The sequence below is a fragment of the Nocardioides pyridinolyticus genome (genome assembly GCF_054653575.1).
In genome coordinates, this window is the sequence record NZ_BAAIFY010000002.1 from 1 (window position 1) to 57370 (window position 57370).

Annotated in this window: 53 protein-coding genes (1 of these 53 cut by a window edge); 38 read left to right on the forward strand and 15 right to left on the reverse strand. The window is 71.5% G+C overall.

What is annotated here, in order from left to right:
• Together ACYQ0U_RS02070 and ACYQ0U_RS02075 are read right to left on the reverse strand one after the other, a co-directional pair.
• Positions 1 to 874 (reverse strand): crotonase/enoyl-CoA hydratase family protein (locus ACYQ0U_RS02070; RefSeq protein WP_459968882.1); only part of this gene is annotated, 874 nt, incomplete at its 3' end.
• The gene (locus ACYQ0U_RS02075; RefSeq protein ID WP_459968884.1) at positions 871 to 2043 is read right to left on the reverse strand and encodes an LCP family protein; all 1173 of its coding nucleotides are present in this window, start codon (positions 2041 to 2043) and stop codon (positions 871 to 873) included. The genes ACYQ0U_RS02070 and ACYQ0U_RS02075, both read right to left, overlap by 4 nt.
• Before the next feature lie 130 nt (positions 2044 to 2173).
• Here ACYQ0U_RS02075 and ACYQ0U_RS02080 point away from each other — a divergent pair, with 130 nt between their 5' ends.
• Positions 2174 to 3631, forward strand: coding sequence for an LCP family protein (locus ACYQ0U_RS02080; protein WP_459968886.1), 1458 nt, complete (start codon positions 2174 to 2176; stop codon positions 3629 to 3631).
• Between the two features lie 14 nt (positions 3632 to 3645).
• Here ACYQ0U_RS02080 and dhaL read toward each other — a convergent pair whose 3' ends face one another.
• Entirely contained in the window at positions 3646 to 4308 is a 663-nt protein-coding gene (dhaL, locus tag ACYQ0U_RS02085; protein ID WP_459968888.1) for a dihydroxyacetone kinase subunit DhaL, read from the reverse strand.
• Position 4309: 1 nt separating this feature from the next.
• A complete protein-coding gene (locus ACYQ0U_RS02090) occupies positions 4310 to 5308 on the reverse strand; it encodes a dihydroxyacetone kinase subunit DhaK (RefSeq protein ID WP_459968890.1) in 999 nt (332 codons plus the stop codon).
• A 176-nt stretch (positions 5309 to 5484) separates the two neighbouring features.
• Here ACYQ0U_RS02090 and ACYQ0U_RS02095 point away from each other — a divergent pair, with 176 nt between their 5' ends.
• The 17 genes from ACYQ0U_RS02095 (at position 5485) to ACYQ0U_RS02175 (ending at position 26272) form a co-directional block, all read left to right on the forward strand.
• On the forward strand, positions 5485 to 7089 hold the full coding sequence (locus tag ACYQ0U_RS02095) for a sugar ABC transporter ATP-binding protein (RefSeq protein ID WP_459968892.1): 1605 nt from the start codon (positions 5485 to 5487) through the stop codon (positions 7087 to 7089).
• A complete protein-coding gene (locus ACYQ0U_RS02100; protein WP_459968894.1) occupies positions 7086 to 8111 on the forward strand; it encodes an ABC transporter permease in 1026 nt (341 codons plus the stop codon). The genes ACYQ0U_RS02095 and ACYQ0U_RS02100 overlap by 4 nt, the downstream gene beginning before the upstream one ends.
• Positions 8108 to 9220 (forward strand): ABC transporter permease, encoded by a 1113-nt coding sequence (locus ACYQ0U_RS02105; protein WP_459968896.1) that lies wholly within the window; start codon positions 8108 to 8110, stop codon positions 9218 to 9220. The genes ACYQ0U_RS02100 and ACYQ0U_RS02105 overlap by 4 nt, the downstream gene beginning before the upstream one ends.
• A 19-nt stretch (positions 9221 to 9239) precedes the next feature.
• A complete protein-coding gene (locus ACYQ0U_RS02110) occupies positions 9240 to 10376 on the forward strand; it encodes a sugar ABC transporter substrate-binding protein (RefSeq protein ID WP_459968898.1) in 1137 nt (378 codons plus the stop codon).
• 102 nt (positions 10377 to 10478) lie between these two features.
• Positions 10479 to 11225: a FadR/GntR family transcriptional regulator gene (locus ACYQ0U_RS02115; RefSeq protein ID WP_459968900.1), complete on the forward strand. Its 747-nt coding sequence runs from the start codon at positions 10479 to 10481 to the stop codon at positions 11223 to 11225.
• Between the two features lie 88 nt (positions 11226 to 11313).
• Positions 11314 to 11838 (forward strand): type 1 glutamine amidotransferase domain-containing protein, encoded by a 525-nt coding sequence (locus ACYQ0U_RS02120; protein ID WP_459968902.1) that lies wholly within the window; start codon positions 11314 to 11316, stop codon positions 11836 to 11838.
• Between the two features lie 19 nt (positions 11839 to 11857).
• Complete coding sequence (locus ACYQ0U_RS02125; protein WP_459968904.1) at positions 11858 to 13531, forward strand: GMC family oxidoreductase; 1674 nt, start codon at positions 11858 to 11860, stop codon at positions 13529 to 13531.
• Positions 13532 to 13554: 23 nt separating this feature from the next.
• Positions 13555 to 14271 (forward strand): gluconate 2-dehydrogenase subunit 3 family protein, encoded by a 717-nt coding sequence (locus ACYQ0U_RS02130; protein WP_459968906.1) that lies wholly within the window; start codon positions 13555 to 13557, stop codon positions 14269 to 14271.
• A gap of 94 nt (positions 14272 to 14365) precedes the next feature.
• A complete protein-coding gene (locus ACYQ0U_RS02135) occupies positions 14366 to 15502 on the forward strand; it encodes a mandelate racemase/muconate lactonizing enzyme family protein (RefSeq protein ID WP_459968908.1) in 1137 nt (378 codons plus the stop codon).
• A gap of 163 nt (positions 15503 to 15665) precedes the next feature.
• Complete coding sequence (locus ACYQ0U_RS02140) at positions 15666 to 16379, forward strand: FadR/GntR family transcriptional regulator (RefSeq protein ID WP_459968910.1); 714 nt, start codon at positions 15666 to 15668, stop codon at positions 16377 to 16379.
• A 30-nt stretch (positions 16380 to 16409) separates the two neighbouring features.
• On the forward strand, positions 16410 to 17357 hold the full coding sequence (locus ACYQ0U_RS02145; RefSeq protein WP_459968912.1) for a glycosyltransferase family 2 protein: 948 nt from the start codon (positions 16410 to 16412) through the stop codon (positions 17355 to 17357).
• Positions 17354 to 18259 (forward strand): glycosyltransferase family 2 protein, encoded by a 906-nt coding sequence (locus ACYQ0U_RS02150; RefSeq protein ID WP_459968914.1) that lies wholly within the window; start codon positions 17354 to 17356, stop codon positions 18257 to 18259. The genes ACYQ0U_RS02145 and ACYQ0U_RS02150 overlap by 4 nt, the downstream gene beginning before the upstream one ends.
• Before the next feature lie 6 nt (positions 18260 to 18265).
• On the forward strand, positions 18266 to 19453 hold the full coding sequence (gene glf, locus ACYQ0U_RS02155) for a UDP-galactopyranose mutase (protein WP_459968916.1): 1188 nt from the start codon (positions 18266 to 18268) through the stop codon (positions 19451 to 19453).
• Entirely contained in the window at positions 19450 to 21462 is a 2013-nt protein-coding gene (locus ACYQ0U_RS02160; protein WP_459968918.1) for a glycosyltransferase, read from the forward strand. The genes glf and ACYQ0U_RS02160 overlap by 4 nt, the downstream gene beginning before the upstream one ends.
• Positions 21455 to 22339, forward strand: a complete 885-nt coding sequence (locus tag ACYQ0U_RS02165; protein ID WP_459968920.1) for an ABC transporter permease — start codon at positions 21455 to 21457, stop codon at positions 22337 to 22339. The genes ACYQ0U_RS02160 and ACYQ0U_RS02165 overlap by 8 nt, the downstream gene beginning before the upstream one ends.
• A complete protein-coding gene (locus tag ACYQ0U_RS02170) occupies positions 22339 to 23115 on the forward strand; it encodes an ABC transporter ATP-binding protein (protein WP_459968922.1) in 777 nt (258 codons plus the stop codon). The genes ACYQ0U_RS02165 and ACYQ0U_RS02170 overlap by 1 nt, the downstream gene beginning before the upstream one ends.
• 307 nt (positions 23116 to 23422) lie before the next feature.
• Entirely contained in the window at positions 23423 to 26272 is a 2850-nt protein-coding gene (locus ACYQ0U_RS02175) for an FG-GAP-like repeat-containing protein (protein ID WP_459968924.1), read from the forward strand.
• Between the two features lie 8 nt (positions 26273 to 26280).
• Here the strand turns inward: ACYQ0U_RS02175 and ACYQ0U_RS02180 are convergent, their stop codons facing one another.
• Entirely contained in the window at positions 26281 to 26985 is a 705-nt protein-coding gene (locus ACYQ0U_RS02180; protein ID WP_459968926.1) for a TIGR03089 family protein, read from the reverse strand.
• 17 nt (positions 26986 to 27002) lie between these two features.
• On the opposite strand from ACYQ0U_RS02180, the gene ACYQ0U_RS02185 reads away from it, so the two are divergent.
• Positions 27003 to 28079: a mannose-1-phosphate guanylyltransferase gene (locus ACYQ0U_RS02185; protein ID WP_459968928.1), complete on the forward strand. Its 1077-nt coding sequence runs from the start codon at positions 27003 to 27005 to the stop codon at positions 28077 to 28079.
• A gap of 160 nt (positions 28080 to 28239) precedes the next feature.
• Here ACYQ0U_RS02185 and ACYQ0U_RS02190 read toward each other — a convergent pair whose 3' ends face one another.
• The 3 genes from ACYQ0U_RS02190 to cofD all read right to left on the reverse strand — a co-directional run bounded on the left by ACYQ0U_RS02190 (position 28240) and on the right by cofD (position 31026).
• Complete coding sequence (locus ACYQ0U_RS02190) at positions 28240 to 28998, reverse strand: DUF3105 domain-containing protein (RefSeq protein ID WP_459968930.1); 759 nt, start codon at positions 28996 to 28998, stop codon at positions 28240 to 28242.
• A gap of 61 nt (positions 28999 to 29059) precedes the next feature.
• Complete coding sequence (gene cofE / locus ACYQ0U_RS02195; RefSeq protein WP_459968931.1) at positions 29060 to 30031, reverse strand: coenzyme F420-0:L-glutamate ligase; 972 nt, start codon at positions 30029 to 30031, stop codon at positions 29060 to 29062.
• Positions 30028 to 31026 carry a 2-phospho-L-lactate transferase gene (gene cofD, locus ACYQ0U_RS02200; RefSeq protein ID WP_459968933.1) on the reverse strand — a complete coding sequence of 333 codons (999 nt, stop codon included), beginning with the start codon at positions 31024 to 31026 and terminating at the stop codon, positions 30028 to 30030. The genes cofE and cofD overlap by 4 nt, the downstream gene beginning before the upstream one ends.
• A 170-nt stretch (positions 31027 to 31196) precedes the next feature.
• Between cofD and ACYQ0U_RS02205 the strand changes: the two genes are divergently transcribed.
• The 3 genes from ACYQ0U_RS02205 to ACYQ0U_RS02215 all read left to right on the forward strand — a co-directional run bounded on the left by ACYQ0U_RS02205 (position 31197) and on the right by ACYQ0U_RS02215 (position 35798).
• Positions 31197 to 31487, forward strand: coding sequence for a WhiB family transcriptional regulator (locus ACYQ0U_RS02205; RefSeq protein ID WP_459968935.1), 291 nt, complete (start codon positions 31197 to 31199; stop codon positions 31485 to 31487).
• 97 nt (positions 31488 to 31584) lie between these two features.
• Entirely contained in the window at positions 31585 to 34440 is a 2856-nt protein-coding gene (locus ACYQ0U_RS02210; RefSeq protein ID WP_459968937.1) for a glycosyltransferase, read from the forward strand.
• Positions 34437 to 35798, forward strand: a complete 1362-nt coding sequence (locus ACYQ0U_RS02215; protein WP_459968939.1) for a DUF5719 family protein — start codon at positions 34437 to 34439, stop codon at positions 35796 to 35798. Before ACYQ0U_RS02210 ends, ACYQ0U_RS02215 begins: the two co-directional genes overlap by 4 nt.
• A gap of 36 nt (positions 35799 to 35834) precedes the next feature.
• Here the strand turns inward: ACYQ0U_RS02215 and ACYQ0U_RS02220 are convergent, their stop codons facing one another.
• From ACYQ0U_RS02220 to ACYQ0U_RS02230, 3 genes are all read right to left on the reverse strand, one after another.
• Positions 35835 to 35993, reverse strand: a complete 159-nt coding sequence (locus ACYQ0U_RS02220; protein ID WP_459968941.1) for a hypothetical protein — start codon at positions 35991 to 35993, stop codon at positions 35835 to 35837.
• 85 nt (positions 35994 to 36078) lie between these two features.
• Positions 36079 to 36489, reverse strand: coding sequence for an NAD-dependent epimerase/dehydratase family protein (locus ACYQ0U_RS02225; RefSeq protein WP_459968943.1), 411 nt, complete (start codon positions 36487 to 36489; stop codon positions 36079 to 36081).
• A gap of 258 nt (positions 36490 to 36747) precedes the next feature.
• The gene (locus ACYQ0U_RS02230; RefSeq protein WP_459968945.1) at positions 36748 to 37173 is read right to left on the reverse strand and encodes a metallopeptidase family protein; all 426 of its coding nucleotides are present in this window, start codon (positions 37171 to 37173) and stop codon (positions 36748 to 36750) included.
• A 49-nt stretch (positions 37174 to 37222) separates the two neighbouring features.
• On the opposite strand from ACYQ0U_RS02230, the gene ACYQ0U_RS02235 reads away from it, so the two are divergent.
• The 15 genes from ACYQ0U_RS02235 to secA all read left to right on the forward strand — a co-directional run bounded on the left by ACYQ0U_RS02235 (position 37223) and on the right by secA (position 54822).
• Positions 37223 to 37582 carry a DUF3499 domain-containing protein gene (locus ACYQ0U_RS02235; protein ID WP_459968947.1) on the forward strand — a complete coding sequence of 120 codons (360 nt, stop codon included), beginning with the start codon at positions 37223 to 37225 and terminating at the stop codon, positions 37580 to 37582.
• Positions 37583 to 37606: 24 nt separating this feature from the next.
• The gene (locus tag ACYQ0U_RS02240) at positions 37607 to 38971 is read left to right on the forward strand and encodes a phosphomannomutase/phosphoglucomutase (protein WP_459968949.1); all 1365 of its coding nucleotides are present in this window, start codon (positions 37607 to 37609) and stop codon (positions 38969 to 38971) included.
• Positions 38972 to 38975: 4 nt separating this feature from the next.
• Positions 38976 to 39143, forward strand: coding sequence for a Trm112 family protein (locus tag ACYQ0U_RS02245; protein ID WP_459968951.1), 168 nt, complete (start codon positions 38976 to 38978; stop codon positions 39141 to 39143).
• 11 nt (positions 39144 to 39154) lie between these two features.
• A complete protein-coding gene (locus ACYQ0U_RS02250; protein ID WP_459968953.1) occupies positions 39155 to 40180 on the forward strand; it encodes an SIS domain-containing protein in 1026 nt (341 codons plus the stop codon).
• Between the two features lie 29 nt (positions 40181 to 40209).
• Positions 40210 to 41349: an acyltransferase family protein gene (locus tag ACYQ0U_RS02255; protein WP_459968955.1), complete on the forward strand. Its 1140-nt coding sequence runs from the start codon at positions 40210 to 40212 to the stop codon at positions 41347 to 41349.
• A gap of 10 nt (positions 41350 to 41359) precedes the next feature.
• Complete coding sequence (locus tag ACYQ0U_RS02260) at positions 41360 to 42304, forward strand: DUF808 domain-containing protein (RefSeq protein ID WP_459968957.1); 945 nt, start codon at positions 41360 to 41362, stop codon at positions 42302 to 42304.
• 58 nt (positions 42305 to 42362) lie between these two features.
• On the forward strand, positions 42363 to 43805 hold the full coding sequence (gene ahcY / locus ACYQ0U_RS02265; RefSeq protein ID WP_459968958.1) for an adenosylhomocysteinase: 1443 nt from the start codon (positions 42363 to 42365) through the stop codon (positions 43803 to 43805).
• 67 nt (positions 43806 to 43872) lie between these two features.
• The gene (mtrA, locus tag ACYQ0U_RS02270; protein WP_459968960.1) at positions 43873 to 44607 is read left to right on the forward strand and encodes an MtrAB system response regulator MtrA; all 735 of its coding nucleotides are present in this window, start codon (positions 43873 to 43875) and stop codon (positions 44605 to 44607) included.
• A gap of 4 nt (positions 44608 to 44611) precedes the next feature.
• The gene (mtrB, locus tag ACYQ0U_RS02275) at positions 44612 to 46315 is read left to right on the forward strand and encodes an MtrAB system histidine kinase MtrB (RefSeq protein ID WP_459968962.1); all 1704 of its coding nucleotides are present in this window, start codon (positions 44612 to 44614) and stop codon (positions 46313 to 46315) included.
• On the forward strand, positions 46312 to 48051 hold the full coding sequence (locus ACYQ0U_RS02280) for an LpqB family beta-propeller domain-containing protein (RefSeq protein WP_459968964.1): 1740 nt from the start codon (positions 46312 to 46314) through the stop codon (positions 48049 to 48051). The genes mtrB and ACYQ0U_RS02280 overlap by 4 nt, the downstream gene beginning before the upstream one ends.
• 57 nt (positions 48052 to 48108) lie before the next feature.
• Entirely contained in the window at positions 48109 to 48798 is a 690-nt protein-coding gene (locus tag ACYQ0U_RS02285; protein WP_459968966.1) for a ComF family protein, read from the forward strand.
• A gap of 366 nt (positions 48799 to 49164) precedes the next feature.
• Entirely contained in the window at positions 49165 to 49794 is a 630-nt protein-coding gene (hpf, locus tag ACYQ0U_RS02290; RefSeq protein ID WP_459968968.1) for a ribosome hibernation-promoting factor, HPF/YfiA family, read from the forward strand.
• A 114-nt stretch (positions 49795 to 49908) separates the two neighbouring features.
• Positions 49909 to 50592 (forward strand): response regulator, encoded by a 684-nt coding sequence (locus ACYQ0U_RS02295; protein WP_459968970.1) that lies wholly within the window; start codon positions 49909 to 49911, stop codon positions 50590 to 50592.
• Between the two features lie 135 nt (positions 50593 to 50727).
• The gene (locus tag ACYQ0U_RS02300; RefSeq protein WP_459968972.1) at positions 50728 to 51927 is read left to right on the forward strand and encodes a winged helix-turn-helix domain-containing protein; all 1200 of its coding nucleotides are present in this window, start codon (positions 50728 to 50730) and stop codon (positions 51925 to 51927) included.
• Between the two features lie 66 nt (positions 51928 to 51993).
• Complete coding sequence (secA, locus tag ACYQ0U_RS02305; RefSeq protein WP_459968974.1) at positions 51994 to 54822, forward strand: preprotein translocase subunit SecA; 2829 nt, start codon at positions 51994 to 51996, stop codon at positions 54820 to 54822.
• A gap of 54 nt (positions 54823 to 54876) precedes the next feature.
• Here the strand turns inward: secA and ACYQ0U_RS02310 are convergent, their stop codons facing one another.
• Both ACYQ0U_RS02310 and ACYQ0U_RS02315 read right to left on the reverse strand, forming a co-directional pair.
• On the reverse strand, positions 54877 to 55377 hold the full coding sequence (locus ACYQ0U_RS02310) for an Rv3235 family protein (RefSeq protein WP_459968976.1): 501 nt from the start codon (positions 55375 to 55377) through the stop codon (positions 54877 to 54879).
• Positions 55377 to 55952, reverse strand: a complete 576-nt coding sequence (locus tag ACYQ0U_RS02315) for a LysM peptidoglycan-binding domain-containing protein (RefSeq protein ID WP_459968978.1) — start codon at positions 55950 to 55952, stop codon at positions 55377 to 55379. Before ACYQ0U_RS02315 ends, ACYQ0U_RS02310 begins: the two co-directional genes overlap by 1 nt.
• 103 nt (positions 55953 to 56055) lie before the next feature.
• On the opposite strand from ACYQ0U_RS02315, the gene ACYQ0U_RS02320 reads away from it, so the two are divergent.
• Positions 56056 to 56586 (forward strand): hypothetical protein, encoded by a 531-nt coding sequence (locus tag ACYQ0U_RS02320; RefSeq protein WP_459968980.1) that lies wholly within the window; start codon positions 56056 to 56058, stop codon positions 56584 to 56586.
• An 86-nt stretch (positions 56587 to 56672) separates the two neighbouring features.
• Here ACYQ0U_RS02320 and ACYQ0U_RS02325 read toward each other — a convergent pair whose 3' ends face one another.
• Positions 56673 to 57008, reverse strand: coding sequence for a sec-independent translocase (locus ACYQ0U_RS02325; protein WP_459968982.1), 336 nt, complete (start codon positions 57006 to 57008; stop codon positions 56673 to 56675).
• A 16-nt stretch (positions 57009 to 57024) separates the two neighbouring features.
• Positions 57025 to 57370: the 3' portion of an Mrp/NBP35 family ATP-binding protein gene (locus ACYQ0U_RS02330; RefSeq protein WP_459968984.1), read on the reverse strand. The gene runs 815 nt beyond the window's last position; 346 of the gene's 1161 nt are visible here — the last part of the coding sequence; the start codon falls outside the window, past its right edge; its stop codon occupies positions 57025 to 57027.

Consider the following 57370-nt stretch of genomic DNA (forward strand, 5'->3'; position numbering starts at 1 on the left):
AGACCTCGGGGAGCTCCGACGCGCGCCCGGTGAACTCCGGCGTGCGCTTCTCGAGGAACGCCGTCACGCCCTCCTTGCCGTCGCCGATCGACTGCCAGTACATCGCCAGCGAGTCCGACAGGTGCGCCTCGAGCGGGTCGGACGCCGCGCTGTTGCGGTAGAGCAGCCGCTTGGCCAGGCCGAGCGCCGCGGGGGAGCGGTTCACGACGAACGACCGCGCGAGCTCGTACGCCGCCGGCAGCAGGTCGTCCGGCTCGTGCACGCTGCGCACCAGCCGGCCGGCCAGGGCGGCGTCCGCGTCGAGGATGCCGGCGGAGTAGACCCACTCCAGCGCCTGCTGGATGCCGACGATGCGCGGGAGGAACCAGCTCGACGCGGCCTCGGGGACGATGCCGAGCCGGCCGAAGACGAAGCCGATCCGCGCCTGGGTCGAGGCCAGCCGCAGGTCCATGGCCAGCGTCATCGTGGCGCCGATGCCGACGGCCGGGCCGTTGATCGCGGCGATGACCGGCTTCGGCAGCGCGTGGATCGCGAGCGTGACCTTGCCGCCGGTGTCGCGGACGCCGGTCTCGAAGGGCTCCTCGTCGTACCGCTGCCGGAACTCGGCGACCGTGGGCCGGAGTCCTTCGTCGAGACCGAAGACGTTGCCCGTGGCGTTGAGGTCCATGCCCGCGCAGAAGGCCCGGCCGGCGCCGGTGACGACCACCGCACGGACGTCGTCGGAGCAGGCGTCGGTCCGGAAGAGCTGCTCGAGCTCGGCGGCCATCGTCAGGTCGAACGCGTTCAGCTGGTCCGGGCGGTGCAGCGTGACGGTCGCGATGCCGTCGTCGTCCACGTCCCACAGCAGGGTCTCGTAGTGGTGCGGGGAGGTCACCGGGTCACGCCCTTCGGGAGGCCCGTCGGCGTGCAGAGGGCCTTCGGGATGTCAGCGGTCTTGTCCTGCTTGATGAAGTCGAACATCTGCTGTGAGCGATCGGGGTCCCAGTGCACCGCGAGGTCCGAGATCGGGACGACGCAGCTGAGGTCGATGCTCGTCATCGCGGACGCCCAGCGGGCGGCGTCGAAGGGGCCCATGCCGTCGCCGAATGCGAAGAAGTCGGGCACGGCGTTCCAGAGCCGCCAGTAGCGGAGGGGGTTGACGAACGTCCATGGCGACATCACCTCGGCGCCGACCGCCGACACGACCTCGCGCTGGTGCTTGACCCGGTCGATGTCGCCGATGCCGGAGGTGTGCCGCGACCGGGCATAGCCGAGCGCGGTGGCGCCGTCGGCCTCCTGGCAGCCCTTCTGGACGTCGAGCTTGGCGAGCGGGTCCAACATGTCCTGGGTCGGGCAGATCTCGATGCCACCGACCGCGTCGACGACGCCGGCCAGGCCGCCGAGCCCGATCTCGACGTACGCGTCGACCTCGATGCCGGTGTTCTGCTCGATGGTGCGCGTCAGCAACTTCGGCCCGCCGAAGGCGTACGCCGCGTTGATCTTGGTGTTGCCGTAACCGGGCACGTCGACGAGCGAGTCGCGGGGGATCGACATCAGCAGGTTCGGGCCGTCGCCGGTGTGCATCAGCATGATCGTGTCGGTGCGCTGGCCGGTGGCGTTGCCCGTCCCGAGGCGCTTGCGCTCCTCGGCCGACAGGCCGGCCCGCGAGTCACTGCCGACGAGGAGGTACGTCGTGCCGGGCTGGTCGTCGGGGCGGTCGCCCTGGGGCTCGAACGCGACCGAGTCGACCTTGGTCCACGCGTAGAGCGGCACGGCGATGAGGTAGACGATCCACGCGAGCAGCAGCAGGCCGACGATGCCGAGATAGAACCTCGGCCCGCGGCGGCGGCGCGGCGTGCCGGGCCCGCCGGGCGCCGGGGTCGGGGGCTGCCGCGGCGGCGGGGCGGGTGGCGGCGTGCTCGAGGAGCGGGGCTGGGTGCGCATCACCCGGGTCTCGTCGGGGCCCGGGTCGCGCTGGCCCTGCTGGCCCTTCTGCCCGTACAGCCAGTGGTAGTCCGGTGCGCCGTCCTCGGGCGCCCCATCCTTCCGAGGACGGTCACTCATGGGGCAAGACGGTACCGGGCGCACAGTCGGGATCCGTCGGTGTGTCGCGGCGCGTTGTGACGGGTGTGACTGGTGATACTGGCCGTCAGCTCACTTCTTCCCCGCTCCACCATCGCAGAGAGGCATCTCGATGCCACCCGTCTCTTCCCCCGGGTCGCACGACTTCCCCCACGGGCGGCAGGTCCCGCGCTTCACCGCCGACGACCGCGCCGCTCGGGTGCGCTTCCGCCGGGCCATGGCGCTCATGCTGATGACGCTCCTCCTGCCCGGCTCCGCGCAGATCGTCGCCGGCAACCGCCGGATCGGCTGGATCGCGCTGCGCACCTGGTTCGTGACCCTCCTGCTCCTGTTGGCCACCGCCGTCGGCGGACTCATCGACCATGGGCTGCTGCTCGAGCTCGGCACCGACACCTTCGCGCTGTTCTGGATGCGGATCGCGCTGATGGTGCTCGCGGTCGGCTGGGCGCTGCTGTTTTTCGACGCCTGGCGGATCGGCCAGCCCCTCACCCTCTCGATGGCGCACCGCCGCGCCGTCGTCGGCGTCAACGGCGTGCTGGCCCTCGCCGTGGCCGGCTCCCTGCTCTTCGGCGCCCACCTCGTCGGCGTCCAGCGCCACTTGATGCTGACGATGTTCGGCGACGGTCAGGTCAGCGACACGCACGACGGGCGCTACAACGTGCTGCTGCTCGGCGGCGACTCGGGCGCCGGCCGCTGGGGCCTGCGGCCGGACTCGATGACGATCGCGAGCATCGACGAGGACACCGGCCGCACCGTGCTGATCTCGCTGCCGCGCAACATGCAGAACTTCCCGTTCGCGCGCGGCTCGGTCATGCACGAGCAGTTCCCCGACGGCTTCGACGCCGACTACCTCAACGGCGTCAGCACCTGGGCCGAGGACAACGCCGAGCTCTTCCCCGACTCCGACCACCCCGGCGTGGACGCCACGGTCGAGGCGGTCGAGGGCATCACGGGCCTGAAGATCAACTACTGGGCGATGGTGAACCTCGAGGGCTTCAAGGACCTCGTCGACGCGGTCGGCGGCGTCACGCTCAACGTCCGCCAGTCGATCCCGGTCGGGCTGCCCCACGACTCGTTCTACAGCCACATCGACCCGGGCGTGCAGAAGCTGGACGGCTTCGAGACGCTGTGGTTCGCCCGCGCGCGCTACGACTCCGACGACTACTCGCGCATGGCGCGGCAGAAGTGCGTGATGAACGCGATGCTCCAGCAGGTCAGCCCGCAGACCGCGGTCCGGAACTTCCAGAAGATCGCCGAGGCGAGCTCGGCGATGATCTCGACGAACATCCCGGCCAGCGAGGTCGACACGTTCATCTCGCTCGCGCTCAAGGCCCGCGACCAGAAGGTCTCGACGCTCTCGCTCGTGCCGCCGATGATCAACACCGCCGACCCCGACATCAAGCTGGTCAGGGCCGAGGTCGTCGAGGCCATCGACAAGTCCGAGGGAGACGCCCCCAAGGACAAGCCGCGCAGGAAGAAGAGCAGCGCGTCGGTGACCGGCGGCTCGCTCGGCTCGCTGAGCGAGGGGTACGCCGCCAACCAGGCGGACGACCTCGGCTCCGCCTGCTGACCGCGACCCGGCCCCTAGGGGGCGGCCGCCGGCGGCGAGCCGGCTGCCGCCACGGCGTGCAGGGACTGGAAGAGCTGGGCCATCGACGTGGCACCCGCGTCGACGTGCCCCATGCTCCGGTCGCCGAGATAGCTGCCACGGCCGACCCGGGCGGTCATGGCCGCGGTGGCGTCCCGGCCCGCCGCGGCCGCGGCTGCCGCCTGCTCGGTCGCCGTGGTGAGATCCGCGCCGGTGGCCTCCGCACGCTGGAGCGCCTCCACCGCCGGTGCGATCGCGTCCAGCAGCGTCTTGTCGCCGGGCTGGGTCCGCCCGAGCTCGCCGATCCCGGCAGCGGCTGACGCGAAGCCGCGGCTCAGCCGCGCCAGGTCGAGCCGGTCGACCCCGTCGCCCTCGTCGCTGAGCCGCAGGAAGACGGTGCCGTAGAGCGCGCCGCTGGCGCCGCCGACCGAGTTGACGACCGCCATGCCGACCGCGTCGAGCAGCGCCCGGACGTCGTCGTACGCGCTGTCGGCGAGAACCGGCTCGAGCGCCTCGACGCCGCGCTTCAGGTTCGAGCCGTGCTCGCCGTCGCCGGTCGCCGAGTCCAGCTCGTCGAGCTCGTCCGCCTGGGCCAGGACCGCGGCCCCGAAGTGGTCGAGCCAGCGCCGGAGGTCCTCGGTCGACAGTGCGTTCGTCATCTCAGGCCTTCCAGCGAAGAGTGGTCGTGTGGACCGGGTCGTCCCAGAGCTCGACGAGCTCGTCGTCGAGCACGAGCACCGACAGCAGCACCCCGTGGGTGTCGAGCGAGGTCAGGAAGTCGCCGACGAGCGATCGCTCGACGACCGCGCCGCGGGCGCGGAGCCGCTCGTGCACCAGGCCGTAGAGGCCGTACAGCTCGATCGCGGGCGTCGCCCCCAGGTCGTTCATCATGACGAGGACCCGGGTGTCCTCCGCGATGTCCAGCTCGTCGACGATGCGCTCCAGGAGGACGTCGGCGACCTCGTCGGCCGGCGGCAGGTCGCCGCGCTCCTGGCCGCGGTCACCGCCCAGGCCCACGCCGATCTCGTACTGCCCCTCCGGCAGCTCGAAGGTGGGCCGCCCCAGGCGCGGGGGAGTGCACGAGCTCAGGGCCACGCCGAACGTCCGGGAGCTCTGGACGACGCGACGGGCGAGAGCGGCCACCTCGTCGAGCGACCGTCCGCGCTCGGCGGCCGCTCCGGCGATCTTCTCGGCGAGGACGGTCGCCCCCAGTCCCCGGCGGCGCGCCTCGAGCCCGGGTGGGAACGACGCGTCGTCGTCGACGAGGACCTTCTCGATGCGGATGCCGCGCCGGCTCATGATCTCGGCGGCGAGCCCGAAGTTCATGACCTCGCCGCCGAAGTTCTTGATGATGAAGAGCACGCCGGATCCGTGGTCGGCCGCCTCGGTGGCGGCCATGATCTGCGCCGGGACCGGTGAGGTGAACACCTCGCCGGGGCAGGAGGCGTCCAGCATGCCGAGCCCGACGTACCCCGCATGCAGGGGCTCGCAGCCCGACCCGCCCCCCGAGATCAGTCCCACCTTGCCGGGCCGGGCGGGGGCGGCGCGGGTGACGATCCGGTCCTCCGTCCGGAAGGCGACGACCTCGGGATGCGCGGCGGCCAAGCCGGTCAGGTACTCGGTGACGGCCGTGTCCGGGGCGTTGAGGAACTTCTGCATCAGCGGCCCCCGGCCCTAGCACGCGGCCGCTCTGGACCAGTAACCATCTCGAAACTTTCCCTTGACATCCACGTCACACCCCAGATGATATTGGTCATACCACCCGATCACAAGATCACACGATAGTCCGATGGGATGACCACATCGGAGCCATTCGAGCAGGGAGGACGGGCGTGATGGACACCACTTCTTCGTCGGCGTCGCTGACCGCGGAGCGGACTCTCCCCGCCGCTCCGATCCTGGAGATGGCGGAGATCTCCAAGCGCTACCTGGGCGTGCAGGCGCTCGACCGCGTGAGCCTCACGGTCAACCGGGGCGAGATCCACGCCCTCCTCGGCGGCAACGGCGCCGGCAAGTCGACGCTCCTCAACGTGCTGTCGGGGATCGTCCGGCCCGACGGCGGCACGATCGACGTGGACGGCGAGCGTGTCTCGATCGACCACCCGAAGGAAGCGCAGCGGCTGGGGATCGTCACGATCCACCAGGAGCTGTCGACGGTCGCGGACCTGACGGTGCTGGAGAACATCTTCCTCGGGAACGAGACAGCTCTGGACGGCCGCGGCTCACTCCTCGTCAACCGTCGCCAGATGGCACGCCGTGTCGCCACCCTCGCTGCGGAGTTCGGCATCTCCGCCGCCGAACTGGGCCGGCCGGTCGGCGAGTTCGGAGCGCTGACGAAGCGGGCCGTCGAGATCGTCAAGGCGCTGGCCGCCAACCCGAAGATCCTGATCCTGGACGAGCCGACGTCGGGGTTGGAGGAGCATGAGAAGTCGTTGCTCTTCGACCACATGCGCAGCCTCCAGGAGCGCGGTGTCGCGCTGATCTGGGTCACCCACCACCTCGACGAGCTGTTCGGTCTGGCCGACGTGGCGACCGTGATGCGGGACGGGAGGACCGTCACCACGGCACCGCTCGCGTCCCTCGACCAGCGCACGCTCGTCACGCACATGTTCGGCGGCGACGCCGCCGAACTGCTGACGGTCTCGGGCTCCGAGGACCGGTCGGTCGCTCGCGAGCGCCAGGACGTTCCTCGCCTGCGGGCCTCGAACATCTCCCGGCCGGGGGTGCTGCGCGACATCTCCTTCGAGCTCTACCCCGGCGAGGTGCTGGGCATCGCCGGACTGGCCGGTGCCGGCCGGACCGAGCTGGTGCGGGCGCTGATGGGGCTGGACAAGATCAGCGGCGGGCGCATCGAGATCGACGGCAAGGTCCGGCGCATCAAGCACCCGCGCAAGGCCTACCGCGCCGGGCTGGCCATGGTGCCCGAGGACCGCAAGCAGATGGGCATCCTGGCGGAGTTCTCCGTCGCGGAGACCGTCTCGGTCTCCCGACTGGGTTCGGTCTCGCTCGGTGGCCTGCTCAGCAAGCGGCGGGAGCGACGCCTGGCCGACTCCTACGTCCGGCAGCTGGGCATCAAGACACCGAACTCGGGCGAGAAGATCCGCAACCTCAGCGGCGGGAACCAGCAGAAGGCGATCATCGCGCGCTGCCTCAACACCAACCCGTCGATCCTCATCTTCGACGAGCCCACGCAGGGCATCGACGTGCACGCCAAGGCCGAGGTGCACCGGCTCATCCGTGAGCTGGTGGAGGGAGGGACGTCGGTCCTGCTCGTCGCCTCCGAGTTCTCCGAGCTGATCAGCCTGAGCGACCGCGTGATCGTCATGAACCGAGGCTCGCTCGTGGGGGAGATCCCCGACATCCCGAGCCGGGTGGCCAGCGAGGGCATCGAGTCCGTCAAGCACCAGATCATCGACCGCGCATCGAGGGCAGAACTGTGAGCAACGCACGCGCCAGAGCCGCCAAGGTCCTCGGCATCGAGGGGCTACCCATCGTCACCGCCCTGGTACTCGTCACGGTGTACTTCGCGGCGACCGTCCCGGCGTTCCTGGACGGCGAGGCCATGCGGTACTACCTCAACGAGGAGGTCCCGGTCTTCATCATCACAGCGGGACTCGCGCTCGTCATCATCGCCGGAGGCATCGACCTCTCGGTCGGCGCGGTCCTGGGCCTGAGCGCCGGCACGTCGCTGCTCGCGTCGATGAACGGGGCCAACGTCGCGCTCGCGGTGGCCGTCGGCGTCGGCACCGGTGCGGCGTTCGGCCTCCTCAACGGCCTGATCATCGTGAAGCTGAAGCTCAACGACTTCATCGTCACGCTGGGCACCTTGAACATCGCGGCCGGACTGCTCGTGGTGCTCACCGGCCACACCCAGATCACCGGTACGAGCGACAGCAAGTTCCTCGGGATCGCCGGCAGCTCGGTCCTCTCGGTCACGAGCGCGCTGGTCCTGGCGGTGGTGGTCGTGGCCGTGCTCCAGGTGGTGCTCGTCAAGACCGCGTTCGGCCGTAGGGCCAAGGCGACCGGTGCGGGGGCAGCCCCGGCGCTGGTGGCCGGTATCGACGCCGGCCGGATCAAGCTCTACGCCTACGTCATCTCAGGCAGCCTCGCCGGCCTGGGGGGCGTCCTGCTCGCCTCCCGACTGAACTCGGTGCAGCCGGGCATGGCCGGCGGCTACGAGCTGACGGCGATCGCGGCCGCGGTGCTGGGCGGGGTGAGCCTCGCGGGCGGACGGGGCGCGATCTGGCAGGCGGCGGTCGGCTGTCTGCTGCTGGCCACCCTCAAGCAGGGCTTCCGGCTCACCGGCGTGGACCCGCTCGTCTTCTCCATCATCATCGGCGTCTGCATCCTCGTCGGCGTCATCGTGGACCGGGGCGTCTTCCGGCTCTCGCTGACCTTGGGCACACCGCGCACCGCGCCGCAGACGCCTCTTGTTCCTGCGAGCGGAGGTCAAGGGAAATGAACCAGTTCTCGTCCCGATCGGCCGGTCAGGCCCTGCGCCGCCGGGTCGCCAGCGATCCGGCAGCCGGCATCCTGCTCCTGCTGGTGATCGCCGCGATCACGATGTCGGTCCTCGAGCCCACGTTCGCGACGGCAGGCAACGTGACCAACATCGTCAACGCGATGGTGACGGTCAGCTTCCTCGCCATCGGCATGACGGTGGTCCTGATCGCCGGCGGGCTCGACCTCTCGGTCGGCTCGGTGATGGGACTGTCTGCCGGGGTTGCCGCGAACCTGCTGACCTACGGGTTCCCGATGCCGGTCGCGTTCCTCGGCGCCCTCGCGGTCGGGGCCGGGATCGGCCTGGTGAACGGCCTGCTGATCACCAAGCTGGGGATCCCCGACTTCATCGCGACCCTGGCGATGCTCGGGATCGCGGGCGGTGTCCTCCTCTACTGGACGGCCGGCGTCCCGATCCTCGGCTACATGAACGAGACGTACTACTACATCGGTGGGCTGACCAAGCTGTTCGGTCCGATCACCCTTCCGATGATCCTGGTCGTCGTCGTCGCGGCCGCTGTCGCGTTCCTGCTCCGGCGCACCCGGTTCGGCGTCACGCTGTACGCCGTGGGCAGCTCGCCCACCGGCGCGCTCCACGCCGGGGTCCGCGTCGACCGCGTGAAGATCGCGGCGTACGTGATCAGTGGCCTCATGGCCGGCATCGCCGGCATCCACATCGCCGGCCGGACGACGACCGTGCCCCCGCTGATCGGCAACGGGTACGAGATCACCGCGATCGCGGCAGCGGTGATCGGAGGTGCCTCCCTCTTCGGCGGCAAAGGCCGCGTCTTCGGAGCACTGGTCGGCGCGCTCACGCTCACGCTGACCCGCAACATCATCAACCTGACCGGGGTCGAGTCGAGCTGGCAGGCCGTGGTCACCGGTCTCGTCCTCATCGTGGCGGTCGCCGCGAACCAGACGTGGAGCGTGCTGCTGAGCCGCTCCCGAGCCCGGGGCCTCACCCGGACCACTCCCGCAGTCTCTCGGGATCGGTCGTCATCGACGCGAGATGCAGATGTCGACGATGGCGGAGCACCTGCGACACAGCGGTACCCCGAAACAATCCCGTGAGAAAAGGTAAGGAACCGACATGAACATCGACGGAATCTCTCGGCGCCGGCTGCTCCGCACCGGCACCCTGGTCGGCGCCGGCATCGGGGCGGTCGCACTGACCGGCTGCACGTCCGGCGGAGGCACAGCTGCCGGCGCCGGCGGGGCCCTCGAGAGTGGTGCCGCGAAGGACTACGACGAGGCGATCAAGAAGATCGTCGACGGTCGCGAGATCAAGGTGGGCTTCACCCCGCCCGTGCTCTCGGAGAACTTCACCCAGATCGAGCACGCCGCCTGGCACAAGATGTACGAGTACGAGCAGCGGTTCGGCTGCAGCTGGGTCTGGGAGCGTCAGGCGCCGGTCGGCGACTTCAACGCGGTGCAGGGGACGCTGGGCATCGTCCAGTCCTGGGTGTCGCGCGAGTTCGACGCGATCGCGGTCTGCACGGGCGCGAACTTCGCGACCGTCCAGAGCCTCTACCAGGACGCGTCCGAGAAGGGCGTCAAGATCTACCAGTTCAACCAGCCGGCCGAGCTCTACCCCGAGGAAGAGCTGCAGACCGTGACGAACGTCGGCTACGACAACCGCTGGCAGTCGGGCTACCTCGCGGGCAAGTACATCGCGGAGAAGCTGGGCGGCTCGGGCAACATCCTGCAGATCTGGGGCCCGTCCGGCTCGGACTGGACCCGGGGCCGCAAGATCGGGTTCGACAAGGCGCTCGCCGAGAACCCCGGCATCAAGGTCGTCGGTGAGGCCGACGGCGGCTACGTGCGCGACAAGGGCTTCGCGGCCGCGCAGGACCTGCTCACCAAGAACAGCGACATCAACGCCATCTACGGCGAGAACGAGGAGATGGCGCTCGGTGCGTCGCAGGCCATCGACGAGGCCGGCCTCAAGCACTGGGACGGCTCGGACGGCATCCTCACGATCGGCGCGGACGGCCTGGTGTCCGGCTACGACCAGATCAGCGCCGGCAAGCTGACCGCCACCGTCGACATCGGCGGGGTCGACCAGGGCCAGAACCTGATCGAGGCGATCTTCATGACCGCGGTCCTCGGCCAGACGGTCACCCAGATCATCAACAACCCCACCCAGGTCGTCGACAAGTCCAACGTCGACTGGCACCGCGAGTACACGAAGTGGGCGCTCGCCGCACCCAAGAAGTACGGCTCCTGACCTGCTCCCGGCACCGGCCGCTCGCGCGGCCGGTGCCGGCGACGGGTCGCCACCCGCGTGACCGCACCCATCCGCACGACGTGACCCGAGGAGGTGAGTGACATGACGACCGACGAGCCGACCGCGATCGTGCCCGTCCGGCAGCTCCGCCTCTCGGACGCCGTGGCCGCCCAGCTCGAGGCGCTCATCAACTCGGGGCACTTCGGCGAGGAGGGTCGGCTGCCCGCGGAGCGCGAGCTCGCGGAGCGCTTCGCCGTCGGGCGCGGCAGCATGCGGGAGGCCATCCGGAAGCTGGAGACCCTCGGCATCATCACCAAGGCCCAGGGCGTCGGCACGTTCGCCGTCGCCGGCGCCGGGCCCGCGCGGATGAGCCTCCTCAGCGCGGGGGACGTGTCCGCACTCGAGCTGTTCGAGGTGCGCTACACCATCGAGACGTTCGCCGCGGGCCTGAGCGCCCAGCGCCGGACGGCCAGCGACCTCACGGAGCTCCAGGCGGTGCTCGACCGGTCGATGGCGCCCGGCGTCGACAACGCGGAGTTCGTGCGCCTCGACTTCGAGTTCCACCGGCTCGTCGCCCAGTCGGCGAGGAACAGCCTCATCGTCCCGATGTTCGACCAGCTCGCCGGCGCTCACGCGATCTACTCCGCCAAGGTCATCTCGCTGCCCGGGCGTCGCGACCGCGCACACCAGGGCCACCTCGCGATCCTCGCCGCGGTCGCCCAGCGCAACGTCGCCGAGGCGGAGCAGCAGGCGCGGGCTCACCTCCTCGCAGCGGAGGAGGACCTGGTGAGCGCCGTCGAGGAGCCAGACTCACCGGCCGACGGAGCGAAGTCACTCGTCAGCCACTAGGAACCGTCAGGTCGTCGTACGACGATCCCGAGCAGGGCGGTCGGACCTCCGGCCCCCGCACCCCAGGAAGAGACAGGTTGGAACTGACGTGAGCATTCAAGGCAAGCGCATCGCCCTCATGATCGAGGACGAGTACCAGATCCTCGAGGGCTGGTACCCCTACCTCCGCCTCATCGAGGCCGGCGCCGAGGTGACGGTCGTCGGCAACGGCGAGAAGAAGACCTTCGAGAGCAAGGAGCACTACCCGATGGAGGCCGACGCCTCCCCGGGTGAGGTCTCCGCCGACGACTTCGACGGCGTGGTCGTGCCGGGCGGCTTCGCTCCGGACAACATGCGGCTGCACCGACCGATGATCGACCTGGTCCGAGACATCGCGGCCCAGGGCAAGATGACGGCCGCGATCTGTCACGGCGGGTGGATCCTCGCCTCGGCGGGCGCCGTCGAGGGCCGCCGCGTCACGGGCTACGCACCCATCGAGGACGACCTCGTCAACGCCGGCGGCACGTGGGTCTCCGACGAGCCGGCCGTGGTGGACGGGCACGTCATCACCGCCCGCACCCCTCCGGACCTCCCGGACTTCCTCAAGGCGATCGTCGCCTTCTACGACGAGTGACTCGACAGGAGTGACAAGCATGGCAACACAGCGCAAGCCAGACCCGGTTGACGTGGTCATCGTCGGACTCGGTGCCAGTGGCGGCACCGCGGCGAAGGTCCTGAGCGAGGCGGGCCTCAAGGTGGTCGGCCTCGAGCGCGGCCCCTATCTACGGCACAACGAGCACTTCTCGGGTGACGAGCTGAAGTTCGTCAACCGCAGCTACATGTGGCCCGATGCCAAGCTGACGCCGCGGACCCGACGGGTGGAGGACGACGAGGTCGCCCAGCCGTACCCGTTCTCGATGACCCCGCAGCTCGTGGGCGGCGGGACCAACCACTGGGCCGGATGGGTGCCGCGGCCCCGGCCCTCGGACTTCCTCCAGCGCAGCCTGCACGGCGACGTCGAGGGGATGAGCCTCGCGGACTGGCCGTTCCAGTACGAGCACCTGGAGCCGTACCTCACGAAGGTGGAGTGGGAGTTCGGTGTCGCCGGCATCGCCGGTGCGGACCAGGGGGAGGGGTTCCGGAGCAAGCCGTTCCCCAGCCAGCCGCTGCCGCCGACCCGGTGGGGCCAGAAGTTCTACAAGGCCGCCAACGAGATGGGGATCAACGCGTTCCCGATCCCGCACGCGATGGTCGCCAACGAGCACAAGGGCCGCAAGCCGTTCAACCGGACGAGCTTCTGGAACCAGTACGGCGACCCCAGCGGCGCCCGGTCGAACACGGCCACGACGTTCATCCCCGAGGCCCTGGCCACCGGGAACTTCGAGCTCCGGTCCGACTGCTTCGTCCGCGAGGTGAAGGTCGGCAAGGACGGCAAGGCGACCGGCGTCGTCTACGTCGACCAGTCGGGTGCCGAGATCGAGCAGGACGCGCGTGTGGTGGTCCTCTCGATGGGTGCGATCGAGACGGCGCGCCTCATGCTGCTCTCGAAGTCCGCGCTGTTCCCGGACGGGCTCGCGAACTCCTCGGGCCTCGTGGGCAAGAACGCGACCTTCCACGAGTACCTCTTCGCGATCGGCTTCTTCGACAACGAGATCGACGACCCGGTGTACGGCTGGACCGGCAACTACATCAGCGGCGGCACGATGGACTTCTACGAGACCGACGAGAGTCGTGGCCACATGGGCGGCTGCATCGTCTCGTCCTCGCAGACGTGCCACCCGATCAACATGGTCTTCCCCGGGCGACCCACGTGGGGCCAGGCGTTCAAGGACGCCGACCGCACGTTCTTCAACTGGGCGATGAAGATCGGCCTGATCCTGCACGACATGCCGCAGGAGCGGAACCGCGTCGACCTCGACCCCACGCACAAGGACTTCATGGGTCTCCCCGTCGCCCGGATCACCCACCGGGCGCACGAGAACGACCGGGCCATGGGCAAGTGGCAGGTCGACAAGAACATCGAGATCCTCGAGGTCGCCGGTGCGCGCAAGACGATCCCGGTCTACCTGGACCAGGTCACCGGGAACACCTGCCACCAGCACGGCACGGCGCGGATGGGCTTCGACCCCAGCACGTCGGTCCTGAACGAGTGGTGCCAGACCCACGACATCGAGAACGTGTTCGTGGTCGACGGCTCGGGATTCCCGACGTCCCTGGGCGTGAACCCGACGCTCGCCATGATGGCGAACGCCTGGCGCAGTTGTGAGTACATCGCCGACAACTACCTGAAGGGCCGGGTCGAGCGACTCGCGCCGGCCAAGGCCTGACGGCCGGGGAACGGAGGAAGCACATGAGTTCCAAGGCAGACTGGAAGACGTTCCTGGAGCCGGTCGACCCGGACTCCGACGAGCGGCTCTTCTTCAGCGCACACGAGTGGGACACCGTCGAAGCCCTGTCCGCGCGGATCATCCCGACCGACCACGACCCCGGGGCCCGTGAGGCGCGGGTGGTCGTGTTCATCGACCGCTACCTCTCCGGCATCAACTACATCTTCGCGGCCGCGGACGGGAGCGGGTTCCTGCAGATCGACGGGCCGTACGCCAGCGCGTGGCGGGCGCGGATCGCCGACATGCAGCACACCTACCGCCAGGGGCTGAAGGAGCTCGACGAGCTCTGCACGTCACGGTGGGACCAGCCGTTCGTGGCGCTCACGGACGAGCTGCAGGACCAGGCGCTCGAGGCGCTCTCGGGCGCTCCGAAGCCCGGTCCGGTCACGCTCGGCACCACGGAGCCGGCGAGCACCTTCACGCAGTTCCTCACCGACGACGGGCTGGGCTTCTTCGACGCCCTCTGCCTGCACGTCAAGCAGGGCTTCTACGCCGACCCGGTCTACGGCGGGAACAAGGACCGGCAGGGCTGGAACGTGATCGGCTTCGAGGGCCCGGCGAGCCTGAAGGACACCATGGACGGGACGTACACCACCGACCCGTTCTTCGTGCAGGAGTACGACTGGGCGGAGCTGATCCCGTACCTCAAGGTGCAGACGAAGTGGGATCTCCCCACCTGAGGAGGAGAGGCCCGGTCGCCCGCGCGACCGGGCCTCTCGCCCTCGCGCCCCGAGCCCGTACGCAGGAGACAGCACGCCGAACGGTGGACCAGTGATGAAGATCGAAAGTGTGAAGGCCTACCCGGTCGGGCTCCCGCTCGAGGAGAACCTCCGGTGGGGTGCGATGTCGGTGAGCACGAAGGGCGGCATCATCGTCGAGGTCACCACCAGCGACGGGCTCCTGGGCATCGGCGAGGCGGGCTTCTCGGCGGAGTACTTCCCCACGGTCGGGCCGCTGGTCAACGGCCAGCTGGGACCGATGATCACCGGCCGCGACCCGCGCGACCTCGCGGCGCTGTGGCACGACATGATGCGCGCGACGCACATGTGGGGCCGACGGGGCGTCGAGACCTACGCGCTCAGCGGGATCGACATGGCCCTCTGGGACCTGCTCGGGAAGATCACCGAGCAGCCCGTCCACCGGCTGCTCGGCACGTACAAGCCGTCGGCCCGGGCGTACTACGCGCCCTCCCTCAAGGGCCTCGAGAAGTCGGTGGCCGACGCGGTCGCCGGTGCCCGGGCCGGCTACACCGCCATCAAGCTCCGCGTCGACGGCGACATCGACGCCGCGGTCGAGCTCGTGGGCTCGGTGCGCGACGCCGTCGGCCCCGACGTGGACCTGATGGTCGACGCCAACATGGCCTACGACCGACGCGGGGCGCTCGCACTCGCCCGGGAGCTCCAGCAGCTGCGGGTGAGCTGGCTCGAGGAGCCGATCATGAGCCGGTCGTTGTCGCAGTACGTCGCCTCGCACGCCTGGTTGGCCAACCGCGTCGACATCCCGCTCGCGGGCGGCGAGTCCCTGCTCACCCGGTACGAGTACGTCGACCTGATGAGCGAGCTGCCCTTCGACGTGATCCAGCCCGACGCCGCGAGCGTGGGCGGGATCTCCGAGCTGAAGCGGATCGCGGACATGGCCAGCTCGTGGAACCTCCAGTGCGTGCCTCACATCGGGTGCTCGTCCGGCACGGGCATCGGGCTCGCCGCCGGGCTCCAGGTGATCCTCAGCTGCGAGAACACCCCGCTGGTCGAGGTGGACGCCTACGGGGGGCTCGGCTGGGAGGGCTTCCTCGAGAACCCGCTGGTCGTCCAGAACGGCGAGCTCTGGGCGACCGACGCCGTCGGCATCGGCGTGACCATCGCCGACGGCGCCAGCGAGCGGTTCAGCGTCACCATCGGCGGAGTGCGCTGACCGGGCCGCTCGGCCGGTCGGCCGGCGGCGGGCGCTCGCCGGCGCCCGGGTCCGCCTCGATAGACTTGCCGAGGCGAGCTCGGGCCCGCCCCTTCCGAGGAGGCACTCGTGAGTTCAGCGTCGGCGATGTCTCGGGTCGTCGGCGACGTGCTGAGGAGCGCTGGTGGCTAGCTCTGGTGCGGGCATCAAGCCCGTCAAGCGACTGAAGGTCGCCGACGCCGTGGCCGCTCGGCTCGAGGAGCTGATCCGCGAGGGCCACTTCGGCGACAGCGGACGGCTGCCTGCCGAGCGGGCGCTCGCCGACCAGTTCGGGGTCGGCCGGGGGAGCATGCGGGAGGCGGTGAGCAAGCTCGAGACGCTCGGCATCATCGTGAAGAACCAGGGCGTCGGCACCTTCGCGGTCTACCCGACGCCGCAGGCGGCGGACAACATGCTGTTCCTGACGGCCGGCGACATCACCGCACTGGAGCTCTTCGAGGCCCGCTACGCGATCGAGCCGGAGACGGCCGCGATGGCGGCGTCCCGCCGTACCCAGGCGGACCTGGACGAGCTCCGCGAGATCTGGGAGCAGTCCGTGGAGCCCGGGCTCGACGTGGCGGAGTTCGCGGCCCTCGACTTCAAGTTCCACCACCGGGTCGCCGGGATGTCGCAGAACCGGCTCCTCCGCACGATGCACGAGCAGATCGGTCCCCACTACGCGATCTACTCCGAGCGCGCGGTCTCGATCCCCGGGCGCCGGGAGCGGGCCTGCGAGGGTCATCACCAGATCATGGACGCCATCGTGCGCAAGGATCCCGAGGGCGCGCGGGACGCCGCCGTGGCCCATCTGCGCTCGGCGGAGCGCGACATCGCGCGGGCAGCGAGCCAGAACGACTGACCGGACCGGTGCCACCGTAGGGTGTGGGCCGTGACCGAGCAGCCTGACGAGCGACGCATCGTCGCCGTCGTGGTCACCTTCAACCGGCTGCCGCTGCTGCAGCGGCTGCTCGAGCGCCTCGACGGGGTGCCCGGACTGACGGAGATCCTCGTGGTCGACAACGCGTCGACCGACGGTACGGGCGAGTGGCTGGCCGGCCTGGACGACCGGAACCCGGGCGACGACCACCCCACGACGCCCGTGCTCGGCCGCACCCGGGCCGAGAACGGCGGCGGCGCCGGCGGCTTCCACGACGGACTGGCATGGGCCATGGAGCGCGGCGCCGAGCTGGCCTGGCTCATGGACGACGACGGGCTGCCCGATCCCGGCTGCCTGGCGGCCCTGCTCGAGCAGACCGACCTGGACTTCTGGGGCCCGCTGGTCGTCGACGAGGCCGACCCCGGCCGGCTGGTCTTCCCGATCCGGCTGCCCGGCGGCACCCGGACCGTGCACGCGCTCGGCGACGTCGCGGCGGCCGGCCGCCGCGGCCGGATCGACGGCATCGTGATCCCGTTCAACGGCGTCCTGGTGACCCGTGCGCTGGTGGAGCGGATCGGGCTGCCGCGCGCCGAGTACTTCATCTGGGGCGACGACCACGAGTACCGCCTCCGTGCCGAGGCCGCCGGCGCCCGGATCGCGACCGTCGTCGGCGCGCAGGTCCGGCACCCCTCCGTGGGCGAGCTCGGGACGCCGATGGCGTTCGGCCGCACGACGTACAACCACAGCCCGAGCGATCTCAAGCACTACTGCATGGCGCGCAACAACCTGCTCAACCTGCGCGAGTACAAGGGCTGGCCGCACGCGCTCGCCTTCGTCGCCAAGACGCTGTGGTTCTACGCCTTCACCCGGCCGTCGCCGGGCCGCCTCGGGCTGAGCGCCCGCGCCTGGTGGGCCGCCCTGCGCGGCGACTTCTCCGGGCACCGGAGGTACGTCGGATGACGGGGCCTGAGTCGGTCGCCGTCGTCGTCGTGACCTACAACCGGGCCGACCTGCTGGAGCGGATGCTCGTCGGCCTGGCCGCGCTCGACCGGCTGCCGGACGCGGTGTTCGTGGTCGACAACGCGAGCACCGACCACACCGCCGACGTACTCGCCGCCGCGACCAACCCCGGCCTGGAGGTCATCCGGCCCACCGACAACCTGGGTGGAGCGGGCGGCTTCCACCTCGGCGTCCGCACCGCCCACGCGGCCGGTCACGACCGGGTCTGGCTGATGGACGACGACGTCGTCCCGGCGCCGGACTGCCTGACCGTCCTCCTGGCTCAGGACGAGGACTGCCTGATCGCCGTCCGCGAGGACCTGGCCGGCGACCTCGTCGAGAAGGCCGCGGTCCGGTTCGACCTCCGCAACCCGCTCGCGATCCGGCCCAAGACCGCGTCGGTGGAGACGGCGTACGGCGCCCGGGACCGGATGCCCGAGCGGGTCGAGGTGCAGAACGTCGCCTTCGAGGGCTTCATGCTCCGCCGCCGGGTGATCGACGCGATCGGCCTGCCCGACCCGTCGTTCTTCATCTTCTACGACGACGCCGACTACGCCCTCCGGGCCCGGCGCGCCGGCTACCGGATCTGGGCCGTGCGGGACGCCGTCCTCGTCCGCCAGCTCGCCTTCGACCAGCAGCACGACCTGAGCGGGTGGAAGGGGTACTACATGTACCGCAACCTGTTCGTCGTCCACCTGCGGTACGGCCAGAACCCCCTCGTCCGGCTCAAGCCGTGGCTGATCACGGCCGCCGTCGTCCTGCTCAGCCCGGTCCGCGGCGGTCGCGCCGAGGCGCGCAATGTGACCCGCGCCATGCGAGACGCGCGGGGAATGCGGGTCGTGCCGTCTCGATCCGTAGACTGACCGATCGTGTCGTCTCCTGATCTGGTTGTCGTCGGTTCCGGCTTCTTCGGCCTCACCATCGCTGAGCGGTGCGCGACGGAGCTGGGCCTGAACGTGCTCGTGCTCGAGCGTCGCCCGCACATCGGTGGCAACGCCTACTCCGAGTTCGACGAGGAGACCGGCATCGAGGTGCACGTCTACGGGACGCACCTGTTCCACACCTCGAACAAGAAGGTGTGGGACTACGTCAACCAGTTCACCGACTTCACCGGCTACCAGCACCGGGTCTTCGCGAAGTACCAGGGGCAGGTCTACTCCTTCCCGATGAACCTGGGCCTGATCAACCAGTTCTTCGGCCGGAGCCACACCCCGGACGAGGCCCGCGCGCTCATCGCCGAGCAGGCGAGCGAGATCGACACCAAGGACGCGAAGAACCTCGAGGAGAAGGCGATCAGCCTGATCGGCCGCCCGCTCTACGAGGCGTTCGTGAGGGGCTACACCGCGAAGCAGTGGCAGACCGACCCCAAGGAGCTGAGCGCGGACATCATCACGCGCCTCCCGGTCCGCTACAACTTCGACAACCGCTACTTCAACGACACCTACGAGGGTCTCCCGGTCGACGGCTACACCGCCTGGCTGGAGAAGATGGCCGCGCACCCGAACATCACGGTCCGGCTCGACACCGACTTCCTGGATACGTCTAATGGCGTGGCCGACGAGTTCAAGGGCCAGGTCCCGATCGTCTACACCGGCCCGGTCGACGAGTACTTCGGCAACGCCGAGGGCCGCCTGTCGTGGCGTACGATCGACCTCGAGCGCGAGACCGTCGACGTCGATGACTACCAGGGCACCGGCGTCGTGAACGCGAACGACGAGGACCTCCCGTTCACCCGGGTGCTCGAGTTCAAGCATCTCCACCCCGAGCGGACCTACCTGCCCGGCAAGACGATCGTCGTGCACGAGTACTCCCGCTTCGCCGAGGAGGGCGACGAGCCCTACTACCCGATCAACACCGCCGAGGACCGCGAGAAGCTGCTCAGGTACCGCGAGCTGGCCAAGAAGGAGCCGATGGTGCTCTTCGGCGGCCGCCTCGGCACCTACAAGTACCTCGACATGCACATGGCGATCGGCTCCGCGCTGTCGATGTTCGAGAACAAGCTCCGGCCGCACTTCGCCGAAGGTGCGCCGCTGACCAGCGGAGGTGTCGACGAATGACGACCACCACGACCACCACGGCAACCCGCCTGCTCCAGCGCCAGATCCTGCCGCTGGACCACGACCTCGACGTCCTGGCCCTCTACGTCGACGCCGGCCCGGCCGTGCTCGACGCCGACAAGTACGAGATCGGCCACAACCGCCAGGCGCGCGAGATGAACGCCGCCGCGATGCGCCAGGCGCTCGGCGACGGCTCGACGATCCATCCCGACCAGATCGAGTCGCGCACCGCGATCGCGGTGAAGTCGGGGGAGCGGCTCTCGTTCGGCACCTACTTCAACGCGTTCCCGGCGAGCTACTGGCGCCGCTACAGCATCGTCAAGGACGTGCGGCTGGCGATCACGGTCCGCGGCCACGGCGCGACCGTCATCGTCTACAAGTCGATGGCCAACGGCCGCTCGCAGCGCGTCGACGCCGCGACCGCCGAGTCGTCCAACGCCGAGACCTTCACCTTCGACCTGACGCTCAAGCCGTTCGTCGACGGCGGCTGGTACTGGTACGACGTCGTCGCGGGCGACGAGGACGTCGTCGTCGAGTCGGCCGAGTGGTCCACGGACGTCCCGGAGGACCGGGTCCAGAACGGCACCGTCGACATCGCGATCACCACGATGAACCGCCCCGACTTCTGCGCCAAGCTGCTCGGCCAGATCGGCGAGGACGAGGCGCTCGCGCCGTACCTCGACACGGTCTACGTGATGGAGCAGGGCACCGACAAGGTGGTCGACAGCCCCGACTTCGCCAAGGCCGAGGCCGGGCTCGGCGACCGGCTCCGGATCATCGAGCAGGGCAACCTCGGCGGCTCCGGCGGCTACGCCCGCGGCCAGCTCGAGTCGCTGCGCAAGGGCACGGCGACGTACGCGATGATGATGGACGACGACGTCGTCTGCGAGCCCGAGGGCATCATCCGCGCGGTCACCTTCGGCGACCTCGCCCGCCGTCCCACGATCGTGGGCGGCCACATGTTCAGCCTCTACGCCAAGTCGCGCCTCCACAGCTTCGGCGAGATCGTGCAGCCCTGGAAGTTCTGGTGGCAGTCGGCTCCCGGCGTCTTCGGCGACTGGGACTTCTCCGCGCGCAACCTGCGCTCGGCGCGGTGGCTGCACAAGCGCGTGGACGTCGACTTCAACGGCTGGTTCATGTGCCTGATCCCGCGCCAGGTGATCGCCGAGATCGGCCTGTCGCTGCCGCTGTTCCTCAAGTGGGACGACTCCGAGTACGGCCTGCGCGCCCGCGAGGCCGGCTACCCGACCGTCACGTTCCCGGGTGCGGCCGTCTGGCACGTGCCGTGGACCGACAAGAACGACGCGCTGGACTGGCAGTCCTACTTCCACCACCGCAACCGGTTCGTCGCGGCCCTGCTCCACTCGCCGTACAAGAACGGCGGCCGGATGGTCCAGGAGAGCTTCAACCACCAGGTCAAGCACCTGGTGTCGATGCAGTACTCCACCGTCGAGATCCGCCACCAGGCGCTCGAGGACGTGCTGGCCGGGCCGGAGCACCTGCACGAGATGCTGCCGACGCGGCTCCAGGAGATCCGGACGCTGGTCAAGGAGTTCACCGACGCGCGGCTCGAGGCCGACCGCGACGCGTTCCCGCCGGTGCGGCGCACCAAGCCGCCGCGCAAGGGCCGCGACGACACCGCCGTCCCGATGCCCCGCGAGGTCAAGATGGCCGCGCTGATGGCGCCGATCCGGCAGCTGCTCATGCCGGTGCGCCCGCTCAGCAAGGAGTTCCCCGAGGCGGAGCTCCCGGCCATGGACACGCAGTGGTACCGGATCACCAAGTACGACTCGGCGATCGTCTCGATGAACGACGGCACCTCGGCCGCGCTCTACCAGCGCGACCCCGAGAAGTTCCGGGAGCTGATGGCCAAGACCGTGGCGATCCACCGGCGCTTCCGCAAGGAGTGGCCGCGGCTCGCCGAGGAGTACCGGGCGAAGCTCGCCGAGGTGACCTCGCCGGAGGCGTGGGACGAGACGTTCCGTCCGTGGACGGGTGGCGATGACTGACGCAGGACGCGCGCACGTCGTCGACGCGCCCCTGTCGCCGCCGTCTCCGCGGGCGGGGCTCTTCGAGGTCTTCCGGCACCGCTACCTGCTGACCATGCTGGTCAAGCGCGAGATCAGCGCGCGGTACCAGGGCTCGTTCCTGGGGCTGATGTGGTCCTACATCAACCCGCTCTCGCAGCTGTTCATCTACTGGTTCATCTTCGGGATGATCCTCGGCCGCGGGCGGGTCGAGAACTTCGCGATCCACGTCTTCTGCGGCCTGGTGGTCGTCCAGTTCTTCGTCGAGACCTTCAACGCCGGGACTCGCTCGATCGTCCGGAACCGGGCGCTGGTCCAGAAGATGGCGCTGCCCCGCGAGATGTTCCCGGTCGCCTCGATGCTGGTGTCGCTCTACCACATGGGCCCGCAGCTGGTGATCCTCGTGGTCGTCTGCTCGATCGCCGGCTGGACGCCCGACCCCGTCGCTCTGCTCGGCTTCGTGCTGGCGGTCGCGATCATCGCGCTGCTCGGGACGGCGCTCGCGCTGATGTTCAGCGTGGCCAACGTGTTCCTGCGCGACGTGAGCAGCTTCGTCTCGATCCTCACGAACTTCGTCCGCTTCGGCGTGCCGATGGTCTACCCGTACTTCCTCGTCGAACAGCGCTTCGGCTGGGCCGGGCAGTTCTTCCTGCTCAACCCGATCGCCGACGCCGTCCTGCTCGTGCAGCAGGCGTTCTGGGTCGGCACGACGAAGGACCCGGAAGCGGTGCAGGCGCAGAACATCCCCGAGCACCTGTTCGCGTTCGGCTTCCTGGCGCTCGGCATCTCCGCGCTGATGCTGGTCCTCGGGCAGTGGATCTTCCGGCGCTTCGAGAACCGCATCCCGGAGCGCCTCTGATGACCTACCCGTCGAACACCTCGATCGTCGTCGACGACGTCACGAAGTCGTTCACGCTCCAGTTCCACCGCACGCTCAAGCAGATGGCGGTGGCCCGCCTGCGCGGCCAGGAGCTCCGCAACACGTTCAACGCCCTCGACGGGGTCTCGTTCACCGTCGAGCAGGGCGAGTCGATCGGCCTGATGGGCCTCAACGGCTCCGGCAAGAGCACGCTGCTCAAGCTGATCAACGGCGTCATGCGGCCCGACGGGGGAGAGGTCCTCACCCGCGGCCGGATCGCGGGCCTGATCGCCACCGGCGCCGGCTTCCACCCGCAGCTGACCGGGCGGGAGAACATCTTCCTCAACGCCGCCGTCCTCGGCATGTCCGAGGCGGAGACGAAGCGGAAGTTCGACGACATCATCGAGTTCGCCGACATCGGCAAGTTCCTCGATACCCAGGTCGGCCACTACTCCTCGGGCATGTTCGCCCGCCTCGGCTTCTCGGTCGCGATCCACGTGGACTCCGACATCTTCCTCGCCGACGAGGTGCTCGCGGTGGGGGACAAGCCCTTCAAGCAGAAGTGCCTCCAGAAGATGCAGGAGATCCGCGACGGCGGCCGCACGCTCTTCTACGTCAGCCACGCCCCGGGCTCGGTCCGCCGGATGTGCGACCGCGTGCTCGTCCTCGAGCAGGGCAAGCTGGCCTTCGACGGCCCGGTCGACGAGGGCATCAAGTTCGTCAAGTACGACCAGGGCGAGGACACGTCCGAGGACGAGGCCGGCGGGGACATCTGACGCGGAGCGTCAGATAGAAGCCGAGTCGGCGCTAGTTCATCCCGGCGCGAAGCGCCCCCGTCGTGAAATAGCGCCGACTCGGCACTCGCCCAGCGGCCCGCAGGCCGCCAGCGCGCGGCGACCGCGGGCAACTTGCGCCGACTCGGCGGGAATTACAGGGATGAGATTTCTTGACAAATCTCGGAATCGTCGGCGTGTCGAGTAGAAATTACACGTTTGTAGTTACTCGGATTCCCTTCCGTGGCCTCTGTTGCGCGTGTGAAAGTTGCGTCTCGTGTGAACTTCCCCGCGCACATGGAGTACGTCAATGCCCCCCAGAAGGACCAGTTTCGTCACCCTCTGCCAGCAGCTGCTGGCGCTGGGTGTCGTCATCGCCGCCCTGACCCCGGCGGCCAACGTCGTCAGCCTCGACGTCGTGCGTGAGACCCCCGGTGCCAGGGGGACGCCCACGCTCGGCGGCAGCCTGGCGGCGTACTCGAAGGCCGCCGCCACGCCGGCCCGCGTCTCGGCCGCGGCCGTCGACCCCGTCGTCGACGAGTTCGCGCTCACCGCCCCCGCTGGCCGCAAGGCCGGCGTGCTCGGTGACGCGCCGCCCTCGGTCAGCGCGCGCAGCAAGGTCGGCGAGCTCGGTGGCCCCGAGGTCGTCAGCGTCCCCGAGGACGTCTCCGGGTACGGCGCCGTCGGCGTCACCTGGGCCCACGGCGACGAGGTCCCGGACGAGGACCTCACCGTCAAGGTCCGCACGCGCACCGGCGACACCTGGTCGGAGTGGACGGACCTGGAGTACCACGACGAGCACGGCCCCGACCCGGACAGCGAGGAGGGGCAGCACGCCCGCCCCGGCACCGACGCGCTGCTCGTCGGCGAGGTCGACCAGGTCCAGGTCCGCGCGGCCGCCACCGACCGGCTCCCCGCCGACATGAAGCTCGCGGTCATCGACCCCGGGACGGACGCCACGACGGTCCTCGAGCGCCCCGCGCTGGACACCGCGACGATGGACGAGGGCGAGGAGCCCGAGGAGCCCACCGCAGAGGGCGACGGTGACGGTGCGATCGCGCTCAGCGCGGCGACGTACACCCCCAAGCCGCAGATCTTCTCCCGCGCCCAGTGGGGCGCCGACGAGCGCCTGCGCGAGAAGAGCTCGCTGAGCTACTTCGAGGTGCACGCGGGCTTCGTCCACCACACGGTGAACGCCAACGACTACTCGCGGGCCCAGGTGCCGGCGCTGCTGCGCGGCATCTACGCCTACCACACCCAGTCCCGCGGCTGGTCCGACATCGGCTACAACTTCCTCGTCGACCGGTTCGGCCGGATCTGGGAGGGCCGCTACGGCGGTGTCGACCGCCCGGTGGTCGGTGCGCACACGCTCAACTACAACGACTACGCCTTCGCGATGTCGGCGATCGGCAACTACGACGTCAAGCAGCCGTCGAAGGCGACCGTCCAGGCGTACGGCGCGCTGTTCGCCTGGAAGCTCTCCCTCCACGGCGTGGACGCCTCGTCCACGCGCCAGTGGGTCGGGTCGAAGTACTTCCCGGCCATCAACGGCCACCGCGACGCGGCCTCGACGGCCTGCCCGGGTCGCTACCTCTACGCGAAGATCCCGGAGATCCGGAAGCTCGCGGCGGCCGGGCAGAAGGGCTGGTCGGGCCGCAACCTCGAGTCCAACCTGGCCGGCACCGAGCACCCGGACCTGATCGTCCGGCGCACCAGCGACGGCAAGGGCGTCATCCTGCCCACCGGCGGGCTGACCGGCTTCGGCGCCGCGCTCCCCGCGACCAGCGGCATCGGCACCGCCGACGAGGTCGTGGTGTCGCCCGACCTCACCGGCGACGGGTACGGCGACCTGCTGGTCGTGTCACCGAACGGCGCCGCGACCGTGCGCCCGGGCAACGGTGACGGCGCGTTCGGCGCGAGCGTGAAGACGCTCAAGAGGTTCAGCGGCCGAGACCTGGTGACCGCGGTCGGCGACCTCAACGCCGACGGCCACAACGACCTGGTCGCCCGGGGCCCGGGCGGGCGCCTCGACGTCTTCCTCGGGCGCACCCAGACCCGCTTCAAGATCGTCAAGCTCGGCACCGGCTACGGCGGCTACACCTCGCTGATCGGTGCCGGCGACGCGAACGGCGACGGCAAGGCCGACCTGATCGGCCGCGACGCCGACGGCGCGCTCTGGCTGCGCCCCGGCGACGGCAAGGGTGGATTCGGTGCCGCCGCGCCCGTGCCCGGCAGTTGGTCGAAGTTCTCCTCGATCACCGGCATCGGCGACTTCGACAAGGACGGCGACTCCGACCTGTTCGGCCGGGTGGCGGCCAGCAAGTACGGCTACGTGATCCCGTCCAACGGCGACGGCACCTACGGCCGCCCCCTCGGCCCGGTGCTGCGGACCAAGAAGCTCGGCGGGCTGGTCGGCGCCGCGCAGGTCGCCTCCGACGGGACGCCGGACCTGGTGGGTCGCAACGGGACCTCGATCGTGACGCTCCCGAACGCCGGGACCACCGAGCTGAACCGGCCGATCGTCACCAACCTCGCCCTGGGCAACGCCGACCTGGTGCTGAACGCCGGCGACTGGGACCGTGACGGCCACGGCGACGTGATCGTGCGGATCAAGAAGACCGGCTCGCTGATGGTGCGGCTCGGCGACGGCACCGGCCAGTTCGGGAGCTCGATCAAGCTGCCGGGTGACTTCAGCAAGGTGAGCCTGCTCGCCGCGGTCGGCGACATGACCGGCGACGGCTACCCCGACCTGATGGGCCAGCCGGCGGGCTCGGCGATCCGGATCTACCCGGGCGCCGGCGCGGACGGCCTGCGGGCCAGCTACGTCGCGCACAGCCCGATCGACGCGGGCAAGCAGGTCGCGGTCGGCCGGTGGAACGCCGACGGCGCGCCCGACTCGCTGTTCCGCAAGGGCAACAAGCTCACGCTCTACCCCGGCAACGGCCCCGGTGGCCTCACCGGCGCCAAGGCGCTGAGCCTGAACCTCAAGCCGTACGACTGGGTCATCGGCGTCAGCGACGTCCTGCTCACCGGTCACGCGGACCTGATCGTGCGCCAGAAGGCGACGGGCGACCTCTATCTGGTCCAGGGCACCGAGACGGGGTTCTCCGCGCGGCGCTACCTGGGGAGCGGAATGGGGGCCTACGACCTGGCTGGTTGACCCATGCCTCAAGGGAAGCGGGCCGTGGTGCGCTCGGCGGTCGACACCGCATCGAGACGCCCCGGGCCGGGGTGGGTGACCAGGACCAGCGAGCCGTCTCTGGCGAGCGGCTCGGTGAAGGAGGCGAGTCCCGGTGGGGAAGCCGGGTTCGCCTCCGACAGGAGGCGGCCGCCGTCGGTGAGAAGGCTCCCGGCGGCGGCCGCCCGCCACATCTCTCCCTGGGTGAGCCCGGGCACCGCGAGGTCGTCGGGGCCCGGCGGGTCCCAGGCGGTGAACGCGTCCGGCTGCGACCACACCTCGATCCCGACGTCGTGCACGCCGGGCGGCAGCGGGTCGGCGAACCGCACGCCGAGCGGCAGCAGCGAGCAGGCGAGCACGGGGATCTCGTCGGCGTGCGCGGCCCAGCGGTCGAGCGAGGCCGGGCCGCAGACGACCGCGTCGGGGTCGTCCTCGCCCACGACCAGCCCGACGGTCCAGGCCGCCCCGAGGAACACCGGGCCGAGCCAGTGCGGCGGCAGGTCGATGCGGATCGTCTGGCCGCGCTCGAGGTCGTGCTCCTCGCTGAGCAGGCTCGCGGTCTTGGCGACCCAGTTCGCGTACGTCGTCACGGACAGCTCGACCCGCTCGCCGGTCGCGTCGTCGTAGAACGTGATGAACGGGCGCCCCGCGTCCGCGCGGAGCTGGCGAGTCAGGACCTCGGAGAAGGTGGTCACGCACCTAGGCTGCCAGCATGCCCCCGATCGACCACTTCTGGGCCGTGATCCCCGCCGGCGGGGCCGGCACCCGGCTCTGGCCGCTGTCCCGGTCCTCGGCGCCGAAGTTCCTCCACGACCTCACCGGGGGCGGCGGCACGCTGCTCCAGGACACCCGCGCGCGCCTGGCGCCGCTGGCCGAGGACCGGTTCGTGGTCGTCACGGGCCGCCCGCACCGCGACGCCGTGCTGGCCCAGCTGCCCGAGGTCGCACCGGGGCGTGTGCTCGCCGAGCCGTCGCCGCGCGACTCGATGGCCGCGATCGGCCTGGCCGCGGCCGTGCTGGAGCGCGAGGACCCGCAGGCCGTGATGGGCTCGTTCGCCGCCGACCACGTCATCCCCGACCCGGACCTCTTCGCCGACGCCGTGCGTACGGCGGTCGAGGTGGCGCGTGACGACTGGCTGGTCACGCTCGGCATCGAGCCCGCGTTCCCGTCCTCGGCCTTCGGCTACATCCACCTCGGCGGGGACCTGCCCGGACACGCCGGCGCCCGATCGGTGGAGGAGTTCGTCGAGAAGCCGTCGGTGCGCACGGCGGCGGAGTACCTCGCCACCGGCCGCTACCGCTGGAACGCCGGCATGTTCATCGTCCGGCCGACCGTGCTGCTCGACCTGCTCGGCACCTGGCACCCGACCTTCGCGGCCGCACTGCGCGCGATCGCGGCCGAGCCGGGTCGGCTCGACGAGCTCTGGCCGAACCTGCCCAAGATCGCGCTCGACCACGCCGTCGCCGAGCCCGCCGCCGACGCCGGTCGGGTCGCCTGCGTGCCCTCGGCCTTCCGGTGGGAGGACGTGGGCGACTTCGACTCGCTGGCGACGCTGCTCGGCGACGCCGCGGCGACCACCGTCCTCGGCGACGCCGGTCAGGTGATCGCGCAGAACACCAGCGGGCTCGTCGTACCCGCGTCGGGGCGGGTGGTCGCGGTCGTGGGCCTCGACGACGTCGTCGTCGTGGACACGCCCGACGCCCTGCTGGTGACGACCCGGGCGCGCGCCCAGGACGTCAAGGCCGTGGTCGCGGAGCTGAAGGACTCGGGCCGGTCGGAGCTGACCTGACGCTGGCTCGGTGCGTGGGGCCCGCCGACCTCGTCGATTGGTGTCGATTGGTCACGAACCGCACGCCGGCGGGCTCAGATCCTGCGGTTGGTGACCAAACCGCGACCCGGTGTGCGAGGCCGAACGCTCGTCCCCCGAGCAAGCTCAGGGAGACGAGGGCTCACATCGCGCCGGGCTCGGGGGAGTCGAAGTAGGGGTACTCCTCCATGAAGGAGTCGAGGGCCGCGCCGCTGACCTCGGTGCAGTACTGGAAGACGCCCTGCTGCTGGGCGGCCGCCGTCTCGCCCTCGCCGCCGACCGACCAGTGGGTGAACGCGACGTGCTGGCCGTCGGGGAACGTGGCGCCGTCCTCGTCCTCGGAGGTCCAGGGCGCGGCGATGAACTTGTCGCGCATGTTGTCGGAGCCGGCGGCGAACTTGTCGGCGATCGCCTCGAGCTGGTCCATCTGGGCCTCGTCGTCGGCGATGGTCTCGTCGTACCAGAGGATCGTGTAGCCGTGCTCGAGGTTGTGCACGAGCGCCTCGAGCTCGGGGCGGTCGTCGGTGTAGAGCTTGCGCGAGAACGGGGCGGGCGCGACGCCGGCCTCGTTCCAGTGCGAGCCGAAGGCCGGCGGCGCGGTGGAGTACTCGACCGGGGTGGGGTACGGCACGTGCTCCTGGTTGCCGTCCGCCTTCTTCGTCTCGATGTCCTGGCAGACCGAGGCGGCGGCGCCGATGTCCGCGACGTCCTGGTCGTTGAACGCGCGCTGGTCCCACTTGTCCTTGAGGATCGGCACGGCGGCCGCTCCGAGGATCAGGGCGGCGATGAGGACGCAGACGCCGACGATCGCGAAGTTGCGCCGGCGGTCGGCGTTCTTCTGCTTCTTGCGCATCTGGTCGACGACGGCACGGCGGTCGACGGACTTGTCATGCTTGGACACGAGGCGTAATTCTATGGCACGACCCCTGAACCGGATGCGCCTGCTGCGCGACGGCGCCGGCTCAGGCGTCGCACCTGCGGGCGGGTCGCAGCCGTGCATCGCTCGGCGAATCCGTCGCGAGAACCTCCCAGCCATGGGCGAAGGCGAGCGCGTTCAGCGCCCGGCTCATGCCGCGCGGGTGGGTCACCACGAGCGAGCCGCCCTCCTTGGCCGAGTGCGACGCGAGGAGGCCGAGGGCCTGGGTGATCGCGGCGCCCATCTCCTCGGCGGACGCGGGCGCCCCGAAGACGACGCGGTCGGACGGATCGCCGGCGAGGGCCCGGACGACGGCCTCCCGCGCACCGAACCCGAACAGGTCGGCGCCCTCGTCGCGCACCAGCGACGCGGCGCCGGGGCCGTCCTCGCCGGGAGGGAGCACCAGGTCGGCGCGCCCCCGCACGACTGCGAACGGCCGGCCGCCGAGCTTGCCCTGGGCGAGCTCGGCCATCCCGGCGATCTCGTCGGCGACGGCGGGCAGGGTGACGGCGAGCTCGTTGCCGTGGGCGTCGGTGCGTCCGGCGTACTCCTCGGCGACGGTGAGTCCGGCCGCGCCGATGGCGATGTCGGTCTGGCCCTCGCGCCAGGGGCGGCCGGCGGTGTCGGTGACGATCACGCCGACGTTGCGGCCGGCTCGCTGGCGCAGGCCGGTGCGGATCCCGCGGGCGGAGGCGTCGGGGTCCTCGGGCAGCAGCACCACGTAGCCGGCGGCCACGTTCGAGTTGTCGATGCCGGCGGCGGCCATGGTCAGGCCGAGGCGGTTGCGCACGATCGTGGTGGGGCCGCGGCGGGCGACCACGCGGGTCGTCTCCCCGGGCAGCGCGTCGTCCCGGCTGCCGGGCCGGACCCGGCGCTCGGCCTTGCTCACGACCTTGCTGGTGACGACGACGATGTCGCCGTCGGCGAGGTCGACCAGCGGCAGCAGCACCTCGACCAGGTCGGAGCCGGGCCGGATCTCGGGCGCGCCGTCGGGCGCGTCCACCTGGACGCGGCTCATCGCGCCACCAGCTCCACGGCGGCGGCGGCCATCGCGGCGGTGGCGTCGTGGTCGGTCATCATCAGGGGTACGGCGCGGCAGGCCAGCCCGCCCGCCGTGATCCGCTCGACCTGGTCGGCGTCGCGCTCGTCGACCAGCCAGCCGTCGAGCACGCCGCCCTCGGCGCGGCTGCCGTAGTGCAGGCCGACCCCCGCGGCGCTCACCTCGACGCCGATCGAGGTCAGCATCTGCTCGGCCATGCCGCGCACGTGGGTCCCGCCGACGATGGGGGAGAGGCCGACGACCGGAGCCCGGGTGGCGACCAACGCCTCGCGGACGCGGGGGACGCCGAGGATCGTGCCGACGGAGACGACCGGGTTCGACGGTGGCAGCACGACCAGGTCGGCGTCGGTGATCGCGTCGACGACGCCCGGCGCCGGCGTCGCGTCGTCGAGGCCGACGACGACCACGGCCTCGGCGGGCACCTCGGCGCGCAGCCGCACCCAGTACTCCTGGAAGTGGACGACGCGCCGGCCGCTCGGGGCGTCCGGGTCGGCGATCGCGACGTGGGTCTCCACCCGGTCGTCGGTCATCGGCAGCAGCGTGACGCCCGGCTGCCAGCGCCGGCAGAGCGCGGTGGTGACCTCGGAGAGCGGGTAGCCGGCGTCGAGCATCTGGGTGCGGACCAGGTGGGTCGCGATGTCGCGGTCGCCGAGGCCGAACCACGTGGGCTCGACGCCGTACGCCGCCAGCTCCTCCTTGACGCTCCACGACTCCTCGCGGCGGCCCCAGCCGCGGTCGAGGTCGATGCCGTCGCCGAGCGTGTACATCACGGTGTCGAGGTCGGGACACACCTTGAGTCCGTGGATCCACAGGTCGTCGGCGGTGTTCGCGACCACCGTGACGCGGGCGTCGGCGGCGACGCCGGGGAGCCGTCCGGTGGCGATGCCGTGCAGGAGGCCTTGGAGGAACCGGGCGCCGCCCATGCCCCCCGAGAGCACCGTGATGTTGTGCATGCGGATACCTTCTCGCACACGGGAGCCGCGGCGGCGCCGCGGTCCCCGCACTGATAGCACATGCGGGGTTGACTTTCTGGGTACGACAGGCATGTAATTCCCACAGTGTCGTTCGCGTTTCCCTCGCGGTGATCCGGGCCCGTGGGACCGGGGCCGCGGGGACAACGGGGATGTGGGAGCAGTACCGGGTCGAAAGGGCGAAAGCCGTGAGAGAACTATTTCTCCTCGACGGGGACGCCGAGGATGCAGGTTGGCAGGACCGCGCACTGTGTGCGCAGACCGATCCCGAAGCGTTCTTCCCGGAAAAGGGAGGGTCGACGCGGGAGGCCAAGAAGGTCTGCCTGACGTGCGAGGTGCGCGACGAGTGCCTCGAGTCCGCGCTGATGAACGACGAACGCTTCGGCATCTGGGGCGGTCTCTCCGAGCGGGAGCGCCGCAAGCTGAAGAAGCGCGCCGTCTGACTCACGACCGGTGGGGGTGCCTCGGGGGAGAGGCACCCCGCCGGAGTCACTGCTCCGGAGTTCGGGCGCTCACCTCCCGGCCGTTAGGGTTCGGGCCGTGGGTTCCTCGGTCACGGCACTGCTCGTCAGCCATGACGGCAGTCGCTGGCTTCCGGCCGTCATCGACGGCCTGACCTCCCAGACCACCCCGGTCGACGCGGTCCTCGCGATCGACACCGGCAGCAAGGACGACAGCGCCGACCTGTTGGAGCGCGCGTTCGGCGACGTGCTCCGCGCCCCGGGCTCGACCTCGTTCCCCGCCGCCGTCGCGATGGGCGTCGAGCGGATGCTCGTCTCGGCCTCCACCAGCGACTGGGTCTGGATCCTCCACGACGACGCGAACCCGGACCCCGGCGCGCTCGCGGCCCTCCTCGAGGCCGCCGCCGCCGACCCGGACGCCGACGTCCTCGGCCCGAAGCTGCGCGAGTGGCCCTCGCTGCGCCGGCTGCTCGAGCTCGGCGTCACGATCTCCGGCACCGGCCGGCGCGAGACCGGCCTCGAGCGCGGCGAGTACGACCAGGGCCAGCACGACGAGGTGCGCGAGGTGCTCGCGGTCAACACCGCCGGCATGCTGGTGAAGCGCGAGGTGCTCGAGGAGCTCGGCGGGTTCGACGCCCAGCTGCCGATCTTCGGCAACGACATCGACTTCGGCTGGCGCGCCGCCGCGCGCGGCCACAAGACCGTCGTGGTGCCGCAGGCCATCGTGTTCCACGCCGAGGCCGCGCACCGCGGCGTACGCCGGACGCCGCTGACCGGGCGGCACACGCACTACCAGGAGCGGCGGGCCGCGCTCTACACGCTGCTCGCGAACGCGCGCGGTCGGGCGCTGCCGTGGCTGGTCGTCCGGCTGTTCTTCGGCACGCTGCTGCGGATGCTCGGCTTCCTCGTGGTCCGCTCGGTCGGCGAGGCGCTCGACGACCTGGCGGCGCTGCTCAACCTCTACGCGCACCCCGGCGAGATCCGGGCGGCCCGGCAGGCGCGGCGGGCGCGGGGCAGCGACCCCGAGCGGGCGCGGCCGCTCCTCTCGCCGTGGTGGGTGCCCTACCGCCACGGGCTCGACTTCCTCGGCGACCTCCTCACCGCGGCCACCAACCAGGCCGCCGACGTCGCCGAGCGCCGCCGGATGGCCGCCGCCGAGCACGCGCCGGCGAGCACCGTCGCCCGGCCGCGCGGCTCGACGATCGACGGCGAGGACGACTTCGTGGAGGACACCGGCGCCGTCGCGCGGTTCCTCACCAACCCGATCGCGCTCGCCCTGACGATCTTCGTGCTCGTCGCGCTGGCCGGCACCCGCGGGGCGCTCGACCCGGTCGCGGGCGCCGGGCTCTCACCGACGCCGGCCGGGGTGTCGGACTGGTGGCGGCTCCAGTACGAGACCTGGCACCCGCTGGGCACCGGGACGGCGGTCCCCGCTCCGGCGTACCTCCTCCCGCTGTCGCTGATCGGCACCCTGCTGCTCGGCAGCGCGTCCGCCGCAGTGTCGGCGGTGCTGCTGCTCGCCGTCCCGGTCGGGTTGTGGGGCGCCTGGCGGTTCCTGCGCGTCGCCGGACGGCTGGTCACCGCGGCCGGTGCGCCGCGGTCGGTGCTGCTCTGGGGCTCGATCACCTGGGCGCTCGTCCCGGTCGCGAGCGGCGCCTGGGGCGACGGCCGGCTCGGCGTCGTGGTGCTCGCGGCGCTGCTGCCGTGGCTCGCGCACGCCGCCCTCGGCTTCGCCGACCCGGACGCCGACCGCCGCTGGCGCGCGGCCTGGCGGACCGGCCTGCTGCTCGCCATCACCGCGGCCTTCGCCCCGGTGCTGTGGCTGTTCGCGGTCGTGCTCGGCGTCGTGGCCACCGCTGCGGCGTTCGCGATCGTGCGGACCGCCGAGCGCTCGGTGTGGGGCCCGCCGGCACTCGCCGTCGGGATCGTCCCGGTGCTGCTCGCCCCGTGGTGGATCCCGGCCGTCCAGCGGCGCGCCGCCGAGGGCCTGCTGCTCGACAGCGGCCGCCTGCCCGCCCCCGTCGTCGACGGCCTCGACCTGGCCTCCGGCCGGCTCGACGGCCTCGGTGCGCCCTGGTGGCTCGGGCTGGTGATCGCCGTCCTCGCGCTGGTCGCGCTCGTGCCGCGGGCGACCCGGATCCCGGTCCTCGTCTGCTGGATCGTCGCGCTGGTCGCGGGACTCCTGGCCGCGCTGCTCGCGGCGTTCTCCCTCGACCTCGCCGCGATCTCGACGGCCGTCGGGCTCGGCGCCCTCGTCGTCGTCCTCCAGGGCGCGCTCGTCGTGGCGGTCGTGCTCGGAGCCGTCGGCGCCGCCCACGACCTCACGTCCTGGCGCCGCGTCGCCGCCGGGGCCGTCGCCGTGGCCGCGGTCTGCGTGCCGGTCGGCACGCTCGGCTGGTGGCTGGTCGACGCCGACCCGGCGATCGAGGACGGCATCGACACCGACATCCCGGTCTACATGGTCCAGAGCTCGGAGCAGGGGCCCGAGCACGGCATCCTCGTCGTGCGCGGCAGCGTCGACGACGGCCTGACCTACACGATCCGCCGCGGTGACGGCGTCACGCTCGGGGAGGACGAGATCCTCGACCTGACCGCCGAGGACGAGGACTTCACCGAGCTGGTCACCGCGCTCGCGTCGCGGCCGACCCCGGCGGTCGTCGACGAGCTGGGCGAGCACGGGATCGAGTACGTCGTCCTGCCCTCGCCCGCCGACGGCGACGTCGCCGCCGTCCTCGACGCCGCGGCCGGCCTGGTGCAGGCCAGCGCCGAGGAGCGCACCACCCGGGCCTGGCAGGTCGACCGTCCGCTCGACGCCGGCGTGCTCGACGGACCGACGTCATGGCTGCGGGTGGTGCTGCTGGCCGTGCAGGCCCTCGCGATCGTGGTGGTGCTCGTACTCTGCCTGCCCACCACGAGCCGGAGGAGGTCGGCATGAGCAGCACGACGCCCGGCCGCCGGTCGGCCGCTCGCCGCCGGGGCCCGAACCTGACCACGGTGCTCGCCGTCGCGCTCCCGCTGGTCTGCGCGCTCGCGCTGTTCCTCGTGCGCCCGCCGGAGCAGGCCGACACCTCCGCGCCGCCCACCCGTACCCCGCTGACCCGCGCGACCGTCGTCTGCCCCTCCGGCGAGGGCGACGTCGTGGTCACCACCGTGGCCGAGGACGTCCAGGGCACGGTGCGGGTCGGCCCCCGTGAGGTCCGGGCCGCGAGCGGGCGGGTCACCTCGGTCGACGCCGGCGCCGAGCCGGTCGTCGTGGCCGGCGAGGACGACACCGCGCCCGGCCTGGTCGCGTCGCGGGTCACCTCCGGCGCGGCGGCCGGCTGCCGCCCGCCCGCGTCGAGCTCGTGGTTCGCGGGCGTCGGGTCGGGCGCCGGCCACCGGTCGGTCCTCGAGCTCACCAACCCCGACTCCGGCACGGCGGTCGCGGACGTCACCGTCTACGGCCGCAGCGGCGTGGTGGACGCGCCGCGCCTGCGAGGGGTGTCGGTCCCCGGCGGCAGCAGCGTCCAGCTGGACCTCGCCTCGCTCGTGCCGCGCCGCGACGAGCTCTCGCTCCAGGTCGTGTCCGCCCGCGGCCGGATCGCGGCGACCCTGCTCGACCGGATCGACCCGCTCGGCCGCGGCGCCACCGTGAGCGACTGGCTCCCGGCGCAGGCCGAGCCGTCGACCTCGAACCTGCTGCTCGGCCTCGGGCCGGGAAGCTCCACCCGGCGCACGCTCGTCGTCGTCAACGGCGGCGCCGACGAGGTGCTCGCCTCGGTCAAGGTCGTGACGGAGGAGTCCGTGTTCACGCCCCGGGAGGTCGAGGACCTCCGCATCCCGCCGCAGAGCACCGCCCGGCTCACCGTCGGCGGCGCCCTCGCCCAGGCGCTCCAGGGAGCGACCGGCCTGCTGGTCACCACGAACGAGCCGGTCAGCACGACGCTGCGCACCTACGTCGAGGGCGACCTGTCGCACGCCGTACCCGATCCGGCGCTGACGGGCGCGGCCACCGTGATCGTGTCCGAGGGCGAGAAGCAGCTGCTGCTCGCCGGCGCGGCCGGCGCCGGCTCGGTCCGGGTGGTCGCGCGCACGGCGGCCGGCAAGCCCCTCGCCACCCGCACCGTCGACGTGGCCCCGGGCCGGGGCTACGCGGTGAACCTGCCCTCCGGTGCGGTCCTCGTGACCGTGAGCCCGTCGCGCACCACCGTGTCCGGGGCCGTGCTGGCCACCGGCGACGGCACCGCGGTGGTCCCGCTCACCGAACCCGCGATGAACGGTCTCGTGCCGGCCGTCCGGCCGGGCCTGCCGTGAGCCCGGGGTCAGTCCGGCGCGATCTGCCCGGCGCGGCTAGGGGTGGCGTCGCCGGCTGACCGGACCGCGGTCCAGCAGCCGGGCCACCTCCCGCGAGACGCTGTGCTGGCGCAGCACCGGGGTGTCGCCGGCGTCCGCCGACGCCAGGCCCGCGACGACCTCGTCGAGCACCCGGCGGGCGGGCTTGCGGGGCACCCGGCCGCATCCGGGTGATCGTCATGGTGTGCTGCTCGCGCTCGACGTCGTCGAGGAGGCGCTCCGCGGCGACCTTGTGCCGGCTCTATGGCGAGGACGGGATGCCGTGGGTCGGGAAGTCCTCGTCGACCGGAACCGCGTCCCGCCGCGGCGAGTAGACGCCGATCGAGGACTGGTGGACCAGGTGCGGCACGCGCTGCTCGATCGCCGTCCGCACGACCCGCTGGGTGCCGCCGACCCCGAGCGCCTCCAGGTAGGCGACCCGGTGGGTGGGCTGGAAGCCCCACGCCAGGTGCACCACCGCGTCGGCGCCCGCGAACGCCTCCCGGAGGACCTCGTCGCTCGCGTCGGTCGTCAGGTCCGCCGCGTACCACTCGACGCCGTCGTCGTCCGGTGGCCGGCGGACGATCCCGACGAGCTCGTGGCCGTCCCGCTGGAGCCGCCGCACCAGCGCCGACCCGACGTTGCCGCTGGCGCCGGTGATCGCGATCCGCATGCGGCCCGGTTCCCGAGGGGGTGGCCGGGCATTCGGGGCGGACGCGGGCCGGCGGTGCGTCAGCCACCGTTCGGCCGGCGCTTTCGGTGGCCAGCTCACCGCCGGCCGGGCGGACGCGGGGCGGCGGTGTGTGAGCCACCGTTCGGCCGGCGCTTTCGGTGGCCAGCTCACCGCCGGCCGGGCGGACGCGGGCCGGCGGTGTGTGAGCCACCGTTCGGCCGGCGCTTTCGGTGGCCAGCTCACCGCCGGACCCGGCCCTCAGTCCTTCTCGTACCTCGGGTCGACCTGCTCGGCCTCGATGCCGAGCAGCTCGGCGACCTGCTCGACGACGATCGTCAGCACCAGGGCCTCGAGGTCCTCGCGGGTCTCGGCGCGGTGCTCGATGGGGCGGCGGAAGAGCACGAGCCGGGTGGGGTCGGTGCCCGAGCCGCGGACGAGCGAGGAGAGCGGCACCGTGCCCGGGTCCCAGTCGTCGGGGAGCTGCGGGGTGTCCTCGACGGCGTACTCGACCAGGCCGAGGCGGTCCTGCCAGCGCTCGTCGATGTCGGTGACGATGCCGAGGGCGAGGTCGTCGAAGCGCTCGCGGCGGGTGCGGGTCTCGGGCCGTCCGGGGGTCCGGGGGAGGACGGCGGGGCCGCGCATCCCGCGGCCGCGACGGTCCCGCTGACGAGGCTTGCGATCCACGCCGCGAGCCTAATCGGCGCGGACCCGGGTGGGAGGTACCGTCTGCCGCGTGAGTCCTGCCCGCCGTTGTTCGCGCACCGCCTGCGGCCGGCCCGCGGTCTGCACGCTGACCTATGTCTACGCGGACCAGACGGCGGTGCTCGGGCCGCTGGCGACCTACGCCGAGCCGCACGCCTACGACCTCTGCGAGCAGCACAGCGAGCGCCTGAGCGCACCGCGCGGCTGGGAGGTGCTGCGGCTGGCGGCCGACCCCGCGGCCCAGGGCCCCTCCAGCGACGACCTGCTCGCGCTCGCCGACGCCGTCCGCGAGGCGGCCCGACCGGCCCCGCCCGCGCAGATCCGACGCGCCGAGGAGACCGGCCGCGAGGTCACCCGCCGCGGGCACCTCCGGGTGCTCACCTCCGACTGACCCCGGCGCACTAGAGTCGCCGCCATGGCCGACACCCTCGATCCGGCGAACGTGCACGCCGTCTTCAAGGCGTACGACGTCCGGGGGACCGTGCCCGACCAGATCGACGAGGCGCTGGCCCGGGCGACGGGGGCGGCGTTCGTGCAGGTCACCGGGGCGGCGACCGTGGTGGTCGGCCACGACATGCGGCCCAGCTCGCCGGGCATGGCGGGCGCGTTCGCGGACGGCGCCAGCGCGGCCGGCGCCGATGTGGTGATGATCGGGCTCGCGTCGACCGACCAGCTGTACTTCGCCTCCGGCCACCTCGGCCACCCGGGTGCGATGTTCACCGCGAGCCACAACCCCGCGCAGTACAACGGCATCAAGATGTGCCGCGGCCACGCCCGGCCCATCGGCATGGAGACCGGCCTCGCCGACATCCGCGACCTCGCGCTCGAGCGGCCGGGTCCCGGCCCGGTGCCCGGCGACATCACCGAGCACGACGTGCTCGAGGCGTACGCCGCCCACCTGCTCTCGCTCGCCCCGGTCGTGGGCCGCCGGCTCAAGGTCGTCGCCGACGCCGGCAACGGCATGGCCGGCCACACCGCGCCCGCGGTGTTCGCCCGGCTCGGCGACGCGGTCGAGCTGGTGCCGATGTACTTCGAGCTCGACGGCACCTTCCCGAACCACGAGGCGAACCCGATCGAGCCGGAGAACCTCCGCGACCTCCAGGCCCGCGTGCTGGAGGAGGGCGCCGACATCGGCCTGGCCTTCGACGGCGACGCCGACCGCTGCTTCCTCGTGGACGAGAAGGGCCGGCTCGTCTCGCCCTCGACGCTCACCGCGCTGATCGCGGCCCGCGAGCTCGCCAAGGAGCCGGGCGCGACCGTGATCCACAACCTCATCACGAGCCGCGCCGTCCCCGAGATCGTGTGCGAGCTGGGTGGCACGCCGGTCCGCACCCGCGTCGGCCACTCCTTCATCAAGGCGACCATGGCCGAGACCGGCGCGATCTTCGGCGGCGAGCACAGCGGGCACTTCTACTTCCGCGACTTCTGGCGCGCCGACTCCGGGATGCTCGCCGCGCTCCACGCCCTCGCCGCACTGGCGGAGACCGAGCGGCCGCTCTCGGACCTTCTCGCCGAGTTCGAGCGCTACGTGCTGTCCGGCGAGATCAACAGCGAGGTCGCCGACCCGGCGGCCGTGGTGGCCGACCTCGAGGCGGCGTACTCCGCCCAGGACGGCGTCACCACCGACCGCCTCGACGGCCTGACCGTCAGCCACGCGGACTGGACCTTCAACGTCCGGCCCTCCAACACCGAGCCGCTGCTCCGCCTCAACGCCGAGGGCCGCGACGAGGCCACGATGGTGAGCGTCCGCGACGCCGTGCTCGCCCAGATCAGGAAGTAGACCGATGCCGAACATCGACCCCGCGCTGCTGGAGATCATCGTCTGCCCGGCCTGCCGCTCCGACCTCGCCCTCACCGGTGAGGAGCTGGTGTGCAGCGGCTGCGGCCTGGCCTACCCGATCCGCGACGACATCCCGGTCCTGCTGGTCGACGAGGCCCGCAAGCCCGACTGACCGGACACGACATGGCCACCTGGTTCGACGAGTCCCGCCTCGACGACGCCGCCCTGGAGGGCGACGTCCGGCTCCGGGCGCTGGCCGAGTCCGGCTCGCGCGTCCGCCTCGCGGCCGGCGACGCCGCGGAGTCGCTGGAGGAGGCGGTACGCCGCGCGGAGGGGCTCGCCCGCCCCCGCGCGGTCGTCGCCGCCGGCCCGGACTCCCGCCTGCTGCGCGCGGTCCTGGAGCCGTGGTGTCCGGTGCCGTTCGTGGCCTGGCCCGGACCCGCGCTGCCCGGCTGGGCCGGCAGCCTCGACCTCGTCGTGGTGCTCGCGCCCGACGGCGCCGACACCGGCACCGCGTCCGCGGTCGCCGAGGCGGTCCGCCGGGGCTGCCAGGTCGTCGTCGCGTGCCCGCCCGGCTGCCTCGTGGCCGACCACGCGGCCGGTCGCTGGAGCACGATCCTCCCGACCGGCACCCGCGACCAGCTCGCGACGGCCGTGGTCGTCCTCGACTTCCTGCACCGGGTCTCGCTCGGGCCCGAGGCCGACGCCGAGCAGGTGGCCGACGCGCTCGACCAGGTCGCGATCGGCTGCTCGCCGCACCGCGACCTCGCGGTCAACCCCGCCAAGATGACCGCGATCGCCCTCGCCGACGCCAGCCCGCTGGTGTGGGGCGGGTCGGTGCTGGCCGCCCGCGCGGCCCGCCGGGTCGCCGAGTCGGTCCGCCGGGTCACCGGCCGCACCGCGCTCGCCGGCGACGCCGAGCACCTGCTGCCGGTGCTCGAGGGCGCGCGGCAGCGCGATGTGTTCGACGACCCGTTCGCCGACGAGACGGGGGAGCGGCGACCGGTGCTGGTGGTGCTCGACGACGGCAGCGACGAGCCCGTCGTCCGGGAGCAGCGCGGCCGGCTCCAGGCGGCGGCCGCGGCCCGCGGCGTACGCGTCGAGACCGTCACCACCGACGCCCCCTCCGAGGTGGCGAGATATGCCTCACTGCTCCTGAGCGGCACCTACGCCTCGGAGTACCTGCGAGTAGGCCTGGTCGAGGACTGAGTTCACCGTCCGCCGGGTAGACCGGAAGGGTGTCCACCACCACCCGCGACCCCTGGTTCGACAACGCCAAGATGGCCCTCGTCACGCTCGTCGTCGTCGGCCACGCCTGGGTGCTGCTGCCGGACAACGCGGTCACCGACCACTTCTACGACTTCCTCTACGCCTGGCACGTCCCGGCGTTCGTGTTCGTCACCGGCTTCCTGTCGAAGAAGTTCGCCTACACCAAGGTCCGGATGTGGCAGCTGGTCCGCACGGTCGTGGTTCCCTACCTGCTCTTCGAGTGCGCGATCGCGATGTTCCGGATCCTCGTCGGGGGCGAGGAGCTCAACGACCTGTTCCGCGACCCGCACTGGCCGATGTGGTACCTCGCGGCCCTCTTCTTCTGGCGGCTGCTGACGCCGATCTTCCGCCCGATGCCGCTCGGCATCGTGGTCGCCGTGGCGGTCAGCCTCGTCGCCGGGATCTACGCCGGCGACACCCTCGACATCGCCCGCGTCCTCGGCCTGCTGCCGTTCTTCGTGATGGGCCTCAAGGCGACGCCGGAGCGGCTCGAGCTGCTCCGCCGGCGCCCCTCGCAGGTCGCGGCGGTCGGCGTCTTCATCGGGATCTGGATCGCGACCACCTGGATCGACGTCTGGGCGAGCACCGAGTGGCTCTACTACCGCTCGCGCTACGACGACATGGGCTACGCCGACGACGTCCGCGCCCTGCTCACCCGCGCGCTCGTGCTGACGATCGGCGTCCTCGGCGCGTGGGCGTTCTTCGCGCTCGTGCCGCGGGTCACCGGATGGTTCACCCGGATGGGCGCCTACACGCTGGTCGTCTACCTCTTCCACGGGTTCTTCGTGAAGGGCGCCGAGTACGCCGGCTACGGCGGCTGGGCCGACGCCCACCCGCTGCCGATCACGTTCGCCGTGACCACCGTGGCCGCCGTGCTGCTCGCCCTGGTGCTGGCCTGGCGTCCGCTCGCGTCGCGCCTCCAGGACCTCGTCGACCCGCTCGGGTACGCCGAGCGGCACGTGAAGCACGCGGTCGACCTCACCATCGCCAAGGACCAGGTCCAGCCCGAGGTGCAGGCCGAGCTGGAGTCGGCCACCGAGTCGGCCTCCGAGTCGGCCTCCGAGTCGGCCTCCGAGTCGGTCGCCGGGCAGGTCGGGTCCTCCCGCTAGGCTCCGCCCCATGGCTGGAGGGCTCTTCGCGCTGCTCGACGACGTGGCCGCGCTGGCCCGCATGGCGGCGGCGTCCATCGACGACGTCGGGGCGGCCGCGGGCCGAGCCACCACCAAGGCCGCGGGCGTGGTCGTCGACGACACCGCGGTGACCCCGCAGTACGTCCACGGCGTCACCGCCGACCGCGAGCTGCCGATGATCAAGAAGATCACCATCGGCTCGCTGCGCAACAAGCTGCTCCTCATCCTGCCGGCGGCGCTGCTGCTCAGCCAGTTCCTGCCGTGGTTGCTGACGCCGATCCTCATGGTCGGCGGCTCCTACCTCTGCTACGAGGGCGCCGAGAAGGTCTGGCACAAGGTCCGTGGCGGCGGCGACCACCACGACACCCCGGTCGCCGAGAGCGGGCCCGAGGCCGAGAAGCAGATGGTGTCCGGCGCGATCCGCACCGACCTCATCCTCTCCGCCGAGATCATGGTGATCGCGCTCAACGAGGTGTCCGAGGAGCCGTTCCTCACCCGCCTGGCGATCCTGGTCGTGGTCGCCATCGCCATCACGATCGCCGTGTACGGCGTCGTGGCGATCATCGTGAAGCTCGACGACGTCGGCCTCTCGCTCGCGCAGCGCACCTCGTCGTTCGCTCGGACGGTCGGCCACGGCCTGGTCGTCGGCACGCCGCGGCTGCTCGCGGTCATCTCGCTCGTCGGCACCGCCGCGATGCTCTGGGTGGGCGGCCACATCGTCCTGCTCGGCCTGCACGAGCTCGGCTGGCACCCGCTCTACGACCTCGTGCACCACGCCGAGGAGGCCGTCCACCACGGCGTCCAGGGCTGGCTCGTCAACACCGCCCTCTCCGCGGTCCTCGGCCTGCTGCTCGGCCTGCTGATCATCGGCGTGCTGACGCTCCTCAGGCCCGCGGTCGACCGGATGTGTCGAGGATTCTCCCGAAACGAGTAGCCCGTTCTACGCTCGGGTCCTTGGCAGCTTCCGCCTCTTTCCGGACCCAGGAGCAGACATGGACTTCAAGGTCGCCGACCTCAGCCTGGCCGACTTCGGCCGCACCGAGATCCAGCTCGCCGAGCACGAGATGCCCGGTCTGATGGCGATGCGCGAGCGCTATGGCGCCCACAAGCCCCTCGCCGGCGCGCGGATCGCGGGCTCGCTCCACATGACGATCCAGACCGCCGTCCTCATCGAGACGCTGGTGGCGCTCGGCGCCGAGGTCCGCTGGGCCTCCTGCAACATCTTCTCCACCCAGGACCACGCCGCCGCCGCGATCGCGGTCGGCCCGAACGGCACCGTCGACGACCCGCAGGGCGTCCCGGTCTTCGCGTGGAAGGGCGAGACCCTGGAGGAGTACTGGTGGTGCACCCAGCAGATCCTCGACTGGCCCGCCAAGGACGGGGAGAGCCAGCTGCCGAACATGATCCTCGACGACGGCGGTGACGCGACCCTGCTCGTCCACCTCGGCGTCCAGGCCGAGAAGACCGGTCAGGCGCCGGACCCGGCCTCGGCCACCAGCACCGAGCAGCGGATCATCTTCGAGGTCCTGAACGAGGTCCTGGCGCAGAACCCGAACCACTGGACCCCGATCGCCAACTCGATCAAGGGCGTCACCGAGGAGACCACCACCGGTGTCCACCGCCTGTACGAGATGATGCGCGAGGGCACGCTGCTCTTCCCGGCCATCAACGTCAACGACTCGGTCACCAAGTCGAAGTTCGACAACAAGTACGGCTGCCGCCACTCGCTGATCGACGGCATCAACCGCGCCACCGACGTCCTCATCGGCGGCAAGGTCGCGGTCGTCTGCGGCTACGGCGACGTCGGCAAGGGCTGCGCGGAGTCGCTGCGCGGCCAGGGTGCCCGTGTGATCGTCACCGAGATCGACCCGATCTGCGCGCTGCAGGCGTCGATGGACGGCTACCAGGTCACCACGCTCGAGGACGCCCTCCCGATCGCGGACATCATCATCACCGCGACCGGCAACAAGGACGTCGTCACCGTCGAGCACATGAAGGCGATGAAGCACCAGGCGATCGTCGGCAACATCGGCCACTTCGACAACGAGATCGACATGGCCGGCCTCGAGGCCCCCGGTGTCGCCGAGCGGAAGAACGTCAAGCCGCAGGTCGACGTCTGGACCTTCCCGACCGGGAAGTCGATCATCGTGCTCTCCGAGGGCCGCCTGATGAACCTCGGCAACGCGACCGGCCACCCGTCGTTCGTCATGTCGAACTCGTTCACCAACCAGGTGCTGGCCCAGATCGAGATCTTCACCAAGACCGAGGAGTACCCGGTCGGCGTCTACGTGCTGCCCAAGCACCTCGACGAGGAGGTCGCGCGCCTGCACCTCGACTCGCTCGGCGTGAAGCTGACCGAGCTCACCGGTGACCAGGCCGCCTACCTCGGCGTCGACGTCGCCGGCCCGTACAAGCCGGACCAGTACCGCTACTGAGCCTGTTCGAGGCCTCGATGCCTGAGTCTCAGCCTTCGCGAGCTCAGGCCGCGCGCATTGAGGCACTATGGGGGACATGAGCGAGTCTGTGGGGGCAACGGCTGCCGCGACCGGTGAGTCGGCCGCGAAGGGTCGCGTGCTGGTCGTCGACGACGACGCATCCCTGGCGGAGATGCTCACGATCGTGCTCCGCCAGGAGGGCTTCGAGAGCCGGATGGTGACCCGCGGCGACCTCGCCATGGACGAGTTCCGCGACTACCGCCCGGACCTGGTCCTGCTCGACCTGATGCTGCCCGGCAAGGACGGCATCGACGTCTGCAAGGAGATCCGGGCGGAGTCCGGTGTGCCGATCGTCATGCTCACCGCGAAGGGCGACACCGTCGACGTCGTCGTCGGCCTCGAGTCCGGGGCCGACGACTACGTCGTCAAGCCGTTCAAGCCCAAGGAGCTGGTCGCCCGGATCCGGGCACGGGTCCGGCGGCTCGACGCCCCCAGCCCGGAGACGTTGGCCATCGGCGACCTGAGCATCGACGTCGCCGGGCACGCGGTGACCCGCGGCGGTGCCCGGATCAGCCTCACCCCGCTCGAGTTCGACCTCCTCGTGTGCCTGGCCCGCAAGCCCTGGCAGGTCTTCACCCGCGAGGTGCTGCTCGAGCAGGTGTGGGGCTACCGGCACGCCGCGGACACGCGGCTGGTCAACGTCCACGTCCAGCGGCTCCGGTCCAAGGTCGAGCACGACCCGGAGAACCCCGAGATCGTGGTGACCGTGCGGGGCGTGGGGTACAAGGCCGGAACGTCCTAGGGCCATGCTGCGCCTGCGTACCCCCGACAGCTCTCCCGGCAGCTCTCCCGGCAGCTCTCTGGGCAGCTCACTCGGCAGCTCACTGGGCAGCTCGCTGGGCGGCACCCGGCGGCTCCCGGAGTCGATCCGGCGGGGACTGACCTTCTGGCGCCGCTCGATCCAGGCCCGGGTCGTCGCCAGCACGGTGTTGCTCTCGGCCGCGGTCATCAGCATCGTCGGCTGGTTCCTGCTCCAGCAGACCCGGGAGGGCCTGCTCGACCACCGGGTCGACACGGTCGTGGCCGAGGCGAACGACGAGACGACCGGTGCCCGGGAGCTGCTCGTGGCGTCCCGGGCGTCGGGCAGCGACGCCGTGCAGCAGCAGCAGAACCTGGCCGGCATCCTCATCGCCCGGGGCGAGACCCGGGGCTTCTCGGTGGTGCTGGTCGGTCCCGCGGAGCCCGGGGCGCGGATCGACGACGGCGGCACCGCCTCGACCGAGAACCTCGACACCAGCAGCGTCCCGGAGGCGCTCCAGGAGCACTTCGACGCCACCGACGCCTCGACCGCGTGGACCTACACCACCATGCGCACCGTCGACGGCGACGCGACGACCGAGGAGCCGGCCATCGTCGTCGGCTCCCAGGTGCTGCTGCCGGCCGACGGCGAGACCTACACGCTCTACTACCTCTTCCCCCTCGACGAGCAGGAGGAGACGCTCGACCTCGTCACGCGGGCCCTGCTCGCCGCGGCGACGCTGCTGCTCGTGCTGGTGGCCGGCATGACCTGGCTGGTGACCCGCCAGGTGGTCAGCCCGATCCGGATGGCCCGCCGGGTCGCCGAGCGGCTGGCCGCGGGCCAGCTCCAGGAGCGGCTCAAGGTGTCCGGCGAGGACGATCTCGCCCGCCTGGCGACGTCGTTCAACCAGATGGCGAGCAACCTCCAGCGCCAGATCCGCCAGCTGGAGGAGCTCAGCCGGGTGCAGCGCCGGTTCGTCTCGGACGTCTCCCACGAGCTCCGTACGCCGTTGACGACGGTGCGCATGGCCGGCGACGTGCTCCACGACGCCCGCGACGGGTTCGACCCCGCGACCGCCCGCGCCGCCGAGCTGCTCCAGACCGAGCTCGACCGCTTCGAGACCCTGCTCGCGGACCTGCTCGAGATCAGCCGCTTCGACGCCGGCGCCGCGGTGCTGGACACCGACGACGTCAACCTCGTCGACGTCGCCCACCGGATCGTCGACGCCACCCGGCCGCTCGCCGAGCAGCGGGGCGTGCACGTGACCGTCGACGCCCCCGGCCACGCCTGCCTGGCCGAGGCCGACGTGCGCCGCGTGGAGCGGATCGTGCGCAACCTCCTCACGAACGCCATCGACCACGCGGCGGCCGACGGGCCGGACGGCATCGTGGTGCACGTCGCCGGCGACGAGCACGCGGCCGCGATCGCGGTGCGCGACTACGGCGTCGGACTGGCGGCCGGGGAGGCCTCGATGGTGTTCAACCGGTTCTGGCGCGCCGATCCGGCCCGCGCCCGCACCAGCGGAGGCACCGGTCTCGGCCTCTCGATCGCACTCGAGGACACCCACCTGCACCGCGGCTGGCTCCAGGCCTGGGGCCGTCCCGGCGAGGGCGCGCAGTTCCGGCTCACGCTGCCCCGGCGCGCGGGCGGCGTGCTCCGGCACAGCCCGCTCCCGCTGGTGCCCACCGACGTGGCGGAGCCGGTCCCGTGAGGCGGCTGCCGCTCCTGCTCGTCGTGGTCCTGCTGCTGGCCGGGTGCGCCTCCCTGCCCCACGACGGCCCCGTCGTCGAGACCGAGACCGGTGAGCTCACCCCGTCGGGCCAGGGCGCGCCGTTCATCGACCCGCTGCCGCCGCGCGACGGCGCCTCGCGCCCGGAGATCGTGCGCGGCTTCATCAACGCGATGCAGGCCTGGCCGTCACAGACCAACACCGCGGTGAAGTACCTCACCTCCGACGCCGCGGCGGCCTGGCGCCCGCAGAAGTCGACGATCACCTACTCCGCGCCGCCGAGCCCGCGCGAGGACGGCCAGGACGTCGTGATCACGCTGCCCGGGGCGAACCACCTCGACGAGCGCGGCGCCTGGCAGGGCGCGCTGCCGGCCCGGCAGCGGATCGTGGAGTTCCCGATGGTCTACGAGGACGGCGAGTGGCGCATCGACGCCGTGCCGAACGCACTCATGGTTCCGGAGAGCTGGTTCGCCGACCGCTTCCGCCAGGTCTCGCTCTACTTCTTCGACCCGACCGCCTCGATCCTCAGCCCCGAGCCGATCTTCGTGCCGCGCGGCGACCAGCTCGCCACCACCCTCACCGAGTCGTTGCTGATGGGCCCCGGCCCCGGCCTGGAGCAGGTCGAGCAGAGCTTCGTGCCACCCGGGCTCGAGGTCGCCGTCGGCGTCACCGTGTCCGAGGACGGGGTGGCCGACGTCCTGCTGACCGGCGACCCCGGCCAGCTGTCGCCGAACACGGTCGACCGGATGATGGTGCAGCTTGCCTGGACGCTGCGCCAGGAGCAGCGGATCGAGTCGGTCACGCTGTCCATCGGCGGACAGCCGGTGCCGCTGCCCGGGGGCGTGGCGTCGTACCCCGTGGACAGCGGTCTCCAGTACGACCCGTCGGGCTTCCAGGCGACGCCGCTGCTCTTCGGCCTCAGCCGCGGGCGGGTCGTGTCCGGCTCGGCACCTCTGCTCGCCCCGGTCAACGGGCCGTTCGGCGAGCCCGAGTACGACCTCCGCTCGGTCGGCGTGAACCTCGAGGGCACCTCGGTCGCGGGCGTGACACGGGACGGCGCGCAGGTGCTCGCGGCCTCCATCGGTGAGGACGACGCCGTCCGCACCGTGGCGCTCGGCGACGACTTCCTGCGGCCGGCGTGGGACTTCTTCGACCGGATGTGGCTGCTCGACCGGGGGCCGGACGGCACCGCGGCCCGCGTGTCGTACGTCGACGCCCGGACCGACCGCCGCCGGTTCGTCCGGGTCCCGGGCATCACCGGCGAGGACGTCCAGCACCTGCTGGTGTCCCGCGACGGCACCCGCCTGGTCGCCGTCGTGCGCGGTGCGACGGGCGACCAGCTCCTGCTGAGCCGGATCGAGCACTCGGCGAGCGGCCGGGTGATCGGCGCGGTCAGCGCCGAGCGGCTCGACGTCGGGGACGAGGCCGGGCTGCCGATCGACGACATCGCGTGGCGCACCAGCTCCACGCTGGCGGTGCTCAACCCCCTCGGTCCCGAGCTGGCCGAGATCGCGCCGGCCTCGGTCGACGGGGCGCCGATGAACCCGGAGGTCGCGGCCACGACCGTGGAGGGCGACCTCCTCGGGCTGGCCGGGTCGCCGGTGAGCACGGAGCCGATCTACGGGATCCTCCGCGGTGGGCTGGTGGACCTCGGCGACCCCGACCAGCGGCCGCTGGCCGTCGAGCCGCGCACGCGGGCCGTCGTCTACGTCGGGTGATCCACAGGCGTGCGGGCGCCGGTTGAGACGCCGGCGCCGGGGTGCTGGCATCGGGGCGTGAACCGGGACCTCGTGGACGGCGCGCTCGACCTGCTCCTCGGTGGGTGCTGCCTGGCCTGCGGGCGCCCCGGCCGGTCGCTGTGCCGCGCCTGTGCCGCCGCGCTGCCCGACGCCGGCCGCCCCGCGTGGCCCACCCCCGTGCCGGCCGGGCTGGCGCCGCCGTGGGCGGCCGACGAGTACGCCGGCGCCGTCCGGTCGCTCGTGCTGGCGCACAAGGAGCGCAGGGTGCTCTCGCTCGGCCCGCCGCTCGCGCGGATGCTGGCCGCGGCCGTTCGCGCCGCCGAGGCCGACCGTCCCGTCGTGCTGGTGCCGGTGCCGTCGCGGCCCGCCACCGTCCGCGCCCGCGGCCACGACCCCACGGGCGCGCTGGTGGCGGGCGCAGCGCGGGAGACCGGCCTCCTCGCCGTACCCCTGCTGCGGACGCGGCCGGGCCTGCGCGACCAGGCGGGCCTGGGCGCGGCGGAGCGGGCGGCGAACCTGGCCGGGTCGCTGCACTGCCCCTCGGCCGGGCTGCGGCGGCTCGCGCGGGCGACGCCGCGCGCCCGGATCGTCGTCTGCGACGACGTGATCACCACGGGTGCCACCGCGCGGGAGGCGCAGCGGGCGCTGGAGTCCGTGGGCCTGGAGGTCACGGCGATCGCCGCCGTCGCGGCGACCGCCCGCAGGTCGGGACCTCCCGCCCTTTAATCGTCACCAGTGCTGGACTAACGTCTCTGCATGGAGTCCGTCCGGGTCCGTGGTTGCGTCGTCGAGGCGCCCCGGCCAGCCCGGGCGCCACGTCGGCAAGCCGATGCCAGTCGCAGGCGAAGCGGTCCACGTAACCAGGCCCCGCTGCTGCAGCAGGGCCCGGGATCACGGTGCGGCTTAGTGGTAAGTCCTGCCTCGTCACCGTCGTCAGATGCGACGGCCGGCGGGAGAAGGCCAGTAGTGGCAGAGAAGCTGCGGAAGCCTCAGCAGGCGGTTGTGGGGTCGAAGACCAGGTCGGCCGGACGGACTCCTCTGCCCGCCCCGAGTGCGGGCTGCACGCAACCAATCGTCTAACGGGAGGTTCACATGGAAGTTGTGGTCACGGGCCGTCACTGCGAGCTGTCGGACAGATATCGCAGTCACGTCGAGGACAAGCTGTCGAGGCTCGAGAAGCACGACCATCGCATCATCCGCGTGAACGTGGAGGTGGAGTGCGAGAGGAACCCGCGGCAGGCCGACCGCGCCGTCCGGCTCGAGCTCACGGCGCTGTCCAAGGGACCCGTGATCCGGGCCGAGGCGTGCGCCGCCGACAAGATGGCCGCGCTCGACCTCGCGGTCGACAAGATGGCCGCGCAGATGCGTCGCGCCGCCGACCGGCGTCGCGTGCACCGGGGCGCCAAGGCGCCGGTGTCCGTGGGCCAGGCGCTCGCCGGCACCGTCGAGGACGTCGCCGCCGAACCCGACGACGCGAACGTGACCACCCACGACCGGCAGGTCGGACCGATCGACGTGGCCGGGGACGGTCCGCTCGTCGTACGCGAGAAGTCGCACCCCGCCGCGCCGATGACCCTGGACCAGGCGCTCTACGAGATGGAGCTGGTCGGCCACGACTTCTACCTGTTCGTGGACAAGGAGAGTGAGCGCCCGTCGGTCGTCTACCGCCGGCGCGGCTACGACTACGGCGTGATCTCGCTGGACCTCGACACCGAGGGCTGAGACCGGTCTGGGAACGTCCACGCAGGCGGGGTGGCCCATCCGGGCCATCCCGCCTGGTGGTTTTCCCCACCCGGGCAGAAGCCAGAGACCGCCCGGTCGTGCCATGATCGTCCCGTGGCCCAGCAACCGACCGACGCCGAGCGCGAGCCCATCCGGGTCCTCGTCGTCGACGACCAGGAGCTGTTCCGCCGTGGCCTGACCATGCTCCTCGCCGCCGAGACCGGCATCGAGGTCGTCGGTGAGGCCGGTGACGGCGTCGAGGGCACCTCGCTCGCGGCGACCGCCGCACCCGACGTCGTGCTGCTCGACATCCGGATGCCCAAGCGCTCCGGGATCGAGGCCTGCCTCGCGATCAAGGACGCGGTCCCCACCACCAAGATCATCATGCTGACGGTCTCCGACGAGGAGGCCGATCTCTATGAAGCGGTCAAGAGCGGCGCCTCCGGCTACCTGCTCAAGGACTCCTCGATCGAGGAGGTCGCCCAGGCCGTCCGCGTCGTCGCCGACGGCCAGTCGCTGATCAGCCCGTCGATGGCGGTGAAGCTGATCGACGAGTTCAAGCAGATGTCGCGCCCCGAGCGCGACCACGTCCCGGGCCTGCGCCTCACCGACCGTGAGCTCGAGGTGCTCCGCCTGGTCGCCAAGGGCATGAACAACCGGGAGATCGCCAAGGACCTCTACATCTCCGAGAACACGGTCAAGAACCACGTCCGCAACATCCTCGAGAAGCTCCAGCTCCACTCCCGCATGGAGGCGGTCATGTATGCCGTCAAGGAGAAGCTGCTCGAACTTCCGTAGCCACCGCCGATTCATCACGGTAGGCAGCCGGTTGAGCACCTCCCTCGGTGGGTACGCCACGGGAAGTGCAGACTCGCCCGTCTACCGTGATGAATCGGCGGCAACGATGTCCCCGGCGACTGGTTGAGTGGCCCCGTGCCAGACCGCCTCACGAACGCCCAGGCCCGCCGGGTGGCGCTCGCCGCCCAGGGCTTCCTCGACAAGCCGCACACCGCGCCGACGATGCGCACGTTCCGGCGCACGGTCGAGCGCACCGGCGTCCTCCAGGTCGACTCGGTCAACGTGCTGCAGCGCGCGCACTTCATGCCGCTCTACTCCCGGATGGGTCCCTACGACGTCGAGCTGTTGCGCCGCGCGGCCGAGAAGCGGCCGCGGCGGCTGGTGGAGTACTGGGCGCACGTGCAGGCGTTCATGCCGGTCGAGCTGTGGCCGGTGATGCAGCACCGGATGGCGACCTACCGCGCGGCCCGCGGCAAGTGGGGCTTCGTGGCCGACGACGCCCTCGAGCGGCGCCTCCTCGAGGAGATCGGCGAGCTCGGCGCCTCGACCGCCCGCGACCTCGACGACGGCCTGCCCCGCGAGAAGGGCAACTGGGGCTGGAACTGGTCCGAGACCCGCAAGGCCCTCGACTACCTCTACATGTCCGGCCAGGTGGCGATCGCCGGCCGCAACACCCAGTTCGAGATCCGCTACGACCTGCCGGAGCGGGTCATCCCCGCCGACGTCCTCGCCCGGCCGACGCCGACCGTGGCCGACGCCAACCGTGAGCTGGTACGCCGCGCCGCCCGGTCGCACGGGGTCGCGACCGTCCAGGACCTGCGCGACTACTACCGGATGTCCGTGGCCGACACCGTGCAGGCCGTGAACGAGCTCCGCGAGGAGGGCGAGCTCCAGGAGGTGCGGGTCGAGGGCTGGCGAAGGCCGGCGCTGCTGCACCGCGACGCGCGGCTGCCCCGCCGGGTGGACGCCCGAGCGCTGCTGAGCCCGTTCGACCCGGTCGTGTGGGAGCGGGCGCGCACCGAGGCGCTCTTCGACTTCCACTACCGGATCGAGATCTACGTGCCGGTCGAGAAGCGGGTGCACGGCTACTACGTGCTGCCCTTCCTGCTCGGCGACCGGATCGTGGCGCGCGTGGACCTCAAGGCCGACCGGCAGTTCGACACGGGTGCGGGCCGGCTGGTCGTGAAGGCGGCCTACGCCGAGCCGGGGGCGCCGGACACGACGGCCGAGGAGCTCGGTGCGGAGCTCGACCGGCTGCGGGCGTGGCTCGGGCTGGGGTCGACCACCCTGGAGCCGCGGGGCGACCTGGCCCCCGCGCTGCGCCGGTTCGTTTAGGGCGGACTTCTACGGCTGGGTAGAGTGGCGGAGGCCTATCTTCATCTGTTCAGGAGTCCGACCCTCGTGCCTGCCATTCTCGACAAGCTCCTCCGCATCGGAGAGGGCAAGATCCTCCGTCAGCTGGAGGCCATCGCCCAGGCAGTCAACGCCATCGAGGACGACTTCGTCGCGATGAGCGACGCCGAGCTCCAGGGCATGACGGCGGAGTTCAAGGAGCGCCTCGCCAACGGCGAGACGGTCGACGACATCATGCCGGAGGCGTTCGCGACCGTCCGCGAGGCCGCGCGCCGCGTCCTCGGCATGCGCCCGTTCGACGTCCAGGTCATGGGCGGCGCCGCGCTCCACCTCGGCAACATCGCCGAGATGAAGACCGGTGAGGGCAAGACGCTCGTCGCCGTGCTGCCGTCGTACCTCAACGGCCTCACCGGCAAGGGCGTCCACGTCGTCACCGTCAACGACTACCTGGCCAAGTACCAGTCCGAGATGATGGGCCGCGTCCACCACTTCCTCGGGCTCACGGTCGGCGTGATCCTCCCCGAGATGCGGCCCGACGAGCGGCGCGCCCAGTACGCCTGCGACATCACCTACGGCACCAACAACGAGCTCGGCTTCGACTACCTGCGCGACAACATGGCCGGATCCATCGAGGAGTGCGTCCAGCGCGGCCACAACTTCGCCGTCGTCGACGAGGTCGACTCGATCCTCATCGACGAGGCGCGGACCCCGCTCATCATCAGCGGCCCGACCCAGGACGAGGTCCAGTGGTACGGCGAGTTCGCGAAGATCGCCCGCACCCTGGAGCGCGACGTCGACTACGAGGTCGACGAGAAGAAGCGCACCATCTCGATGCTCGAGCCCGGCATCACCAAGGTCGAGGACCACCTGGGCATCGACAACCTGTACGACTCGGTGAACACCCCGCTCATCTCGTTCATGCACAACTCCGTCAAGGCCAAGGAGCTGTTCCGGAACGACAAGGAGTACGTCGTCATGAACGGCGAGGTGCTCATCGTCGACGAGCACACCGGGCGCATGCTCGCCGGCCGCCGCTACAACGACGGCCTGCACCAGGCGATCGAGGCCAAGGAGGGCGTGGAGGTCCGCGAGGAGTACCAGACCCTCGCCACGATCACGCTCCAGAACTACTTCCGCATGTACGACAAGCTCTCGGGCATGACCGGCACGGCCATGACCGAGGCCTCGGAGTTCGACAAGATCTACGACCTCGGCGTGGTCCCGATCCCGACCAACAAGCCGATGGCCCGCGTCGACCAGGCCGACCTCGTCTACCGGACCGAGGAGGCCAAGTACGACGCGGTGGTCCAGGACATCGCCGAGCGCCACGAGAAGGGCCAGCCGGTGCTGGTCGGCACCGTGTCGGTCGAGAAGTCCGAGCACCTCTCGCAGAAGCTCAAGAAGCGCGGCATCCCGCACAGCGTCCTCAACGCGAAGGTGCACTCCGACGAGGCCAAGATCGTCGCGCTCGCCGGTCACAAGGGCGCGGTCACCGTCGCCACGAACATGGCCGGTCGAGGCACCGACATCATGCTCGGTGGCTCCACCGAGTTCCTCGCGGACCTCGAGCTGCGCAAGAAGGGCCTCGAGCCCGCCGGCGATTCCGCCGAGCAGTACCAGGCCGAGTGGCCGGGCACCCTCGAGCGGATCAAGGCGCAGGTCGCCCACGAGCACGACGAGGTCAAGGAGCTCGGCGGCCTCTACGTCGTCGGCACCGAGCGCCACGAGTCGCGCCGCATCGACAACCAGCTGCGCGGTCGTTCCGGCCGTCAGGGCGACCCGGGCGAGTCCCGGTTCTACCTGTCGCTCCAGGACGAGCTGATGCGCCTGTTCAAGTCCGACTGGGTCGACCGGGTCCTCCAGGTCCTCAAGATCCCGGACGACGTCCCGATCGAGAACAAGCGGGTCACGAGCGCGATCGCCAACGCGCAGGGGCAGGTGGAGTCGCAGAACTTCGAGTCCCGCAAGAACGTCCTCAAGTACGACGACGTCATGGACCGCCAGCGCAAGGTGATCTACGGCGAGCGTCGTGAGGTGCTCGAGGGCAAGGACCTCAGCGAGCAGATCCAGGGCTTCCTCGACGACACGGTCGAGAGCTACGTGCGCGCGGCGACCGAGGACCTCTCCGAGATGTGGGACCTGGACGCGCTGTGGACCGCGCTGCGCCAGATCTACCCGGTCGGCGTGGACAAGGACCGGCTCACCCAGGAGGCCGGCGGCGTCGACCACCTCGACCGCGACGAGCTGATCGCCACGCTCCAGCAGGACGCCCGCGAGGCCTACGCCCGCCGGGAGGCCGAGATCGGCGAGTCGGTGATGCGCGAGCTCGAGCGTCGCGTCGTCCTCTCCGTGCTCGACCGCAAGTGGCGCGAGCACCTCTACGAGATGGACTACCTCCGCGAGGGCATCTACCTGCGGGCGTACTCGCAGCGCGACCCACTGGTCGAGTACCAGCGCGAGGGCTTCGACATGTTCGCCGCCATGATGGAGGGCATCAAGGAGGAGTCGGTCGGCTTCCTGTTCAACCTCGACGTCCAGGTCGAGGTCGAGGAGGAGGAGCTGGAGGAAGAGGTCGAGGAGCCGATGCGGCGCACGCTGCCGGACTTCGACCAGGCCTCCCAGCCGCCGGCGCAGGCGCCCGCACAGCCGCAGATCCGGGCCAAGGGCCTCGACCGGCCCCGCCAGCCGCAGAACCTCGCCTACTCCGCGCCCGACGAGGGCGGCGAGGCCGAGGTCCGTGGGGCGGTGGCCCCGGCGGACGACGAGTTCGCCAGCGTGGGCCGCAACCAGCAGTGCCCCTGCGGCTCGGGCAAGAAGTACAAGCAGTGCCACGGCCGCCCCGGCGGCCCGACCGGGCTCACGGCCCGGATCAGCTGACGCGCAGATCTGAACGAACGGCGGTGGTCCTCCGGACCGCCGCCGTTCGTCGTCCTAGGCGAACTCGAGCGCCGTGCAGCACCACCGCTGGTCGGTGGTGCGCACGAACCGCGCGGCCACGGCGCGGGAGCGGTCGCCGTACCGGACGTGCGCGCTCACCTCGACCCGGCCGCGGGTGAGGAAGCACGTGTGCACGCCGACGACCCGGGGCCGCACCGGCTGCACCCGGGCCTGACCCGGCTGGTGCCGACCGGCGCGGGCGACCAGCTGGGCGCGGCGGTCGAGGTCCTGGAAGACCTCGCGCGAGCTCCAGCGCAGCAGCTGGCTGACCGGTCGGTCGCCGCCGACGATCTCGACCGCGGCCTGGACGTAGCGGCCGGCCCACTGCTCGAGGCCGCGGCGCAGGGGGGCGTCGATCGAGATGACGTCCGCGGCCCGGCCGTGCTCGGCCTCCGGCTGCGGCGGATCGAAGCACGGCTCCAGGTCGAGCGCCAGGGTGCCCTGGACGCTCGCGACCGGGGCCGGCCGGTGGAGGGGGTAGACGTTCTGGTTCATCACTTCTCCTTCGCGGGCAGACGCAGCCGCTGGGCCGGCTGGATCACGTCCGGGTCGGCGCCGACGACGGCGCGGTTGAGCGCGTAGATCTCCGGCCAGCGGTCGCCGCTGCCCAGGTGGTGCTCGGCGAGCCCCCAGAGGGTGTCCCCGGGCCGCACGGTCACGCGGGGTGCTGCCGCGTGGCCGTGCGGCCGGTCGGGGAGCGGCAGTCCGGCCAGGGCGTCCGCCACGACGGTGACCGCGGTCTGCGGAACGTCCCCGCGTGGCGCGGCACCGGCCGGCGTCGCCAGGCCGGCGACCACGGCGACCCCGCACGCGGCCAGCAGCACCCGGCGCACGGCCGCGGGCGCGGGAACCCGGGCCCGGCCGTGGCGCGCCTCGACGGCCACGGCCGTCGCGACCACCCACAGCCAGGTCGCCACGAGCGCGCCGGCGACAGCGCACGCGCGCGTCAGGAGCTCGTCGAACCGGGTTGCCGGCGCGAGCGCGACCGGGAGCAGCACGGCCACCAGCCCGGAGGCCGCCGCGGTGGCGACCAGCCAGACAGCCAGACAGCGGTGGAGCGGAGCAGGCATCCCGAGAGCCAATCTATGCGTTTGCTTCCGTTTGCTTTACGATGCGCGTCTTTACCAACGGAGTCAACGGTTTCTCCACACCCCCGGCGGGGCAGGGGAGGACATGGCCTGGGAGGAGGAGCTCTTCGCCGTCTTCGACGAGCTCGAGCAGCAGGCGGAGGCGCTCTACGACGCGGAGCGCGACGCCGACCTGGCCGACCGCAGCCGGGCGGCGTACCGCGACGTGACCCTGGCCAGCCGGCTGGCGGCCTCGGTGGACGCCGGGGTCCGGCTCGAAGTCGTCGGCGTCGGGGCGGTCGCCGGCGTGCTGGAGCGGGTCGCGGAGGGCTGGTGCCTGCTCCGCGGCCCCGCGCAGGACTGGATCGTCTGCATCCCGGCCGTCGCGGCCGTGCACGGGGCCTCGGAGCGCTCCGTTCCGGAGGTCGCGTGGCCGGCGACGGCGCGGCTCGGGCTCGGCTCGGCCCTGCGCCGGCTCGCCGACGCGGGGGAGCGCTGCGTGCTGCACCTGCGCGACGGGAGCCGGTACGACGCCGTGCCGCGCCGGGTCGGCGCGGACTTCGTCGAGGCGACCGTCGGCGCGGACCGCACGTTGCTGGTGGCGTTCAGCGCCCTCGCGGCCGTCCAGTCCCGCTGATGCCGAGTCGGCGCGGTTTCATCCTTGGCAGGGTGAATCCACGCCGACTCGGCGGGCGGCGGGAGTGAATCCGCGCCGACTCGGCGTCAGGTCGCGTCGGCGTCGTACGGCGGGACCTCGCCGTCGTCGAGGGGTCGCTGGCCGCGCCGGGTGGGTCGGCGGACCGGCTCGTCGTCCTCGTCGAGCGCCTCCTGGATGTGGCGGCGGACGATCGCGCGGGGGTCGAGGTCGCGCAGCTCGAGGTCGGCGTACTCCGGGCCGAGCTCGGCGCGCAGCTCGTCGCGCGCGCTGTTGGCCATGCTGCGGACCTTGCGCACCAACTGGCCGAGCTGGCGGGCGAGCTCCGGCAGCCGGTCCGGGCCGAAGACCAGGACGGCGACGAACGCAAGGACCGCGAACTCAGGCAACCCAACCCCGAACACGCGGTAAACCTACTGCCTAGAACTTGCTGGTGGGGGTGAGGCCCAGCTGCATCCCCGCCAGCCCGCGGCCGCGGCCGGCGAGCTTCTCGGCGACCTCGACGAGCACGCGGGCGCCGGGGGCGGTCGGGTCGGACTCGACGATCGGCTTGCCGACGTCGCCGCCCTCGCGCAGCGAGGTGTCCAGCGGGATCCGGCCGAGCACGGGCACGTCGTACCCGAAGCGGGCCGAGAGGGTGCTCGCCACGCGCTCGCCGCCGCCGCTGCCGAAGATCTCCAACCGGTGGTCGGCGGAGGCGTCGCAGTGGGGGCAGGGGAGGTAGCTCATGTTCTCGACGACGCCAACGACGCGCTGGTGCATCATC

Excerpts from the sequence above, each read along its gene's own strand:
- dhaL (WP_459968888.1), bottom strand. The coding sequence starts at position 4,308 with ATGACGAACGCACTGTCGACCGAGGACCTCCGGCGCTGGCTCGACCAC.
- ahcY (WP_459968958.1), top strand. The coding sequence starts at position 42,363 with ATGGACTTCAAGGTCGCCGACCTCAGCCTGGCCGACTTCGGCCGCACC.
- mtrA (WP_459968960.1), top strand. The coding sequence starts at position 43,873 with ATGGGGGACATGAGCGAGTCTGTGGGGGCAACGGCTGCCGCGACCGGT.
- hpf (WP_459968968.1), top strand. The coding sequence starts at position 49,165 with ATGGAAGTTGTGGTCACGGGCCGTCACTGCGAGCTGTCGGACAGATAT.
- ACYQ0U_RS02150 (WP_459968914.1), top strand. The coding sequence starts at position 17,354 with ATGACGGGGCCTGAGTCGGTCGCCGTCGTCGTCGTGACCTACAACCGG.
- ACYQ0U_RS02165 (WP_459968920.1), top strand. The coding sequence starts at position 21,455 with ATGACTGACGCAGGACGCGCGCACGTCGTCGACGCGCCCCTGTCGCCG.
- ACYQ0U_RS02080 (WP_459968886.1), top strand. The coding sequence starts at position 2,174 with ATGCCACCCGTCTCTTCCCCCGGGTCGCACGACTTCCCCCACGGGCGG.
- ACYQ0U_RS02185 (WP_459968928.1), top strand. The coding sequence starts at position 27,003 with ATGCCCCCGATCGACCACTTCTGGGCCGTGATCCCCGCCGGCGGGGCC.
- ACYQ0U_RS02260 (WP_459968957.1), top strand. The coding sequence starts at position 41,360 with ATGGCTGGAGGGCTCTTCGCGCTGCTCGACGACGTGGCCGCGCTGGCC.
- ACYQ0U_RS02115 (WP_459968900.1), top strand. The coding sequence starts at position 10,479 with ATGACGACCGACGAGCCGACCGCGATCGTGCCCGTCCGGCAGCTCCGC.
- ACYQ0U_RS02135 (WP_459968908.1), top strand. The coding sequence starts at position 14,366 with ATGAAGATCGAAAGTGTGAAGGCCTACCCGGTCGGGCTCCCGCTCGAG.
- ACYQ0U_RS02125 (WP_459968904.1), top strand. The coding sequence starts at position 11,858 with ATGGCAACACAGCGCAAGCCAGACCCGGTTGACGTGGTCATCGTCGGA.
- ACYQ0U_RS02315 (WP_459968978.1), bottom strand. The coding sequence starts at position 55,952 with ATGCCTGCTCCGCTCCACCGCTGTCTGGCTGTCTGGCTGGTCGCCACC.
- ACYQ0U_RS02215 (WP_459968939.1), top strand. The coding sequence starts at position 34,437 with ATGAGCAGCACGACGCCCGGCCGCCGGTCGGCCGCTCGCCGCCGGGGC.
- ACYQ0U_RS02110 (WP_459968898.1), top strand. The coding sequence starts at position 9,240 with ATGAACATCGACGGAATCTCTCGGCGCCGGCTGCTCCGCACCGGCACC.
- ACYQ0U_RS02090 (WP_459968890.1), bottom strand. The coding sequence starts at position 5,308 with ATGCAGAAGTTCCTCAACGCCCCGGACACGGCCGTCACCGAGTACCTG.
- ACYQ0U_RS02130 (WP_459968906.1), top strand. The coding sequence starts at position 13,555 with ATGAGTTCCAAGGCAGACTGGAAGACGTTCCTGGAGCCGGTCGACCCG.
- ACYQ0U_RS02205 (WP_459968935.1), top strand. The coding sequence starts at position 31,197 with ATGTGGGAGCAGTACCGGGTCGAAAGGGCGAAAGCCGTGAGAGAACTA.
- cofE (WP_459968931.1), bottom strand. The coding sequence starts at position 30,031 with ATGAGCCGCGTCCAGGTGGACGCGCCCGACGGCGCGCCCGAGATCCGG.
- ACYQ0U_RS02310 (WP_459968976.1), bottom strand. The coding sequence starts at position 55,377 with ATGAACCAGAACGTCTACCCCCTCCACCGGCCGGCCCCGGTCGCGAGC.
- ACYQ0U_RS02075 (WP_459968884.1), bottom strand. The coding sequence starts at position 2,043 with ATGAGTGACCGTCCTCGGAAGGATGGGGCGCCCGAGGACGGCGCACCG.
- ACYQ0U_RS02245 (WP_459968951.1), top strand. The coding sequence starts at position 38,976 with ATGCCGAACATCGACCCCGCGCTGCTGGAGATCATCGTCTGCCCGGCC.
- ACYQ0U_RS02320 (WP_459968980.1), top strand. The coding sequence starts at position 56,056 with ATGGCCTGGGAGGAGGAGCTCTTCGCCGTCTTCGACGAGCTCGAGCAG.
- ACYQ0U_RS02170 (WP_459968922.1), top strand. The coding sequence starts at position 22,339 with ATGACCTACCCGTCGAACACCTCGATCGTCGTCGACGACGTCACGAAG.
- ACYQ0U_RS02225 (WP_459968943.1), bottom strand. The coding sequence starts at position 36,489 with ATGCGGATCGCGATCACCGGCGCCAGCGGCAACGTCGGGTCGGCGCTG.
- ACYQ0U_RS02240 (WP_459968949.1), top strand. The coding sequence starts at position 37,607 with ATGGCCGACACCCTCGATCCGGCGAACGTGCACGCCGTCTTCAAGGCG.
- ACYQ0U_RS02250 (WP_459968953.1), top strand. The coding sequence starts at position 39,155 with ATGGCCACCTGGTTCGACGAGTCCCGCCTCGACGACGCCGCCCTGGAG.
- ACYQ0U_RS02160 (WP_459968918.1), top strand. The coding sequence starts at position 19,450 with ATGACGACCACCACGACCACCACGGCAACCCGCCTGCTCCAGCGCCAG.
- ACYQ0U_RS02105 (WP_459968896.1), top strand. The coding sequence starts at position 8,108 with ATGAACCAGTTCTCGTCCCGATCGGCCGGTCAGGCCCTGCGCCGCCGG.
- ACYQ0U_RS02095 (WP_459968892.1), top strand. The coding sequence starts at position 5,485 with ATGGACACCACTTCTTCGTCGGCGTCGCTGACCGCGGAGCGGACTCTC.
- cofD (WP_459968933.1), bottom strand. The coding sequence starts at position 31,026 with ATGCACAACATCACGGTGCTCTCGGGGGGCATGGGCGGCGCCCGGTTC.
- mtrB (WP_459968962.1), top strand. The coding sequence starts at position 44,612 with ATGCTGCGCCTGCGTACCCCCGACAGCTCTCCCGGCAGCTCTCCCGGC.
- ACYQ0U_RS02175 (WP_459968924.1), top strand. The coding sequence starts at position 23,423 with ATGCCCCCCAGAAGGACCAGTTTCGTCACCCTCTGCCAGCAGCTGCTG.